Below are 57,671 nucleotides of genomic sequence, written 5' to 3' on the forward strand. Positions count from 1 at the left end.
TCGAAGTTCTCCAGATATCTGGTCACGTCGAGCGCGCAGTCGTAGTCGCGGAACGGGAAGTACTCGCGAGCCGGGATGCCCGGGGCCATGTCTTTGCCGTAGATGATTTCCGGCTCAACCTCCACAATATCGCAGAGCATCCGCACCCACTTCTCGATTGTTAGGATATGCGGATCGGCCAGATTGACCGCTTCGGTCGGCATGGCGTGCATTGCCAGCAGATACAGGATGAAGCTGGCGAGATCTTCCTCATGCAGAAACTGTAGTTTGGTCTGGCCATCCCCCGGCAGAATGATCGGGCGTTCTGTCAGTGCACGGGCCCAGACGAACTGCTCGCGGTCAATGTCGTTGTTTGGTCCGTACAGATAAGGCGGACGGATAGCGACGGCAGGAGTGTGTTCCTGATTGAGCAGGAAGTGATCGGCCTCAGATTTGTCTCTGCCGTAAGCGCCCCAAACAGAGGCGCCGCCAATTGAGTCTTTCTCACTTGGTAGGTGGCCTTTGGTTTCCTTGTAGACCGCAGCACTGGAGAGGTGGATCCACTTTTTGGCGTGAATGCCGAAGGTGTTGAAGGCGATTTCTGACTGCTCACGGGTGTAAGCGCTTGTATCAATTACAGCTTCGTATCTGCCCGCCACTTGCTTCATAGCAAATGGATCGTTCCTGTCAGCGATAAGCTGCTGTGTTCCGGGGACAGGGCGAGACCCTCTGTTGAGCAGGGTTACATTATAGCCCTTCGAAATTAGGGCCGGGATGAGCGATGCACCCACAAAGCCCGATCCACCTATGACTAACAAGTTATGCATATTTTGCAGTGCCTTAGAACTGTCTACGCTCAGTTGCCGAAGAGTATCATGGTGGGATTAAAGAAACCTGTCTAAGGCACTATTGTTGAGGACCCATCCATTTTCGTTGAAATATTGAACCTTGCAATAGCAGGGGTGAGGCGGCACAAATGGTCAACTTCAATTTGCAGAAAACGGGATATTGACCCATGGCATCCAACAAGCTCCTGCTTCTTCCTGGTGATGGAATTGGTCCGGAAATTATGGAAGAGGTGAAAAAGGTTATCGCCTGGCTCAACGAGCAGGGCGAAGATACTTACGAGTATGACGAAGGCCTTGTTGGTGGCAGCGCGTACGATGCGCACGGCGTTTCCATCTCTGAAGAAGATATGGCGAAAGCACAGGCTGCTGATGCTGTGATCTTCGGTGCTGTTGGTGGCCCTAAGTGGGACGATGTTCCTTATGAGGTTCGCCCGGAAGCTGGCCTGCTGCGTCTGCGTAAAGACCTTGGCCTGTTTGCAAACCTGCGCCCTGCGATCTGCTACCCAGCGCTGCTGATGCGTCTTCTCTGAAGCCGGAAGTGATTGAAGGTCTGGACATCCTGATCGTTCGCGAGCTGACCGGTGGTGTGTACTTCGGTGAGCCAAAAGAGATCATCGAACTGGACAACGGACAGAAGCGCGGTATCGATACGCAGGTTTATGACAGCTACGAAATCGAGCGTATTGCTGGTGTTGCGTTTGACCTTGCGCGTACCCGTGACAACAAAGTTTGTTCCATGGAAAAGCGCAATGTTATGAAGTCCGGCGTGCTTTGGAACGAAGTTGTAACCGCAACGCACAAAGCGAATTACGCTGATGTTGAGCTGGACCACATGCTGGCAGATGCTGGTGGCATGCAGCTGGTTCGCTGGCCAAAACAGTTTGACGTGATCGTCACTGACAACCTGTTTGGTGATATGCTTTCTGACGTTGCTGCGATGCTGACCGGCTCTCTGGGCATGCTGCCATCTGCTTCTCTTGGTGCGCCTGATGAGGCAACTGGCAAGCGTAAGGCACTTTATGAGCCAGTGCACGGTTCTGCGCCAGACATCGCGGGCACCGGTGCAGCTAACCCAATTGCAATGATCGCTAGCTTTGCAATGGCGCTGCGCTACTCCTTCCAGAAGATTGCTGAGGCAGACATGCTTGAAAAAGCGATCTCCAATGCACTGGATAAAGGCCTGCGCACCAAAGACATCGCGAAAGAAGGCGAAGCAACCATCACCACCGCACAGATGGGTGATGCCATTGTTGCTGAGCTGACTGCTCTTGCAGGTGTTTCAGCCTAAGCGACAGCCAAAATTCTAGAGTTTTGAAGTAGGGCTTCCGTTGGTTCGGGAGCCCTGTTTTTTATTGCATAGGTGGCAGCAGGGGCTGTGTTGGTTTTGGGCTCGGCAGGTTCACAAACTGCAGCTGGCCGCTGGTTACATCGAAGTCGTCAAAGCTGACGCCGTGGAGCGTCGTGTTCTCGTAGGTTTTGATGTAGTAGATCTTGTTTTCAATGTCAGCGATGGCGGACCATTGGGTGTAATCGTTGGCTTCTTGTTCTTGCTCTGTGGGGGAGATGGCAGGCCTTACGAACTTTGGGAATATCGAAGTTGTTCAGCACGTGCTCCATCGTCACCAGCCGATTCTTGTTCAGCTCGGAGGCGTCAATGGTGGAGATCAGCCGAGAGCCCGAATGAAACGGGAGGGAGGAGTAGGATCACCGGGAATGCCGAGCAGGCCTGATCCCTGACCAAATGGCTCCAGTTCCTGCCCCATAATGGTGGTGGTGCCGATGTTGAAAGGGGATAGGAACAGGTAGTTGCGGATGTTCTGGGTGTGCCACTCGAAGTCAGGCGAGTTGGTGAGCACGGTGTAAGGATTGTCGTAGACTTTGATTTCGCCATCAACTGGCTCAATGACGATAGAGAAGCCGGCAGCATCATGCAGCGTGTAATGCAGAGGTGGGATCTCATCCATGTTTGCATAATAGGTGCCGACCAGAGAAACCTTATCCAGATTGATCTTGATTTCTTCGACCGTTTTGAAGGTTGAGAGCATCCAGACGAGGAAGTCTACCTGATTGATTTCCTTAGCTCTCTCTTCTTCGCTACGTGATGGGTTTTTGTAACCAGCAAAGCCGGGGAAATAGAGGGCGCCACCTGAAAGCCCATACTCGTTCATGCCGTCAACCATAGCGGGGCTATCAAAGATACTAGCGCCGATGACTGCTATCTTGCCTGTCCAGCTGAACCCAATCTCATCGTTGATTTTGGATTGGAACTTGTAACCGCGTGGGATGAGCCCAATTTTAGTGGGGATCTGTTTGCCGAACTCCATAGTGCGACCGTACATGCGGATGTTGTCGACGGTGGAAAGGACAAAGCTGGTGCAGGCGTTTGCTGCAACAGGCTGAAGGACAAAGGCAAACAGGGCCAATGTGCTCTTGAACAAGGCGAACGGTTTGCTGGCAATGCGCTTGAGCATGGGGCCTCCGGAGCGGTTCTTTTGCCTGCGATTGTGGGCGAAGAGCGCAAAGGTTCCGTTAGATGGGCCTGCCGTTTTAAGATTGGTTTTTTGGAAGTTTGGCCACCCGATGTTAATCACGGGAGTTAGCTGTGCCACGCGGTTGCGCTGAAAACAGCACTGCGGCATAAGCGTGGACCAAGAATTTTATGAGAAGCATTGCTGGAAGGCAGAGCATGGATGAACGTATAAGACCCTTTCTCGGTACCTGGATTTTGGATCCGGATGTCTCAAACTATGAGCAGGGTGCTGTGCCGTGGGGCGGAAGCCTGACGATCGCCGAGAAGGATGGCGAGATCGGCTTCTTTATGAAAACCGTTGAGGGTGAAGGAGAGACCGTGGAAGCGAACTTCTCTGGTATTCCGGATGGTGAAGACCGCCCGATGCCGGAAAACCCGTTTGCTGATACGCTTTCCCTTTCTCTGAACACAGATGGTGATCTGGTTTCTGAAGCCAAGCGTGGTGGCCTGACTATTATGGTTGCCAAGCGTGAGCTGAACGAAGATGGCTCGCAGCTGACTGTTTATCAAACTGTACACCTGCTGGATGCAGGTTCGTTTACCAACGAAGCGGTTTACGTAAGAGCGCACTAAGCGGTTTAAACCTGCCTTAGCTTCTCTTTGCTGGACTTGGTTGCATCAAACAAGAACAAGACTGGATGCAACCATGTTCAAGCGCAGATTGCTCTTAAGTGCGGCGGGCGCCTTTGCTGCGGGGATAGTTTCGTTTTCGTCAGGAGCGAATAGCCTTTCTTTCGAAGGCGTCCCTTATGTTGACGATCGCAGCTCTCCTGTCGGGGTTCTGGAAAGTTACTATTTCGCAATTCTTCGCCAAGCTTATCCTCAGGCATTCAGCTACTTCCGCAGCCCTCCCGGTGCTTTTGAGGATTGGAAGAATGATTTTCGCGATGAAGTGAAGTTTCAGCTGCGATATGGAAAAGTCGAACCAATTCCGAGCAAGCCACAACCGGGTATGACCCAGATCTATTGGAAGCTCCCTGTAGCTGTGAAGTTGCACTACAAAGACGGAAGTTCCCAAGTTTACGCCGGTTGTTATGTATTTCATATGGCGATGCCAGATACGATTACTGAACCGCCATACTCTCCAATAACGATCGAAAGCGTTGATATTGGACCTTCTGATAAGCCTCTGGATGATGCGAAACCTGCTAGCTGCGATGACGATGAGTAGCTGCTTTTATTTAGCTGAGAAGGCTTCGGAATAAGCGACGGTACCGGTTGGCGTCTCTCCTTCAAAGGTGTGCTGCATGAAGTATTCTGCTGGCACGCCGGGGAAGGTGAGGCTTTCTGCCTGCTGGAAGCCAAAGCGGCTGTAGTACTTCGGCTCTCCAAGCAAAACGACGCCTTTTGCGCCACGCTGCTTGATTTGCTGCATGCCTTCCATAATGAGGGCGGCACCAAAGCCTTTGCCTTGATGTTTCGGCACAATTGCCACCGGGCCAAGACCATACCAACCTTTGTCTTCACCGTCGATTTTTACTGGAGAGAAGGCAATGTGGCCTACCATGCCGCCTGCCTGTCCCGCGATGAGTGACAAGCTCAGCTCCCCGTTCTCGCGCAGTTGATCGACAATCAGGTGCTCGGTTGGTTTTGCACCGGGTTCATGGTGCGGATGGTTCTCAAAAGCTACGTAAACAAGATCGCGGATGATTTCGATGTCAGATGGTAGCTCTGCGCGGATGATCATTGGTGTTGTCCGATGTTTTTAGTTCGGCCTTTATGCCGCAAAGACTGGGGCGTTGTCTAACTTGTTCCGTTAGAGATACCCAAACATGCGACCGCATATGAGGACGCCGAGCCAGCTGAACAGGGAGATAAAGCCAGCGGACTTGAAACGCGGGATGGTTCCGCGGGAATCCACTTGTGCCAGATAGCGCCAAGGCTTGTTGAAGCGAAGGAGCAGCGCGTTCAGCAAGGCAAGCACGAAGAAGCCAGACTTAGCCCAGAAAATTGGGGCATTGACGTAGACCTGAGCTTTGGCTGAGAGCAGGAAGATGCCGGTTGCGATGGCGATCAGGCCTCCCAGAAATGCAATGCGAGTGAGAGGACGTGCCAGATCATAAAGCGGGATCGAACGCCACATGCCCATCATGCGCAGGTCCAGCGGCACAAGGGAGCCGAACAACATGGCCAGACCAACGATGTGGCCTGTATTGATTGCCGGATAGACCCACCATGCATACTTGAAGACCTCTGGCAGCTGAGAGCGCTCGAGATCGACAGCAAGTGCTTGCAATTGAGAAAGTAGATCCATCATTATTCCGTTGTGATTTTGACTGCTTCTCTCAGACTGAGTGCAGAAGCGGTGCCATGCAAGAATTGATTGGTGCTCTTTTTCAGGTGCCCACGGTTTTATCATTTTGAGGTTGTTTATGGCTGACTTTGTGCATGTGGAGTGGGGGCGTAATGCAAGCAGCGATGGCTATGCTGCAACCGTTATCGTTGACTGCCTGAGCTTTTCAACGGCGACTGGTGTCGCTTGTGGCAGAGGTGCCTTAGTGGTGCCTGTTGCTGATCGGGAAGAAGGGCAGAAACTTGCCGTTGAGATCGGTGGTGTTTGTGCTCAAGCGCCGGGAAGGAGGGCTTTCGCTGTCGCCACCAACACTGATGGGGCTGTCTGCCGATGAGGTGCTGGTGCTGCCCAGCTAACGGGGCGACGCTGTCTACTTTGCCAAGAGAAGGGCGGGTGTTTGCCGGTGCTCTGCGGAATGCTTCAGCGATTGCTGCTTATCTTGCTGAGACTCCCGGGAAGGTTCTACTGCTTGCTGCGGGAGAAGAATGGCCAGATAGCAGTCTGCGACCAGCATTCGAAGACCAGATCGCCTGTGGTGCTATCGCGCATTTTCTTGGGTGTTCTTTGTCGTCCGAAGCCTCGCTGGCACACGCTGGCTACCTCTCCTGCGCAGATGTTTTGCATAGCGCTTTGGAAGGCTGTGTCAGCGGTCAGGAGCTAACGCATCGCGGCTATGCGGCGGATGTTGAGTGGGCGGTGCAACTGAACGCGGAGCGCTGTGTGCCTGAGTTGCGGCAGGTTCAGCGTGGGGGACAGTTTGTGAATGCGTTTGAAGATGTGAGCTAGAGGCATCCGGAGATGCCTCCACTCTGTATTGAGCTTAGATTACTGCCCGAAGTTGATGGTGCCCACGAGCTCCATGCCATCAGATTTGATGTGCTGTGAGGAGACGTCTGAGAGCTGGATGAGCAGGTTGTCGCGACGCTGCAGAGAGAATTTCATCTGACGTACATTGCCATATGCGGTGCCGTTTACGAAGACACCAGATCCGATGAATGAAATCTGCTCACGCGTGTCGTTCTGCAGGTCGATAGTGATCTCGGCGCCGTCGCTGTAGAGTTTGGAGCCGGTCAGCTCATTATCAAGCTCTTTGGTGAAAACGTCGTAGGTGTCACCTTTAGCGATCAGCACCAGCTTTTCCTTTGGTGTTTCCTGATCATAGCCGATCAGAACACCGTATGGCTGCTGGATTTTGGTTTCTGTAACGTTGCTCTGCCAGGAACCGATATGAACTGGCACGCTTGCGCTGAAGGAGATTTTGCGATCAATACTGCCGGAATCGCGCGCGCAGCCTTTGAATTCAACGTTCTGGAAGTAACGATTTAGAGACGGCTCAACCTTGCCGCGGATTTTGTCGCAATCTTCCTGGGAGAAAGTACCTGTGCCAACGAGCTGGATTGGGGCGTAGATTGGTTTGTCTGCGGTGTCTTCAGTCAGATCACTCGCATACAGGGAGACCTGTGTTTCATAGTTACACGCGGTTACGGTCAGTCCAATAAACAGGCTGATAAGATCTTGGTGTATTTCATTGTTAACTCTGCGCCGCTCGTTAAAGTTTAGGTATGCTCATGAATTCGCAGTTCAGGAGCAAGCTATCTTGAAGATTAAATTGCGTTTAAAATATTATTAGTTGCTCGATATGACGTGTGCAAGTCATAGTTGCTGCGACCTTTGAGACAGCTCAGGAGTGAGCCTGCGATGCGGGGTGCTCACTTTTGAGATTATGTCAGCCTTATTTCGGTGATTATTAAGTGTTTCGGTGAAAACTGACTGAAATCCGTGGTTTCCTGATGTGGCGAAGTGACAGAAGTTTGGCCTCTCCAAATTGCCCAAGATATGCCTGTTGACAAATGAGGTTGATATAGGCAATTTCTGCGCGACCAATTTTAGGGGCAGAGTTTAGCAGCATGATGTTTGCGATGACCAACATGAAGACGACCATGAAACGTGCGATGACCGCGCGCATGGCTTCTGTTGCGCTCAAAACTGCTACCACAAAAACCACCACTAAAACGACAAAGACCACCGCCTGACGGTGCCTCTCTTTCCCGCGCTCTCCCCGGGACGGAGGGCGCTAGAGGGCCAGACCGGGGGTGGAACGCTCCTCGGCGGCTCAGCGGGGGAGACGAAAGAGGACAGAACCAATGGGTTATAAGGTTGCGATTGCAGGTGCTACCGGCAATGTGGGCGCAGAAATGCTGGACATTCTGGCTGAGCGTGGTTTCCCTGCTGATGAAGTGATCGCGCTGGCGTCACGTCGCTCTCAGGGCAAAGAGATTTCCTTCGGCGATAAGACCCTGAAAGTTCAGGCGATGGAGAACTTCGACTTCTCTTCCGTCGATATCTGCCTGATGTCTGCTGGTGGTTCTATCGCGAAAGAGTGGGCACCAAAGATTGCTGCGAAGGGCTGCGTTGTCATCGATAACTCTTCTGCATGGCGTTATGATGCGGATGTGCCGCTGATCGTGCCTGAAGTGAATGCTGACGATATCGTTGACTTCAAGAAGAAGAACATCATCGCGAACCCGAACTGTTCTACTGCACAGCTGGTTGTTGCGCTGAAGCCGATCCACGAAAAGGCTGGCATCAAGCGTCTTGTTGTTTCCACCTACCAGTCCGTTTCTGGTGGCGGTAAAGAAGCGATGGACGAGCTGTTCAATCAGACCCGCGCTGTGTTCGTGAACGATCCGATTGAGCCGCAGAAGTTCACTAAGCGCATTGCGTTTAACGTGATCCCGCACATCGACGAGTTCATGGAAGACGGTTACACCAAGGAAGAGTGGAAGGTTCTGGCTGAGACCAAGAAGATGCTCGATCCGACCATCAAAGTAACCTGTACCGCTGTACGCGTGCCTGTGTTCGTTGGTCACTCCGAGTCCGTTAATATGGAACTGGAAAACCCGCTCTCTCCTGAAGAAGCACAGGATCTGCTGCGTGAAGCGCCAGGTATTCTGGTTGTCGACAAGCGTGAAGATGGTGGCTACGTCACTCCTTACGAGTGTGCTGGTGAAGATGCGACTTACGTTTCTCGTATCCGTGAAGATGCGACCGTTGAGAACGGCCTGAACATGTGGGTTGTTTCGGATAACCTGCGTAAAGGTGCTGCACTAAACACCGTGCAGATCGCTGAGGTTCTGGTGAACCGCGGCCTGATCAAGCCAAAAGCAGAAGCTGCTGCATAAGCTGAAAAGCATGCTATGAGATTACGAAGGGCACCTTTTCGGGTGCCCTTTTTTCTTAGAAGCTGCCGAACGTGATATTGGTGAGATAGCCGTCCCAGAAGGGCATGAGTTTGCCTTTGGCAGCACGGGCAATGGTGAATTTGTGCGGGATCATCATGCCTGAGACTTCCTTGTACTCAGAGCGATAAACGTGCTCGCCCGAGCCGTGATAGGAGGTTGTGAGATCTCCATCTTCCTCCGCATCAAATCGCTCCAGACTCCCGTCTTCTCTAAACGTGGCGACCAGTGAGGCTGAGTATCCGCTCATGGCAACTGTTGCTCTGGCTCTGCTGTTGTCGATGGCTTCCCATGTGACAGGTCCGCCAGGCAAGAGGGCGGTTGGGTAGAGTGGGCTTTCCAGTAACCAGCGGCGCAGGGATGTGGTGTTGAGTTCCGGGGTTTCCTCTTCATCGACCACTGTAAGTGTGGAGAGGATTTTTGCCTTCATTTCCATTTTAGCATTTGCGTAGCATCGTAAGCCCTTGCCCAAACTCCGGGTATGATGGGTGTTGTTGCTGAGAATGCCAGCGCAGGCGTGTTGGCTGCTGCGACTTGCTCTGCTGTGGTTGGGGCAAAGCTCTCCATTTGTGGGCGCCGGAACTGCCCCTCCATCTTCATTGAGACGTGAGAGATGTTTGCGGGGCCATTGGGAAATGTGAACTGAAAGTATCGCTGGACAACCTGAGGCAATTCAGAAAATGCCGCTTCATCCCAGACCGGGACCTGAACCTTTTGGGCCAGCGAAATTACGTTTTTCCGATGTGCTTTGATATCGGCTTCAGTACGCCATGTGGAGTAGGCGATGACCGTGGTCGCGAGAGCGGTGACTGACAGTGAGAGGGCAAATGTAATTTTGAGTAAGCGCATAAGGATCTCCGTGAAAATATAAAAGCGTAATCATGTGTACGGATTGATTGTAACCGTATTCTTGTGTACGGTTTGTGTCAACCGGGAGATTTGACGTGCGTGATGAGAAGAAGACTGCAAGGCAAAAACAGATTGCTGAAGCGGCCTATGACGTGTTGGCGGAGAAGGGCTATGCGGGTGCATCCATGCTTAGCATTGCCAAGAAAGCCAAGGCTTCCAACGAAACTCTGTATCGGTGGTACGGAAATAAGCAGGGGCTGTTTCGCGATTTAGTTGCTCAAAATGCAGAGCTCGTTGCCGAGCAGCTGGAAGAGGAGCTGGCCAAAGCGGAGCATTCGCTGCAAGTGTTGAGGTTGTTGGCGAGCGGCTGCTTGCCATGTTGCTCAGTCCACGTGCTGTGGCACTCAATCGGGCGGCGGCAGCAGATGCTGAAGTTTCTGGTGAGTTGGGGCAAGCTCTGGCTGAAGCGGGGCGAGATCGTGTCTTTCCGTTATTGGTGCAACTTCTGGAGAAGCTGAAGGCTGAAGACTATCTGGCTTTCGACCATGTGGGCGAAGCTGCTGAGCTGTATGTGGCTTTGCTCGTTGGCGATATGCAAATTCGCAGAGTGACAGGCGTTCTTGCTGAACCCTCAGCAGAGGATGTTCAACGGAGATCTCGTAGAGCTGCGGAGCGGTTTATCGGGATTTATGCCGGGAAGGTGCGTTGAATAGCCCAAAACTTATCCCCCTGCAAATTTCTCTTGTAGTCTGAATCTATGCCTGCGTAACGGGCTGGCTGGGGGACCGTCCTTCAGTTGGTCGTAGGCTGGGTGGGGCTACTGTGGAAGGTAACGTATTTCGCAGCAGGTCCGTGGAGGTTCCCCTTTCACCAACAGTGTTGAGGGATAGCGGATGTCCGGCCAGACCAAAGGGCGCCAGCACTGAGACCTGAGGCTTTCCAACAGCCTTAAGTCTTCCAAGTGTCTTCTGGACCCTGGCCTTAGCCTCCTGCAAAAACGCTCGGGCAAGGCGACAGCTGATGCCGAAGAAACTAACTTACTCATTACTTGCGCAGGCATTGCCTGCCGCCTTGCCCCTCCCGATTTACGGGGAACCCAGCTTAAACACTGCACGGAAAACCCTGCAGTGCCACTGGTGTTTGTGGGGATACTTTACCCAATTGCTATGTTAGGGTTTTGCCAAATTGAGGGGGTATTATGCAGACACTTGAAATTAGAGCTGCGCGATTTGATGAGTTGCCGGAAGTTGCGCGTATGTACAGGTATTCGCGGGACCGGTGTCTTTCATTTTTGCCCAGATTGCACACGCCTGAAGAAGATCTCTGGTTCTTCCAAAATATTGTTTTTAAGAGCAATGAACTGACAATAGTCATGGGAGATGAGCAAATCATAGGTATGATGGCCATCAAAGATGACTGGATAGAACAGCTTTATCTGGATCCGCGGCATCTGCGGAAGGGCATTGGTACAAAGCTCTTAGACCAAGCAAAAGCTCAATCTTCCGGGACTCTTAAGTTGATGTGCTTTGTTGAGAATGTGGATGCGAGAGCATTTTACGAAGCGCATGGCTTTAAGGAAGTGAAGCGGACAAGCGGTTCAGAGAATGAAGAAGGAGCGCCGGATATTTTGTATGAATGGCAGGCCTGACCTGTCATCAGCATTATCCGATGCAGTGCGGTGGTTGCAGACGAGCGCAAGATGATACCCCTAAAATTGCAGGGGGCATATACGGTGATTTCCGTCTAGTGCAGCCCAACTCTGAGTGGCATTGTTCGAAGTAGATGTAAGCCAGAGCACTTCGCGTTCATCAGGATTTACGTGTCATGCTCTTAGCTTTTTTGCCACGCGTATTCCTGATGGAAGGCCAGAGGTGCTTTTGGGGGATACGCTCTAGGACAATGTGTTGGGAGGCACACGCGAATGCTGAACACTGCAAGTTATGCCAATTACAAGATCACTCATACGGATGAGACCTTCACTGATTGGCTGGTGAAATCTGCAGGACCTGCGTGGAACAGAGCAATCAATCATCCGTTCACGAGTGCGGTTGGTAATGACACAGTAAGCAAGGACGTGTTCCTCCGTTACTTGCTTGAGGACTATCACTACATTCAGGATCTGGCATCTGCTCTTGGCTTCCTGATTGCCAAAGCGCCATCCATGGCTTCAAAGGCGCGCCTTTCTGAGTTTGCGCATCAGCTGACATCCAACGAGCTCTCATATTTCCAGCGGACATTTAAAGAGCTGGGTGTTGAACCTGAGACTTATGAAAATGCCAAGCCGAACACAGTGACCCGCGCGATTGGTGCGACGCTGCTCTCAACGGCTGGTAAAGGCCACTACGTGGACGGTATGGCCACGCTGCTTGCTTCTGAGTGGATCTATCGTGAATGGGGACACCGGGAAGCTTCCAAGCCACGTCCTGAGCGCTTCTATCTTGCGGAGTGGGTTGAGTTTCTTGCCACCGATGAGTTTGGTGATTTCATTGAATGGATCAAACGGGAAGTGAACTCAATTGGCGAAGAGGAGCGTGTGAAACGCCAGAGCGAAATCTCTGAGAGCTTTACTCATATGTGTGAGTTGGAGGCCGAATTCTTCGATATGGTGAGCTGATAAGCTGCTCGCCGTTTGGTTCCAAAATGCTCTCTGTTTTGCAGGGAGCATTTTTTTTCAGGCTACGAGTCAGTAGTTATACGTTTCGCCTAAAATCTTGGGGCAAGTGCACGTTTTGCCTGTAACATCTCCGTGATCTTGCTGGGAAATTGCAGAAATTAACAAGATGTTCTCAAATCAGATTTTGTCACCTGCAGTCTTGAGGGAAGTATTTTTTATGCATATCGGATTTACTGGCATTGCGTTCTAATAATTTCCGACATTGGTAGTTTATTTGATTTAATTGAGCTTCTAGCTTGGCTAATTGTAGAAAATTTTCCTCATTCTGGTAGAACGTGCTCAACAAAAAATACGAATAAGGAATAGATATGTTCTCTCGTTCTACTGTTGCTGCTCTTGCCCTTCTCGTGGCTGTTCCTGCTCAGGCTGAAACAATCCGTGTGGGCATGTCTGGTGGGTATTTCCCATTCACTTTTGTCAAGCAGGACGTTCTGCAGGGCTTTGAAGTTGACGTTGCTCGTGCGATTGCAGAGCAGACTGGTGACGACGTTGAATTCGTTACCATGAGCTTCTCCGGCCTGATCGGTGCTCTGGAAGCTGGCCGCATTGACACCATTGCAAACCAGATCACCATTACTCCTGAGCGTGAAGCTAAGTTCACCTTCTCCCAGCCATACGTTTATGACGGTGCGCAGGTTGTTGTGAAAGCTGGCAACGAGGAAATCAACGGCGTTGAAGACCTTAAAGGCAAAAGCGTTGCTGTAAACCTCGGCTCCAACTTTGAAGAGCTGCTGCGCGGTCTGCCATTTGCGGATGAAATCGACATCCGCACTTACGAAAGCAACCTGGCTCAGGACACTGCTCTTGGTCGCGTTGACGCGTTCATTCACGACCGCATCAGTGCAACTCAGGTGATTAAAGAAACTCCGCTGCCGCTGGCTCTGGCTGGTGCACCATTCTCTGAAATTCGTAACGCAATGCCGTTCCGTACTGATGAAGATGGTAAAGCTTTGGCTGCTAAGGTTGACGGTGCAATCACCGAGCTGAAGGCTTCTGGTAAGCTTGCTGAGATTTCCGACAAGTGGTTTGGCGCGGACATCACAAAAGCTGACTAAAGCTCTCTGTTTTTTTACTGGTAAAGCAGTTCGCTTCTGAATTATTCAGGTGGACTGCTTTTACTTTTGATCTGGTTCACTTTCGGGCGTTTATTCTCATCTCCTGAAAGTGTGCTTCAATAATAAGAACAAACCATGCGTGCCTTAGATCTGGATTATATGCTCGGCCTTTTGCCGATCCTCTTAAAGTACCTACCTAACCTTGGGTATGGCAAGTGTGTCCATGATTTTGGCGCTCATACTTGCATCGCTGTTTGCGATTATCCGTGTGGTCCGCTTTCCTGTTCTGGATGCGGCCACGCGGCTCTTTATCAGTTTCTTTCGTGGAACACCGCTGCTGGTGCAGCTGTTTCTGTTCTACTACGGCCTGCCGCAGCTGTTTTCCTTCCTCACCGCGATTGATGGGGTGACTGCTGCGATTGTTGGCCTGACACTGCACTTTTCTGCTTACATGGCAGAGAGTATTCGTGCAGCCATTCTGGGTGTGGACCGCAGCCAGTGGGAAGCGGCGAAGTCTATCGGTATGTCTACTGGCCAGATGATGCGTCGTATCATTCTGCCTCAGGCTGCCCGTGTTGCTGCGCCGACCCTGATCAACTACTTCATTGACCTCATCAAGAGCACCAGTCTTGCCTTTACGCTTGGTGTGACAGAACTGATGGGGGCTGCACAGAAAGAAGCTGCAGGTAGCTTCCTGTACTTCGAGACCTTTATTGTGGTTGCAGTGATTTACTGGGTTGTTGTTGAGAGCCTTGCTTTCGTTCAGTCCAAAATTGAAAATCGACTATCAAAGGCTGTTTCAAGATGATCCAGATCCGCGGGCTCACAAAAATCTATAATGGTGTTCCTGTGTTGAACGGGATCGACCTTGATATCAAAAAAGGCGAGCGCATTGCGATTATTGGTCCATCCGGGACCGGTAAGTCCACGCTGCTCCGCTGCATCAACTTTCTTGAGACACCAGAGCAGGGTGAGTACATCCTTGATGGTGAGAGCATTGATGTTCAAAAAGCCAATGCTGCGCAGATCAAAGAGATGCGTTTAAGAACAGCGTTTGTGTTCCAGAACTATGCTCTGTTTGCCAATAAGACGGCGCGTGAGAACATTGCAGAAGGCCTGATCACCGTTCGTGGTGAAGCCAAAGAGACTGCGTTTGAGCGTGCCAATGAGATCCTGCAGAACATCGGTCTGGCTGATAAGGCAGATGCTTATCCGGCATCGCTTTCCGGTGGTCAGCAGCAGCGTGTTGGCATTGGCCGTGCGATGGCGAGTAACTCTGAGCTGATGCTGGTTGATGAGCCGACCTCTGCGCTGGACCCGGAATGGGTGGATGAGGTGCTGCAGTTGCTGACGCGTGTGGCACAGGCTCACCAGACCATGCTGATCGTGACACACGAGATGGCGTTTGCAAAAGAGATTGCGGATCGCGTTCTGTTCATGGAAGGCGGGCGTATTGTTGAGCAAGGGCCACCTGAGAAGATCTTCACCAGCCCGGATGACCCAAGAACCCGCAGCTTCCTGCGCAAGGTTCTTTAAGGATTTTTGAGAGCGGTACCATCTGGCGGTGGTACCGCTTTTCTTTTATCGGCCAGACAGGGTGTTGTTGACCTGAAGGAGCTCGGCGTTGCCACCGCAGAGCAGCACGCCGACGCGCTCACCTTCTGCTGGTTTGTAGACGCCGGAGATCAAAGCTGCGAGGGCAGTTGCACCACCCGGTTCAACGACGAGCTGCATCTCTCTCCAGAGGCGGCGTTGCGCTGCCAGGATGGCGTCGTCTTCGACCAGAATGGATTCTGCGATATGGCTCTGGGCAACTTCAAACGGGAAGATGCCGCACCGCTTTGCACCGAGAGCGTTGGCTGCGATGCTGTCGAGTTTGACGTCCACCGGTTCGCCAGCTTCGAGCGCTGCGTGCATGGAGCAGGAACCATATGGCTCGACGGCGACGATCTTGGTTGGGCTGTTGGCGTAGTAGCTTGCAACACCTGCTGCAAGGCCTCCGCCACCGACAGCTACGAGGATGGTGTCGAGATCCGGGCTTTGCTCAGCCCATTCCAGCGCGACGGTGCCCTGACCGTTGATGGTGTCAACAGCGTCGTACGGGTGAATGTCGATAGCGCCGGTTTGCTGCTGGTATTCTGAACACAGTGCTGCTGCATCTGCGTATGCTGCGCCTTCAACATGAACGTCTGCACCAAAGCTGCGGATTTTGTCGATCTTGGCTGGATTGGAGATCTCAGGCACGAAGATCTTGGCTTTCAATCCAAGAGCATGGGCGGCACATGCTACTGCGGCGCCATGGTTGCCACCGGATGCTGCGGCGATGCCAGCCTCTGGGATTGTGTTGTTTAGTAATGAGTTGAATGCTCCGCGTGCTTTGAAAGAGCCTGAGTGTTGCAGATGCTCGAGCTTCAAAGAAATGGAGTACTTCAGGCCGAAGGTACCGTTACCGCTTACAATAGATGGTGTTTTGCGGATGTACTTCTGAATTCGTTTGTGAGCGACTTCAATAGCTTGCTTGGATATCTGCACGGTAATGGCCTGAATATTTTTAATATAGAGAAGCCTCGGAAAAATCCGAGGCCTCGTAAATTGCAATGTGCATTTTAAGTTGCAGGCATTGCGGTTTCAACCAGTTTAATAAAATAGGAACAACCATATGGAATGGCTTCGTCATTGAAGTCATATTTCGGATGGTGCAGCCCTGCGGTGTCGCCATTGCCGAGGAAGATGAAAGCGCCTGGCTTTTCTTCCAGATAGTAAGCAAAGTCTTCGCCGCCCATGGTCGGTTCGATGTTCTCGTCCACCTTGTCAGCGCTGCCTGCGATTTCAGCTGCGATCTGGGTTGCGAACTTGGTCTGTTCTGGATGGTTTGAGGTTGATGGGTAACCATCGTTGAACTCAAAGTCCACGCCAGCACCGTTTGCTGCACATACGCCTTCGACAACCTGTTTGACACGCTCAGCAGCCTGTTTGCGGACATCCTGATTGAGCGTGCGGATGGTGCCGCCGAGTTTCGCTGTGTCAGGGATGATGTTGTAGGCGGTACCAGCCTGGAAGAAGGTCACGGAGATTACGATAGACTGCAGAGGGCCAACGTTACGGGAGGCGATGGACTGCAGGGCGGAGACGATCTGGGAGCCAACGACAACAGGGTCGATTGTGTTGTGCGGATACGCTGCGTGGCCGCCGATGCCTTTTACGGTGATGGTGAACTCGTCGGTTGACGCCATCAGCGGGCCTGAGCGGGTTGCGAAGTGGTCGATTGGAGTGCCTGGCTGGTTGTGCAGGCCATAAATTTCGTCGACATTCCAGCGGGTGAACAGGCCGTCGTCCATCATTGCTTTTGCGCCAGCGCCGCCTTCTTCAGCCGGCTGGAACACGAGGATAACTGTGCCGTCGAAGTTGCGGGTTTCGGCAAGGTATTTTGCGGTGCCGAGTAGCATTGCAGTGTGGCCGTCGTGACCACAGGCATGCATGGCGCCTTCGTTTTTGGAAGCGTATTCTTTGCCGGTTTCTTCGGACATTGGAAGAGCGTCCATGTCAGCGCGCAGGGCGATGGATTTGCCTGCGCCGCCATTGCGGCCTTTGATAACGCCGACTACGCCCGTACGGCCAACACCTGTAGTAACTTCATCAACGCCGATCTCTTGCAAGATCTCGGCTACTTTTGCTGCTGTGCGATGGGTCTCATAAAGGACTTCAGGATACTCATGAAAATCACGGCGCCATGCGGTGATTTCATCGTGCATTTCCGCAAGACGATTGATGGTTGGCATTGGAGCGCTCCCTAAAAACTTCGGATTCTTATTGAGATTAGAAAATGAACCTCACTTTGGCCTAGTGCAGTGAAATATTGCAAGAGCAAATCACTCGCAAAAGGGTCAGTTGAGTAAAATTAAATGAACTGCAATTGAAGCTCCTTAACTAACCTAAAGACACCTTAATCACGCTAAGTTATGGCTGACGTCAGGTCACATATTGCACCGGTTTTAACAGCAGCAGTAGTGAGGCAGTATGGCGATCTATCGGAGTGTTTTTCGCAATGTCACAGAGGAGAAACAGCAATGGATGTTTCTCAATAAAGCCCACCGATATGTCAGCTTGCTGCCCGCTCAATCTGAGTTCGAAACGGTTCCCTATGATTTTCGTCGCAGCATTTCGATCAATCTCCTTGTGAATGGGGGCTCTACGGAACGTCGCTGCGGTACAACTCATTGCGGGATAGCTGGAGCTTGTGGCCGTTGACGAGTGACTTTTCCCTTCAGATTGATAAGCGAACTGTGATTGTTGAATGTGCTTTGACGTCTCCGTACCAGACCGGTGCCAATGTCACGTCACTGGCCCAGTTTTATGAGGAAGTGAGTCGGCCTAATCGGTAGGGTTGGTGCTCTTACTGTCTCAGGCATGCGGGAGAGTGTGGCGGTGAGTGAGGAAATCAGTTCGCTTTGTGATTTCATGTCTGCTTTGCTTGTTAGTCCTGCAATGTGGTTGCGGGCAGTGTTGTAGCTCATGTTGAGAGTGCTTGCGGTTTCCTTCAGAGAGAAGCCCCGGATCAGCATTTGAGCGATGTCTGCCTCACGATTGGTTGCACCCCAGATTTTCTGAATAAGCACCTCCTTTGAAACTGGATGGTCAGTTGGATCGAGAATGACTGCGAGAACCGGGCTCCAGTTCTTCAGGAAGGGTTCTACATCGTTGGTGTCTTGTTCCAGCACTGTCAGGGGAACGTAGGAGATCAGTGGTTGGGTTGGGGTTTCACATCCCAGAGGGAAGGGACCAACCGGGACTTTTTGAGTTCTGCATTGGAGGAGGAGGTTCTCCAGATTGTTGGTGTACATCCGATGGTTGGTTGCGAGGTTGTTGCTTCTATCGGCGTAGAGGAACCGGCTCTTTTGCAGCAGTGTGCGGCCTTTTTGATTGCTGAGGGCTATGTGGAAGCCGTGGTCCAGAATGAAGGCGGCGGAGGGGATTTGCTCCAGCCAGAATGTGTGTTGATCTACGTTTCTCTTCTGGGCTTCCAGTTTGAGAAACAGAGAGAAGGCGTTTTGGTAGTGCGGCTGTATTCGTTCCAGCAGATTGCAGAGCTCTTCGTCCTCCGTACCCTGAAAGCGGGCGGGCATGGTGACTGCGGCGAGTGCAACATCAGAGCCTTGTCTATGCAGATGGAACCCGCGTGAGCGGTTGAGGTTGTCCCGGCCTTTGAGGACGTTGTTGTAAAACTCGTTCTGCTCCAGCTGCTGTTGGCTCAGGAAGCGCTCTGAGTAGACTAGCTGATCAGAACTAACGGATTGAAGCAGCTTGGGAAAAGGATTGAACTGGATAAATTCAGCAATGAGCTCGTTGTAGGCACTGTCTACGTTGAGAGCTGAGAAGTGATAGTAGTTGTTTTGTGTGAGGCATTGTACCTGGAAAGTAACGGGCAAATCCCGGTATTTCTCGGCAATCGGCGCCAGAATATCGTCTAGGCCCTTACCGGTGACAACGGTTGAGTACATCCGGTTGATGAGCAGTTGTTGCAGATCTTCCATGACAACACAGTGGCTATTATCGACAATGGAATATTAGTTCTACTTTTAATTAAATTCAATTATTCGGTGTATTAGATTTTGGGAGTATACCTCTGATCATATAAACGCGTAGACGGAGGTCTTCTTGGTCTCGTTATCTTCCAGCTCTCGTTGAACCGGAATTTCGTAGGTTTGTAGATGTTTAAGCCGTGAGGTGGGAAAGTAGGAGCGTTTCGGATCTCCAACCAAAACTGGGACTGGTTTTGCTCTCCGGTTTGTATCTAACCAACCAAGCACCTTTGCTGTCATATCCGGGTCGTAGAAGACATCTCCGCAGCAGATCAGATCAAACCCATCCAGCCTGCTTTCAAGCAGGTCTTCTGCTGTGACTTCAATTGTGACATGGTTTTGCGCTGCGTTGATAAGTGCAGCATCGGAAGCAAAGGTGTCGATGTCTGCTGCAACGGCAGAGGCTGCTCCAGCTTTCATCGCGGCAATGGCAACAAGGCCGGAACCGCTGGCAAAGTCTAGGATGCGCTTGCCCTGGACCACTTCCGGATTGTCGAGAATGTACCGCGCCAGCGCTTGTCCGCCTGCCCATGCGAACGCCCAGAAGGGGGAGGGGACACCAAGTTCTTCAAGCTCTTCTTCCCCCATACGCCAAAGATCGACGCTTTCGTCTGCGAGGTGAAGAGAGATGGACGGCGCATGAGGAACAGGGTGAATGCGTGTCTGTTCCAGAATGAACTTGCGCCGATCCGTGATTGTCATCGTGAGATCAGACCTCGGATGGGTCCACGCCTGCCATTTCCAGAACCACAGCCCACTCTTCCGGCTTTACCGGCTGAACGGAGAGGCGCATGGAGGTGACGAGAGCCATGTCGGACAGACGCTCTTCGGCCTTCACCTGTGCCAGTGTGACAGTCTGCGGAAGGTCTTTGACGGCTTTGATGTCCACACACTCCCAGCGTGGGTCATCGGTTGTGGAATCCGGGTGAGCCAGTGCGCACACTTCAACGATGCCGACAACTTCTTTGCCGATGTTGGAGTGATAGAAGAAGCCGCGGTCGCCGATCTTCATATCGCGCATGAAGTTGCGGGCCTGATAGTTGCGTACGCCGTCCCACTCTTCGCCTTCTTCGCCCTTGGCTTTCTGTTGATCCCAGGACCACTTGTTAGGTTCGGATTTGAACAGCCAGTATTGCAACGCTTCCTCCATATAAACTGATTGTATGTTCTGATCAGAATGACCGGTCATACATTAAATGGAGCACCTGCCATAATTTGAAAGGCCGATGCTCCAGTTTAGATATGTTGTAAAACGCAGCTTACAGCAAATTTACATATCTGGGTTTTTTAATACCCAGTTCCATGGGCGGATCTCAACAGATTCAAACAGACCTGCGAGTGAGTATGGATCTTCGTTTGCGACAGCCAAAGCTTCGTCGCGGTTTGCTGCTTCGATGATTACGAGCGAACCGGTTGGGGATACCAGATCATCACACATGAACGGGCCAGCACCTTTCAGGCGATCGCCGAGACCACTGAGGAAGTCGAGGTGCGCTTCGCGGGTCTTCTGACGAAGGTCTTCAGAATGTGCCTTGTCTGTGCAGATGAGAGCGTACAGCATATTGGATACTCCAGTAGCGGGATTTCAACCCAACCTTTTAATTCCTGATTTTCAACCAGGCAAATCCTACTTTAAAGGGATTCTACTAGGGGTGGGTCTCTCGTTTGAGTGGACGCGTCATTAAGTCGCTTAATGCTTGTGCGACGTCAATTTTACCCGCAACGATTTGTGAAACCGTCTTGGCGATCGGCATATCAACGCCGTGTTCTGCGGCCAAAGCAACTGCGATATTGGCTGAGTGAGCACCTTCTGCCAGCTTCTGGCCCGGAGCGACCAGCTCTTCAGGTGTTCTGCCCTGTCCAATCTTCAAACCGAAGGCGAAGTTACGGGATTGAGTGGAGGAACAGGTGAGCACCAGATCGCCCAGACCGGACAGGCCAGTGAGGGTTTCGCTCTTCGCATTCAATGCCATGCCGAGGCGGGTCAGTTCTGCAAAGCCGCGGGCTGTCAGGGCTGCCTGAGCGCTGGCGCCAAGGCCGTAGCCCACTGCAGCGCCACATGCGATGGCGAGAACGTTCTTCAGAGCGCCGCCGATTTGCACGCCGATGAGATCATCGGTTGCGTATGGGCGGAAGCTGTTTGAGGCAAGTGCTGCGGAAAGCTGATCGGCAACAGCGCCGTCTTCTGCTGCGATTGTCACTGCAGTTGGCAAACCCTTTGCCACATCATGAGCAAAGCTTGGGCCGGACAGTGCTGCCGGGATCGCGTCTGGCGCCACAGACTTGATGACTTCGGAAAGCAGCTGTCCTGTCGATTGCTCGATGCCTTTTGCGCAGAGCACAATTGGTGTTGCTGGCTTCAGAAACGGCTTGATCGCTTCTGTCATTGCCCGGGTGGTTTGTGCCGGGGTGACGAGAAGAAGGGCATCGGCATCGCTGACTGCGTGTTTCAGGATGCCGGTTGCTGTGATTTGCTCTGTCCATTCAATGCCAGGCAGATACTTCGGGTTCTGCTTGTTGGCGTTGATGGCGGCGATGGTTTCTGCATCGCGGGCCCATAAGGTGACTTCACGACCTGCTCTTGCTGCGGCCAAAGCAAGCGCAGTTCCCCAAGATCCTCCGCCAATTACAGCGATCTTGTTTAGAGCAGTGGTCATGTTGTTTTCCTTATTGGGTGATGTTCAGTCGTTCACACAGTTGCTCAAGAGGGATATCGAACCCTCCATGCATTGTTAGCTTGGACTTAGTTTCGTTGTCTGCCAAATCAACCCAGAAGAAGCGAAAGAGGATAGGATCTCCACCGTCATTTGGGCTCATTTCGTAATGATCCCAAGTCTGCTTTGCTTTTTCCTGAACTTTGAGATGGAAAAATTTGCGGCGGTGAAGCTCCGGGCCCGTGGTCAGGGCATCATCATAAAGGAAGTCATGACCATCAAACTGCTCAAGAGCGCCAGAGATGTCGAGGCCGGTTTCTTCTTCAAACTCGCGTTTGGCCGCGTGCAGGTAGCTCTCGCCTGGGTCCAGCGTGCCGCCGGGCACTTGAAGGGTTCCAGCGATGTTTGTTTCCGGCTCATCAAAAACGAGAAGGTGGGTGCCGCAGGTCATGTAGACGTAAGCTTTGTGCCGAGGCTGCAATGTCGTCTCCGTCAAGAATCAAGCAAATCGATGCTATTGAAATTGGGCGGATGTTATTTGCAGGAGTTTGTCTCAGGCAAGGCATGAGACGAGTTTGCACATAATAAGCACGAATAGCACCGCATGGCTTTCCATGCAGTGTTGAAGCTGGAGTTCCCGAGTTAATCGGGATGAGCAAGGCGGCAGGCAATACCTGCGCAGTGTGAGTAAGTAAGTTTCTTCGGCATCAGCTGTCGCCTTGCCCGGGCGTTTTTGTAGGAGCTAAGGCCAAGCTCCAAAAGACGCTTGGAAGACCTGAAACTGTTGGAAAGCCTCAGTTCTCAGTGCTGGCGCCCAAAGGTTTGACCGGACATCCGCTATCCCTCAACACTGTTGGTGAAAGGGGAACCTCCACGAACCTGCTGCGAACTACGTTACCTTCCGCAGTAGCCCCGACCAGCCCACACCAGACTGAGGGACGTTCCCCCAACTGCCCGTATGCATGAGCGTGATGTTGAGTATGCAGGTGTTTGAGGCGAGGGGGATAAGTTTTTTGATGCAACCTGCTGCCCACTCCGGTGTCATCCCGGCCTTTGAGCGGGATCCATACCCACTAGCCTTGCTAAATAACTGAGGCGTTCGACCAATCTCTGGTACTGGGGTTATGGGTCCCGGGTCTTCGCTGCGCTTCGCCCGGGATGACGGTGGAGAGCAACAGGCAAAAGACCCAGCCTTAAATGAAAAAACGTCAATTTCTCAGCTGGGTTTCGAAGTGGGATAGTGCTGTGCGCTGGGTGTAGTTGAGAAGCCAGACGACAGTTACTCTGCCTTTGATTTAATCCTTAGCCATGTGTAAGCGACAACGCCTGCGATACAAACACCAGCAAAAATGGGATCGACGAAGCTCAAGTTTAGTTGAGCTCCTAACGGAAGAGCGTCGTTAATATACTGCCGGATAAAGGGATTTGCGTCCACAATGATACCCAAAACAGCTAGAACAAATAAGAAAGTACAGACGCCAATTGCTTCGCGAATTTCTGATCTCAGGGGCTTGGTTACCATGATGGAAACTAGAGACGTAACACCCGAAACTAATGCAAAAAGCAGGTAGGCTAGAACAAGAAAGACAGCCGTATAAAGCCCTGCCCACCAATCAGTTAAGCTGGAAACGATGCATATTATCAGTAGCGCTAAGATAACTAGTAGGCGAGAGTATTTTGCTTGACCAATTTTATCTAGCATCCCGTATCTCCCAGCACATAGGGCTTACGTTAGATACGGTATTGAGTTTCTTTCAGATAAGCTATTGCCATAATCTGTAGGTGGCAGAATTCATACTCAGACCTTCGCCCCCTTGCGGCCGAAGCCGACGACGCTTTCGGAGAGTTTGTCGAGGGGCCAGCGTGGGCGAGGGGCTTCGTTCATGTCGTCGCCCTTGCCGTTTTGCTCCAGAATGGACGGGTCTTCGGCGACCAGTTTTCTCAGGCGCTCTGCTCCGGCCCATGCAATCATGGCTGCGTTGTCGGTGCACAGTTTGTGCGGTGGGGCGATCAATTTTGCACTATGTTCTGCTGCAACCTCGTTCAGACGAATCCTAATTGCTTCGTTTGCAGCAACGCCGCCCGCGATAACCATCTTAGGTGGTGTGTCCGGATAGCGTTCTTTGAACATTTCGAAGGCTCTGGCACTGCGTTTTCCGACAACATCGGCGACTGCTTCCTGAAAGGAGGCGCAAAGGTTGTTGACGGTTTGCTCGCTGACAGGCTCTTCTTTGAGTGCTGCGGTGCGGACGGCAGTTTTCAGACCGGCGAATGACATGTCGAGGCCAGGACGATCCAAAAGTGGGCGAGGCAGCTTGTAGACGGTAGGATCACCAAGTTTTGCAGCTTTTTCTACAGCCGGGCCACCGGGATACGGCAGGCCGAGAAGTTTGGCTGTTTTGTCGAACGCTTCGCCAATTGCATCATCAATGGTTGTGCCCAACCGCTCGTATTCCCCAAGTGCTTTTACTAGGAGGTACTGCGTGTGGCCACCGGAGACGAGGAGCAGGAGGAACGGAAACTCCACCTGATCCGTCATGCGGGCGGTGAGGGCGTGACCTTCCAAATGGTTCACTGCAATCAATGGTTTATCGATTGCCATGGCAATGGATTTTGCTGTCATCAGGCCCACAATGACACCGCCAATAAGGCCAGGGCCTGCGGTGGCAGCAACTGCGGAGAGATCAGAGTACTTCACATTTGCTGTTTTCATCGCCTGATCTACGATACCATCCAGCAACTGAATGTGGCGCGCGCCGCAATCTCTGGTACAACACCGCCGAACGGTGTGTGCTCATCGATTTGGGAATGCACCACGTTGGACAAAATTACGCATTTGCCATCTTGATCAATCTCAAGGACAGCAGCGGCAGTTTCGTCACAACTCGTCTCTATGCCGAGGATGGTCAGCACGTTTGGTCTCCTTTGGCCGCTTGGTTTTTGTCGTTCTCTCATGCGATAAGCATGGTTGATTTCGCGGGCCGATGATTTTATGTCGCTCATCTAACATGAGCCCCTAGCATTGGGAATGTGATCCTTGCAAACAAAACCTATAAGAATTGGTACACGTGGAAGCGCTCTGGCACTGGCCCAGGCGCATGAAACACGCGCTCGTCTCGCGAAGGCACACGGGTTAACCGATGATGACTTCGAGATTGTTGTTATAAAAACAACGGGAGACCAAATTCAAGATAGGCCTCTTTCCGAAGCAGGCGGTAAAGGCTTGTTCACCAAGGAAATCGAGGAAGCTTTGCTGGATAAGTCTATTGATCTGGCAGTTCATTCTTCCAAAGATATGCCGACGGTTCTGCCGGATGGTCTGGGCATGACCGCTTACCTTCCACGTGAAGATGTGCGCGATGCTTTCATTTCTCCGAAGGTTGAGAAACTGACAGATCTTCCACAGGGTGCTGTGGTTGGGTCTTCCAGTTTGCGCCGTCAGGCACAGATCAAGCGTCTGCGTCCTGATCTGGATGTTGTGATGTACCGCGGTAACCTGCAGACCCGTTTGCGCAAGCTGGACGAGGGTGTGGTTGACGCAACCTTCCTCGCTTACGCTGGTCTGCGTCGTCTGGGACAGGGCGATCTGGTGACCTCTCTGATGGATCTAGAGCACTTCCTTCCAGCTGTTGGTCAGGGTGCGATTGGCATTGAGGCGCGTCTTGGTGATGAAGAGACTGCGCGCATTCTGGCGCCGATCCATCACGCTGAGACTGAGAGCCGCCTGTTGCTGGAGCGTGCTTATCTGGCTGAGATGGATGGTTCCTGCCGGACACCGATTGCTGGTCTCTCCCATGTGGAAGGTGATCGCATCCGTTTCCGCGGTGAGGTGATCAAGCCGGATGGCAGCCAGACACACACTGTGGAAGGCGAAGGCCCGGTAAGTGATGCGGAAGAAATCGGCCGCGAGCTTGGCAAAGAGCTGAAAGCGAAATCTGGTCCGAACTTTCTGGAGCTCTAATGAAGATACTCGTGACCCGACCTCAGCCACAGGCAGATAAAACTGCGCAGAAGCTGGTTGCTATGGGACACGAGGTAATTGTTGAGCCAATGCTGAGTTTCCAGCCGCTGACCGTTAACGGGGATGTGGCTGGGGACGCCAAAGCGATTGCTGTGACCAGTGCGAAAGCGGTTGAAGCTCTTGCCTTCAACGATCTGGTCGACAAACTACAGCACCTTCCTCTTTATTCTGTGGGTGAGGCGACCGCCAAAGCTGCAGAAGCCTCAGGTTTCCAAAAGATCATTTGTGCGGACGGGGATGTCGATTCCCTTGGCAGGCTGATTGCTGAGCGCAATCAGGACGGCCCCGTGTTTTATCCAGCGGCAGTTGACCGCAGTGGAGACCTTGCCGGACAACTGGAGCAACAGGGCATTGCCTGCCATATGGTGGAGGTCTACCAAATGGCTGCTGCGACTGGCTTTTCTGGAAAAACCCGTGATTTGATTGAAGCCGGAACACTGGATTGTGCGTTGTTTTATTCTCCGCGAACAATTCAAATTTTTCTCAGTGTTTCAAATCTTGAAAAAACCACAGTGTTTCTTAACTCTATGAAAGCATTATGTGTTTCTAAGCGGGTTGCAGAGCAGGCGAGATCGTTTGGCGAGGTTTTTACGGCTAAAACGCCAAGTGAGGATGGTTTGTTTGAACTTCTCTCAGGTTCAATAAGTTGAGAGGATGTGATTTGCACTTCTCTGGGCCCTATGGAGAAGTCGTAGTTTGTTTAGCAAGGTGCTAATTCTCCCTGATAGCAGTTTGCTAAAGGGATGCTTATGTTAAGGAAGAGGTGTCTGCGGATGCCTTATCGAGATTGCGTGCGTAATTAAATTGGCGCGGCTGGAAACTGCTTGAAACGCGCCATTCTAGGAGGTTTTGATGGCTGCTGATGACAAAAAGGGTGGGGCGTCCACCGGGGCAGGCTCTGGTGGTGGAACATCATCACGGAAATCTCCGCTCTCCAGTGGATCCCGGAAGCCTGTAACGATCGATCTGCCTGCAAAAGACGTTTCCAAGACTGACAAGCCTGCCGCGAGCGCTGGCGCAACTGCCAAGGCTGCTGCGAGTAAGGCTACTTCTTCCAAGCCGGGCGCTGTGCCGTCAACCGGCAAACAACAATCACAAACTGCTGCGAAGACTGAAAAAACTGAAGCGACTAAAGCTGCGGATGCGAAGCCTGCAACAGGCGCAAAACCAGCTGCTGGCGGTAAGTCTTCTACCTCAACAGCCAAGCCGACTGCTGCTGCAAGCGCAAAGGCTGCGGCTGACGAGAAGAAAACAGCTTCTGATGAGAAGAAAGCTGCTGACACTGCCAGTGCAGCGAAGACAGAGGCTGGCAAGACGACAGCTGCGAGCAAGGCGACAACCGCCAGCAAGACCTCAACCTCTGCTGCTGCAAAAGAGCCTGCTAAAGCAAAAGACGACAAGGCGGGTTCTGGTGGAAAAGACACGCCTCCGCCGCCACCTCCATCTGGCAAAGGCCCAGGTGGCCCTGCTGACAAGCCTCCGCATCCGCCAAAGCAGGGTGCCGGGTTTGGGGCAATGCTGGCCGCTGGTGTGATTGGCGCGCTTATTGTTGCGGGTGTCGGTTTCGGTCTGCATCAGGCTGGCATGTTGCAGATGGTCGGCGCAGGTTCCAGCCAGAATGCAACTGAAGTTCAGGCTATGCTGGAGAGTTCCAAGAACCGCTATTCTCAGCTGAAGGAAGAAATTGCAGCTCTGCGTGATCATGCGAGTGGCAGTTACGCGGCGAAGGACACCATTGAGAAGCTGACGGCTCAGCTGGATGCGATCCAGAAAGAGACCAGCACAAAGCTGAATGATGCCACTGCCGGTGTAACGCAGCGTGTGCAGGAGCAAATCTCCACGCTGGGTGCTGAGATCAAGGAACTCAACGAGTTCATCTCCAACGGTGCTGCTGGTGATGGTGCTGCTGTTGCGAGCCTGAAGAAGACACAGGATCAGCTGGCGAAGCAAGTTGCTGATCTGACAGCAGCCTCGCAAAAGAATGCTGAGCAGGTGCTGAAAGGCGTGCAGGGCAGCTTGACTGACCTACAAAAGCAATTCCAGCTTTGAAAGAAGCGCCGACACAGCTGAAGGATCTGAGTTCACAGTTGGCTGTGACTGGCTCCAAGGTGGATGAAGCTTTGGCGCAGATCGGCAAGCTGACTGCGGAACAGAAGGTTCTGGAAGGCAAGATTGAAGCGCTGACACAGTCCACTGCTGAAACAACCAAGCAGATGACCGCTCGTGTTGATCGTCTGGAGAAGGCGCTTGGTACTGCGAGTGCGCAGGAACGTGCTGCGCGTGCGATAGCGATTGCTTCTCTGAGGAACGCTGTTGATTCTGGTGACAGCTATGAGGCTGAGTTGGCTGCAGTGGAAGCTGTGCTGCCAAATGATGCAGCTGAATTGGCGCCGCTGAAGGCAAGCGCTGCAACGGGCATTCCTTCTTCCGCTGCTTTGATTGCCGGATTCGGGCAGGTTGCTCGTGATATGAGTGCTGTGTCGCTGACCAGTGAGAATGATGATGTGGTTGATCGCCTGTTCTCCAGCGCCAAGTCACTTGTTTCTGTTCGTACGCCAAATGACAGCGAGGGTACAAGCTCCAGCGCAGTGCTTGGCACGATGGAAGCTCGCGTGACGGCTGGTGATCTGGCTGGTGCGATCAAGGCTTATGATGCGTTGCCAGAGCCAATGCAAAAGGTTGGTGCCGCGTGGGCTGAGCAGGTGAAAGCCCGATTGGCCGCAGATGAATTGGTGAAGAAAATCACCGCTCAAGTTTTGAAGTCGCTTGTTTCTGAAAACAAGTAGTATCGGAAAGGAGCGAAGGACATGGTCCGCGTTCTCATCTTTTTCGCGTTTGTATTTCTGCTGGCCCTTGGTGGTGCTGGATGGCTGATCGTCCGGGTGTGGTTACACTTGAGTGGCAAGGCTATGTTGTTCAGGCAAGCTTGCTGACAGCTGTTGTTGCCTTTGGTGCCTCGATTGTTGCTTCGATTGTGGTCTGGGGTTTCTTCCGATTGATCTGGAAGTCACCAACGCTGGTTTCTCACTTCATGCAGCGGCGCCGTAAGGACAAAGGGTATGATGCTCTGTCTCAAGGCCTGATGGCGCTCGGTTCCGGCGATACCCTCCATGCCCGCAAGTTTGGCCTGAAGGCAGATAAGCTGCTGGATGGTGATGAACCTGCTGCGCGTTTGCTTCTTGCGCAGGCGTCTCAGCTGGATGGTGATCATGCAGAAAGTCGTCGCCGGTTTGAGGCGATGCTGGAAGACGACCGCTCCATGGCTGTTGGTCTGCATGGCCTTTACATTGAAGCTGAGCGTGAAAGCGAGCCAGCTGCTGCCCGTCACTTTGCTGAGGAAGCCTTTAATCTGGTTCCGGGGCTGCGTTGGGCAGGCAATGCTGTGCTTGGGTATCAGGCCGTTTCCGGTGATTGGGAAGAAGCCATTGCAACGCTTGAGCGCAACTATGCTGCTCGCATGCTGGACAAGAAAACCCTTCGTCGCCAGAAAGCTGTGCTGCTGACCGCGCGTGCGCTTGAGCTGGAGAATGAAAACCCGGATCGTGCCCGTACGCTGGCTGTTGAAGCGCATGGTCTTGCGCCATCTCTCGTACCGGCTGCGATTGTTGCTGCGCGTCTGCGGACCCGTGCTGGCGAAATCCGCAAAGCAAGTAAGATCCTTGAAGCGACCTGGAAACTCAGCCCGCATCCGGACCTTGCTGAAGCTTATGCCCACGTTCGCCCAGGTGATTCCGTCACGGACCGCTTGAGCCGTGTGAGAACATTGGCAAGCATGCGTGCCTACTCCTCTGAAGGTGCGATCGCGATTGCTGTCGCTGCGATTGAGGCGAAGAAGTTTGACGAAGCGCGTGAGCAGCTGAAGCGCGTTCTGCGCTCTGAGCCAACACAGCGTGCCTTCCTGCTGATGGCTGACCTTGAAGAGCGTGAGCATGGTGATCAGGGCCGCATTCGCGAGTGGCTCTCCCGTGCGGTGCGTGCGCCTCATGACAAGGTCTGGATTGCAGACGGTGTTGTTTCTGCTAACTGGGCGCCTGTTTCACCAAAGACTGGCCGCGTGGATGCCTATGAGTGGGCGACACCGGAGAACACGATGGATCAGGACCAGACAATCGAAGTCATTGATGACAAATTGTTTGAGCCACCAGAGCTGGCAGCTCCAGTGCAAGTGCTGGATGAGCCGGTAAAAGCTGACATCGTTGTGCCAAAGCCTCAGGACGTTGAGACACCAGCTGCGCCGAAGGAAGAGCCAGCACCTGCTCCAGCTCCAGTAGAAAAAACAAAGGCAGAGGCGACTGCAGCACCGGTTGTGACGGAAACGGCCAAGGAAGAAACGCCTGTTGCAGCAGAAGCACCTGCGGAGACAAAGCCTGAGGAAACCGCGCAGGCTGAGGAGCCTCGTGCGACTGTTGTGCCTGTCGAATCTTCCAGTTGGGCGCCGACAAAAGCCAACGAGAAGGCTGAGGCAAAGTCTGACGAGCCTGCCAAGACTGAGCAGGACGCAGATGCCAAAACGGATGAGAAGGCTGAAAAGAAAGACGAGAAGCTGGTTGAGTTTCCGCTTTCACATCTGCCGGATGATCCGGGGCCTGAGCCTGATGATGAAGATCCGAAAGCGCCGAAGGATCAAAGTTTTAGGTTCTTCCGCTAGCACTATTGCTTTCGCAGAAGTGAGTGTTTGAGGCAGTTGCTTCTGCGAATGCAGATAGATGGTGGATGCCTGTTCCGCCATTGCAAATCAGACTTGCATCTGATCAGGAGCTTGGGTATCAAGCTTCCACTTTCCGGCACACTCCTCGTGCCACCTGGAATGCCGCTGTAGCTCAGTTGGTAGAGCACGTCATTCGTAATGATGGGGTCGTAGGTTCGAGTCCTATCAGCGGCACCACTCATTCTCTGATACTTCATAATCCCCCAAAAACTTGCTAGTTTGGCTTTGTCTTGTGGCCTACTCGTCGTAGGTTCTGATTTGTGTTTTTTGGTCCTTTAGTCGAACCTTTAAGCGCATTGATTTCATTTGCACATATGGAGGCCATCGGGGTTTCGTGGGAGCGGGCTGACGGTGGTGTGGAGTACCGGAAGTGATTGTCGATCACCTGAATAAGTTGCGCGCGTGGTTGTTTGAAGATGCGTTACCGCTTTGGCTGAAAGCTGGCGAAGATGCTGTGAATGGCGGATTTGCGGAAACCATCACGTTGGATTGCCAGGGCAGCGCAGATAACAGACGTGGTCGCGTCAACCCGCGCATGGTGTTCGTGTATTGCGAAGCTGGTCGTCTGGGCTGGAATGGCCCGTGGATGGATGTGGCGCTGCGCACGCAAGCTTATGTGGAGCGGGTCTACGGTACTTCTGAAGGGTATATTGGTGCGCTGGCTACGCCGGGTGGTGAGCTGCTGGACACATCCTTTGATCTTTACAATCAGGCCTTTGCATTGCTTGCACTTTCCAGCATTGCTGATGTGAACGCTGAGAAGCGTGAGGAAGCCTGTGCCAAGGCAGATGCTCTGCTGAAGGTTCTAAAAGGGCGCTTCAAACATCCTACTGCTGGTTTTCAGGAGGCTGAGCCTGCGCGTGCGCCGCTGGGTGCAAACCCGCATATGCATCTGTTTGAGATGTGCCTTGAGTGGGAGCGATCTGAGAACCTGAGCGCTGAGCAAAAGGCTGTGTGGTCAGCTCTGGCAGATGAGCTGGGTGAGCTGTGCCTCAAGTATTTCATTTGTGAGAAGACAGGTGGCTTGCGTGAGTTCTTTGCGCTGGATTGGTCTCCGATGCCAGGAGATGAGGGTAGGGCGCTTGAGCCGGGTCATCACTTTGAATGGGCATGGTTGCTGAGCCGCTGGAACAAGCTGCGCGGTGATGACCGTGCCAAGGCTGCGGCTGCGCGTCTCTTTGAGATTGCAGAGGTTTATGGTGTTGATCGTGAGCGTGGTGTTGCGTTGATGGGCATCAATGATGACTTTTCTGTGCGTGATCCGCTGGCACGTCTGTGGTCTCAGGCCGAATGGCTCAAGGGCTCCATTGCCATGCTTGAAAGCACGCCGGAGAGCGAGTGGCCTCGGTATCGCCAGTCCATGCTGGACGCGTTGGCGGCGCTGGAGCTGTTCTTTGAGGATGTTCCGGCTGGTCTCTGGAAAGACAAGTTTTTGCCGGATGGTACCTTTGTGAAAGAAGCAGCTCCGGCGAGCTCGCTGTACCACATCATCTCGGCCATTTCAGAGCTGGACCGGTTCTGTAAAACCGAGGTTGGACAGAAAGTGGTTGCGCTTGAGAGCGTTAAGTAGCGGTTCCTGCAGGATACACTGGGAGAATTATGATGGTTAAATGGGGTGTTCTATCAACCGCACGGATTGGCCGCGAAAAGGTTATTCCAGCCCTGCAGAAAGCCAAGGGTGTTGAAGTTGCGGCGATTGCTTCGCGCAATGAAGATAACGCGAAGAAGGTTGCTGCTGAGCTGGGCATTGAGAAAGCCTATGGCTCCTACGAAGCGCTGCTGGCGGATCCAGATATCGATGTGATCTACAATCCTTTGCCAAACCACATGCATGTGCCGATGACCATTGAGGCTGTGAAGGCTGGCAAGCATGTGCTTTGCGAGAAGCCGATTGCTCTGGATGCAGATGAAGCACGGCTTTTGCTTGAGATGCCTGATGATCGCTTTGTTATGGAAGCGTTTATGGTGCGTGCGCATCCGCAGTGGCAGCGTGCGCTGGAGATTGTGGAGTCGGGTGAGCTTGGCAAACTGCAGAGCATTCAGGCGTTCTTTGGCTACAGCAACCAAGACCCACAAAACATCCGCAACAAGGCAGAGCTTGGCGGTGGTGGCCTGATGGATATCGGCTGTTACCCGATTGTAGCATCTCGTTACTTCTTCAATGCTGAGCCTGAGCGGGTTGTGAGCCTGATTGATCGTGACCGGAACTTCGGTACGGACCGTTTGACTTCTGTGATGATGGACTTTGGTGAAGGTCGTCAAGCGCAGTTTACGGTGTCCACACAGTCTGCTCCGTATCAGCGTATCAATCTGGTGGGCACTGCTAAGCGTCTGGAAATTCTCATTCCGTTTAACGCGCCAGCGGGTGAAGAGACAATTCTTCGTCTCGATTCCGGCAGCGTGCTGGGTGACGGTGCGATTGAGGTGGAGCGTGTTCCTGCCTGTGATCAGTACACCTTGCAGGGTGAATTGTTCTCTCGCGTGGTTCAAGGCGAGGAAGAGCTGCCTTATGGTGTCGGCGATGCGATCCAGAACATGGAAATCATTGATGCGATTGTGCGTTCTGAGCGCAATGACAGCTGGGAGACCGTTGGGTCTCCCGACTGAGTGTCTTATGGGCGTTAGACCTTAACGCCGTTGATGGAATACAGGTTGTCGCGATTGAGTGTGTTGAGATCGCGACGGCCACACAGGGCCATGGTGGTATCCAGCTCTTTCTGGAGAATTTCCAGTGACTGTGTCACACCCTGCTTTCCGCCTGCGCCGAGACCGTACAGGAATGGTCTGCCGATGTAGGTGCCTTTTGCACCCAAGCAGATGGCTTTGAGCACATCCTGACCAGACCGAATGCCGCCATCGATGTGGATCTCCACCTTATCGCCAACCTCGTCCACGATTTCCGGCAGGATCTCGATGGAAGATGGTGCGCCGTCGAGCTGACGTCCGCCGTGGTTAGAGACGATGATCGCGTCACAGCCGGAGTCGACTGCGTGACGGGCATCTTCCTTGTCCAGAATGCCTTTCAGGATCAGCGGGCCGCCCCACTGTTTCTTGATCCACTCAATGTCATCCCAGCTCAGGCGTGGATCAAACTGCTCTGCTGTCCAGGAGGACAGGGAGGAGAGATCGCCGACGCCCTTTGCGTGGCCGACAATGTTGCCGAAGGTGCGGTTCTGGGTGGTGAGCATTTTCATGCACCACATTGGGCGGGTTGCCATCTGCCAGACGTGCTTTGGTGTGAACTTTGGCGGGGCAGACAGGCCGTTGCGCAGGTCTTTGTGACGCTGGCCGAGGATCTGCAGGTCAAAGGTGAGGACCAGTGCGGAACAGCCTGCGTTCTTTGCGCGGTCGATCAGCGAGTTGATGAAGTCCCGATCTTTCATCACATAGAGCTGGAACCAGAACGGCTTGGTGGTTTTGGCCGCGACCGCTTCAATAGAGCAGATGCTCATGGTTGAAAGAGTGAACGGTACGCCGAATTCTTCTGCTGCCTGAGCTGCGAGGATCTCGCCATCGGCATGCTGCATTCCGGTGAGGCCGGTTGGTGCAAGCGCGACCGGCATTGAGACATCCTGCCCGATCATTTTGGTGGCGAGCGTGCGGTTGGTCATGTCGACCGCGATGCGCTGGCGTAGCTTGATCTTGGCGAAGTCGCTTTCGTTCGCCTGATAGGTACTCTCGGTCCACGAACCGGAGTCTGCATAGTCGAAGAACATCTTCGGAACGCGTTTGCGTGCACGTTCTTTGAGGTCGCTGATTTCAAGAATTGGTGCCATGTACGGGCCTCCCCCCGAAACATTAGTTTTTATGTATAGAGGGATTGCACGTATCGGTGATATGTCAATATTACATGTATACGACTTAGGTCTACCAGTATTGGAAAAAGCATTATTCGCATTCATCTATGAATGCCCTAAGTACTCTGAAATATCTTTGAAGTGCCCAAGATGACTAAAGCGTAATGGGTAAATAACTATCTGAATTTGCATGTTTTGTTTGTCCGGACAAACGTTATGCGCGTGTCCGGACACGATTTCGTCTTGCCCTGACATCAATTGTGTTGTGAAACCGAAATATATCTCCAAAAGCTGTAATTGCACCCGCTTTTGGTGCTAGGAGAACGGTTATGGCTAAGAAAACTGAGACGATTGAAGTCCGAATGTCACCAGATCTGAAGCTGGAACTTTCCGAGCTGAGCAAGCAACGAGAGCAGCCGATGAGCCAGGTCATTCGTCAGTTGATTGAGCAAGAACTCTCCAGTGCCGAGGCGCAGGTTAATCCAACTGGAGATATGATCATGCCCGTAAAATTGAAGTCGCAACTGGTGAAGTGGGGCGGTAGTGGCGCTGCTGTGCTGGCACTTGCTTGATGTGGAATGTGGGTGTTCAAAGCACCGCTTCAGCAGATGCTGGTATTCGCGTTACGTTTGCTGCGATGGACCAGAATGAAGACGGTGTTATCTCCCGCAAGGAGTTTGAACGCTTTACGTCTCTGGATGCATTGGAACTGGTCGATCAGGAGCTCTCTAAGGAAGAGATGAAGCTTCTTGCCTCTGAAGAGATGGATCCGCTTCCTGAGGCTTGCAAAGCTGATTTCGAGCAGTTTGAGGCTGAAGAAAGAAAGGCATTGTTGGATGAGTTTGCTGAAATGGATCAGGACAAAAATGGTTCTGTCGACTTTGGTGAGCTTCGACATCTTGTGAAGCTGCAGCAGCGGGAGCTGTTTCTTGAGCTGGACCAGAACGTGGATGGCTATCTGACGAAACCTGAGCTGGTGGATTTTCAGGGCACTGTTGATCCGGCAATCAGTGCTGACTGCGCAAAGGCATTGCTGGAGCAGGAAGAGGCTCAGGCTGACAAGCAAGAGCTACGCTATGTGATGGCTCATTTTGATGAGAACAATGACAAGAAGATCAGTCTGGATGAGTTTTTGAACAATCAGAATGACAGCTTCTTCTGATTGGGCGCAGTCGCGTTGGTGGGAAGCGGATTGCCTGCTTCCCATGGGACCTGCTTATGGTGCCGGATCCTACCGGTCTTCGTTCAACTTACTTCTTTTGCCGACTGATCCAGGCCATCCAATTGTAAAACCAGTTGCGAAGGTTATCTCCGCACCGTTTGAGCACATTGGATATATAATTCATGGCTTACCCTCCATGTGCAGTTATTTCTGCTCTGATGGTGGGCTCAATTCGCTAAATGCGGATGAAGGAACTGCTTCAAGATTTAAGTTTGAATGGTGACCCCGAGTGGATTCGAATATTATTAAATATAATTGTAAAAACAATGTGTTAATTTAATTTCATGAAATTTACCCCTGCTGTCTACCCCTGAAGTTTGATCTTTATCGAGCTAACCTAATCCTCAGTTTTGCTACCCCTCGAAAGCTACTCTTTACTAAGTGCGCGACTCCACCTGAGGCAACTGTGGGAGAGTAATTGTGTCTTATGCTCAGTAAAGAACAAGCGCACCGAAATGGTGTCCACAGTCGAGTAGTAGTCTGTCAGTGTAGTTCGTTTTCATGATTAGAAGCGAACGAAGCGGTCATTCGCTGCACTGCAAGAACTCAGGTAAGTGAATGGCGGTCGTCTGCGTCGTGGGCCAATAGCCGCCATTAGAGCTTTTCTAGCAAAGGTTGAACCAGCTCCACCAGGAAGCTTCTTCGGTAGCTCCTTTAAACGATCTGTAACTATTCAAACTGCCCATACCGGTTGCTCGGAGTTAGCGTAATACTGCCGCGCAGCGAAGCGCTGATGGCCTCAGATCGGCATTGGGGTGATAGTACATAGTGTCATGTACGATCTAACTTGTCTCGTTGTTCTGCCTACCTCGTTCCAACAACTTTTCTGGGCTATAAGTAGAAATCCAACTAACTCAGATGCTTATATTTCTTGAACGGCCAATTTGGGAATTGCGGATAACTTAGCTTTCCGCCGCTCGACGACTTGGCTAGTTGCTCATCCAGAGGTTACACTCCGGTCCACAAAAAAAGATAACAGAATGCAAATCTGTATCCTGCAGAAGCGCCGTTGAGATCGCAGAAACCACGTTTGATTTCACTGAGCAGCCGTTTGCTCGCACGACTCTCGTTTTCATTAATTAGGTCGTGCAGTTTGATAAAGAACAAGTTTCAGCGAATAGTTGGATGTACCATATGAAAAATAATAATGTCATTCAGAAAATATGGAGCCTTTGCCACATCCTCCGTGGTGATGGGATAAGTTACCACCAATACGTGTCTGAGTTAACTTATCTTCTTTTTCTTAAAATCGCCGAAGAGAATGGTATTGAGCATCTCTTGCCTTCTGGTTCTCGCTGGAAAGACCTTGTGGCCCAACCTAAAGATGGTTTGCTAGGTTTCTATCAGGAAATGCTCACCCACCTTGGTACAAGCGCTGAAAGCGATACGATTCAAGCGATATACGCTTTCCCAACTACAGTGTTCTCTCATGACGAAAACCTTCATGCAGTAATTGAAGGCATTAATAAACTTGATTGGCATGATCTATCTGATGACCGGTTTGGACAAATCTACGAAGGATTGATTGAAAAAAGCGCGCAAGATGTGCGTTCTGGAGCGGGGCAATTTTTCACGCCGAGAGCTTTAGTACATTCCATAGTGCGAACTATGAAGCCACAACTGGGCGAGACAATCCAGGATCCAGCAGCTGGCAGCGGTGGGTTCTTAATAGCTGCAGACCGGTTTATTCGTTCAGAAAATAGCAAGCGAGCATACGCAGAAAACTCGCCAGAGTATCAAGGTGTGGAAATTGAGAAAAATACCCGCCGAATTTGCTTGATGAATACGTTTTTGAATGGATTAGATGCAGAGGTCATATTCGGGGATGCGCTAACGGATGATGCAAAAGGGCTTCTGCCTGCTGATGTTATTTTAGCAAACCCACCCTTTGGGAGCAAGGCAGGCAGTCGAAGATCGCTCCGTGCTGATCTCCCTTATCATAATGCCAATAAACAACTGGCGTTCCTTCAGCATATATATCTTGGGTTGAAACTAGGTGGGCGCGCTGCAGTCATTTTACCAGACAATGTGCTGTTCGATGATGGCGTTGGCAAGTTAGTGCGGCACGAACTGATGAATAAGTGCGATCTGCATACAATTTTAAGGCTTCCAACTGGAATTTTCTCCAGCGCTGGCGTTAAAACAAACGTACTGTTCTTTAGTCGCGGTCATAAAAAGAAAAATAATACAGATACGGTCTGGTTTTATGATTTGCGCACAAACGCGCCTGCCTTCGGTAAAACCACACCATTGCTAGATGAGCATTTCTCTGAATTTGAAAAATGCTATGGCGGTGACCCGCACGGAAAATCAAAGCGGCTGGATCAAGGTGAGACAGGTCGGTTCCGCTGCTATTCACGGCAAGAGATTGCTGATCGCGAAGATGATTTGGCTATTTCTTGGCTTCGTGATGAGAGCGACGATATTGAGAATGCGGCAGAAACACCAGAAGAGATTGCCGCTTTGATCCTCTCTCATCTTCAATCGGCAATGACGGAAATTGATTCTGTTGTTGGAGAGTTTACAGAACCTGTCGAGGATAGCGAATGATGATGAGCCCGCGTCGCAGAATCGAGAGGTGGGCATGAGTGTTCTCCCGAAGGTGGACGTTGGCCACGCTTAAATCGGTCGTCCAGCCATATGAAACTGTAGACCCTAGAAGACAACCTGAGCGGCGGTTTCAATATGTTGATATCAGCTCCATTGATAATCAATTACAAAAAGTTACTGAACCCAAGGAGTTTTTCGGGCGAGATGCCCCATCTCGAGCACGTAGAGTGGTCAAAAATGGTGACATTTTATTTGCAACAGTAAGAGCATATCTGAAAAACATTGCAGTAGTACCGGAAGATCTAGATGGTGAATTGACCTCTACTGGAATTGTACCGCTTCGACCCAACAATGCGATAGTGCCAAACTATCTGTTCAACTGGGTTCGTTCGGACCGCTTTATTACATTTATCTCAAAGTCTCAAAGTGGAACGCTTTATCCAGCAGTGACAGAGAAACAAGTTTTAGCTGCAGAGATTGCTATTCCGCCTCTCGCTGAGCAAGAACGGATTGTTGCCAAGCTTGATAGTCTGATTTCCCGTACAGCTTATGCTCGCAACGCGCTCGATCAAATCCCGGCATTGATTGAAAAATATAAAGTGTGCTTGCTCGAGAAAGCATTTTCTCAGGGGAATATCTCGCACGCAACCACAGATGGCGAAGACTTGAAAAGGTATGGAAAAATACTTGTTGGCGAGTTAGTTGAGAACATTGTCGCTGGTAAAAATCTCCGCTGTGAAGAACGGCCACCTTCGCTAGATGAGAGAGGCGTAGTAAAGGTGAGTGCTGTTACTTGGGGGAAGTTCGATCCGTTCGCATCTAAAACCCTGCCGCCCACTTTTGAGCCGTCAGAGAAATCTCGGATTCGAAATGGTGATCTTCTGATCTCAAGGGCAAATACGCTGGAACTGGTGGGTGCTGTTGTAGTCGTGGAAGGGTGTCCTGAAAACTTGTATCTGAGCGATAAGGTTCTTCGTTTGGAAATGCCGGAGGATGATAAGCGCTGGTTGATGTGGTTCTTGCGCTCGCCGAAAGGTCGAAAGGAAATCGAGGCACGAGCAAGTGGAAATCAAATGTCCATGCGAAATCTCTCACAAAAGCAATTGCGAGAAATCCCTCTTCCATGGCCCCCATTAAAAGTTCGAAGTGAAATCATCCGACGTATAGATGCTGCCTATGCTTGGCTTGACCGTGTATCTGACGAGTGCATCGCTGCATCAAAGCTACTCTCTGAACTTGATTCATCTATTCTCCAAGCAGCTTTCAATGGAGAGCTTGTCCCGCAAGATCCGCATGAGGAGCCCGCATCAACTCTGATCGAAAGAATTAGGGCTGAATGTGAAGCAAGACAAGCAGAGTTAAAGTCAGGACGCAAGTTGGTAGCGCATTCCCGAATACCAACGAAGAAAGGAGCTAAGATGGAAAATTTGATCGAAGTTCTTAAAGCCACAGGAGATTGGGTTTCAACCAGTGAGGTAGCACAAGCACTCGGAATTAGCGATGGTGTAACATCTGACGTGGTTGAAGAGTTCTACAACAACCTGAGGGTGCATCTACTGAATGGCTATATTGAGGTTGAGCGCCGAGGGGAAGAAGACTGGTTACGGCTGATACCGATCAGTGAAGGATGAGTATGCGTATTGATTGGCTATGGATTGGTGAATACAAAAACCTTAAGGATCTGACGATTGATTTCGCTCAGGAGCATCTTATTACCGTACTGATTGGCAGAAATGGCACTGGAAAATCTAATATTCTAGAAGCCATGACAGTTCTTTTTCGCGACCTGATTATGGGTGAAGATGCAAAAGGGAGCAAAAATAAGCCATCTTTTGCCTATCGAATTTCCTATCAGATCAAGGACAAGTGCGTTCGCATTGATGCTGATCCAACAAGCAAGGATCCATATCGCATCAAACTTGCACCGTATGATCATGCTTCGGAGACACCTCCTGTTGCAATCAACTTTGAAGAAGCTCCTGGCAAATTATTGACCGTTTCTAGGTTGCGCGACCTGGATGATGGATATCTGCCAAAATTTCTGTTTGGCTATTATTCAGGCCAAAGTGATCGAATGGAGGAAGTCTTTCACAAATACCTCGAACGATATGACAAAGACCTTCGGGCCGGGAAAAATCCTGGCTTGAAGCGCCTGTTTTATGCATTGCCAGTTCATAGTAATTTTGTATTGCTGTCTTTCATTGTAAATAATGCCGAGTTGACTGATAAGTTTTTGCAAGAACAGCTTGGTCTTGAAGAAGGAGGGATCGAATCTGTTCTCTTTGTGCTTAGAAAACCCTCATGGAAATCAAAGGACGGTGATCCGCGCTTCTGGAATGCGCGTGGTGTCGTATCCGAGTTCTTGGCAACTCTCTATGATATTTCTCTTGCGCCATTGCGGATTACTCGTAAGGAAAAAGTAAGCCTATGGAACTCGCGAACCCAGGAATTTCTATATCTTTTTGTTAAAGACCTTGATGCACTGCGTAAGCTGGCTGCAGGGAAAAGTACCACGCAGTTCTTTCAGGACTTAGAAAGCACATATGTTTCTGAGTTGATTGATGAGGTGCGGATACGGGTGAAGCTACGGAAAAATGATGGGTCAGTCACATTTCGTGAATTGAGTGAAGGCGAGCAGCAGCTTTTGACTGTGCTCGGGTTACTTCGTTTCACTGCTGAAGAAGAAAGTCTGTTTCTGCTCGATGAGCCCGACACACATCTTAACCCAAGGTGGAGCGTCGAATATCTTCAACATATCCGCAATTTTCTGAATGTGAATGGGACAGAAAAACAGAGCAGCCACGTTCTTCTGGCAACACACAATCCCGTGGCGGTAGCTGAGTTGGAGAAAGAACAGGTTCAAATTCTTACACGGGATAAGGATACTCAGGTAATTTCGGCTGCGGAACCGGATACACATCCGCGTGGGATGGGGTATGCGGGTGTAATGACCAGTGAGATGTTTGGATTAAGCGCCGCACTGGACACGCATACTCAAAGCCTACTTGCGAGGAAACGTCGTATCAACGCGAAAGAAGCGCTTAGCGAAGGCGACAAAAAAGAACTGAGTAGCATTAACGCAGAACTTCTAAACTATGGATTCCGCTATGAGGTACGAGATCCAGAACTCAAAGAAGCATTGCGAATGCTGGATCAGGAGGTAAATCAAACGAGTGAAAGAATGAGAATACCTGATGAGGCTGAAAAAGCGCACCGTTTAATTCAGAACGCCTTTAAAAAAGAGGAAGACTAAGAGATGCGCTATATCAACCTTGACCAGTTGGAGCTCCCCGACGGTTGGCAGGCTAGTGCAGATGCGGCTATCGCGGACGCAGCTGTTGCAGATGAGGATAGAAAGAAACGCGACCATTCAACTGTTTGGCGCAACTTGAAACAACCATTAAAGAAGCTTTCGCATGACAAATGCTATTATTGCGAAATAGTCCAAGAGCGCTCTGATGGGGCAGTCGATCACTTCCGCCCGAAAAGTAAATATCCGTGGTCAGCTTTCAACTGCTCGAATTATCGATTTTCATGCACCTTCTGCAATAGTGTTCGGGAAGACAAAAAAAATGGAGAAATAGGTGGGAAAGGGGATGACTTTCCTCTCTTCGATGAAACGGCACGGGCAACTTGTTGCGAAGGGGAGGTAAATGAAAGCCCAATTCTGTTGGACCCGTGTAAACCAGACGAACCCGGCCTTATAGATTTTGATGAAACAGGAAGCCCCATTCCGACATATTCGGAAGAGGCTCATGCTGGTCGTAATAGACGTGCAACTGAGTCGATCAAACTGTATCACTTGGACCATGCTGACCTTGTTGACAAACGCAAGGCGCTTGCCGTTTTAATAAACCGTGAGATCACTGTGGCTGATAGGCTGTTCCCTCAAACAGAATCTGGAAATGCCGCCATTGATAGTTCATTTTCGGATCATGTGCGAAAACTTGCAAGTTATATCTCTGAAGGTTCAGAGCTATCAGCATTCGCACGGAGAATTCTTACTGGCCATCGAGATATAGTTTGGGTTGAGAGTTTACTTCGCTCTGCTTAAGAACAAGGAATTGTTTGCACTACCGTCAGTCGGTTGCGTACTCGAGCGCGAATAGAAATGAAATGCGTTCTTTAGCTCGGTACTTGGCTCAGCACACCGTACAGCCGCAAGCCTGCTGCCTGCCCTTAGAGGCATGGTGAGTGGGATCAATTATAAATTGATTTCTTGCTGCAATTGGTCACAAGCGATTTGTAGCAACTGCGATTTCTGTGCTCTGACCAAAGGCAGCAATGGGGCTCATTCGATATTAATCCATAATACTGAAAACCATTGCTATTAGCATGTGTGCAGAATAGCGGAGTTGATCAATAAGTGGCACGCGACTCTGATGTCGTATTTGGGTATAGCCATACGAGACGCTAATAAGCCTTCAGCAAAATACAGAAAAGGGTGTTGCGTTAGGGTTGTTTTGTGATTATGTAGCATGTTGTTGCTACATAACTATCCAAAAACAACACATAGCAAAGGGCGGCGAATGAAATTCGGCTACGCACGAGTGTCAACGCAACTGCAAAATGACGCAAGGCAGGTTGAGGCGCTAACAGATCAGGGTATTACTCCTGACCACATTTTCATAGACAAAGAATCCGGCTCGATCCGCGAGAGACCCGCTCTCAGCGAGTTGATGATAAAACTTCGTGATGGTGACGAGGTGGCTGTTGTTTCTATGGACCGTTTAGCCCGCTCGCTCGCAGACCTGCATTCATTGGTAGAAGAAATCACCAGCAAGGGCGCCAAGCTTCTATTTCTTAAAGAAGGGCAGTCTTACTCGTCTGGCAAAAATGACCCAATGGCTACACTCATGCTCGGTGTCCTTGGTGCGGTAGCGCAGTTTGAACGTGAAATAATCAAACAGCGGCAGGCAGAGGGTATCAGCGCTGCCAAAGCTCGCGGTGTTTACACCGGGCGAAAGCCGAGCATTGATAGAGATAAGATTGCCGAACTCCTTGCAAGTGGCATGAATAAGAGCGCAATCGCTCGCGAGCTTGGTATAAATCGGGCAAGTGTTTTCAGGATTGAAAAAGAACTTGATGGGCAGGCTAAGTCTTCCGACCTGCTTTCTTGATTTTGCATTTAAATGACAGCGCGGCAATCCTACACGATTGAGATTGCCAAGCTATCGCGTGGAGCCGAGGCGCAGGCATTCCCGGCAATCAGTGCAGTGATATGAGGGTCATTCGCGTGAATTATTGCGGTGATGAATGGTTCTTTCCCGGCACCCAACATCTCGCCAACTGGACATCAACGAAATACCAACACTAACGAGGGCGAAGAAAACAACGCCGCCGAGCTGGCAAGTTTGCGTGAAATCTTGATGCATCCGCCTTCCACGCCGCCTCTCAACCCGTCAAACCTGAGAAGTAATTGCGGTAGTCTGGCAGCATTTTGATAATCTTGGTAGGTGCGGGCCAATTTGAAAGGGAGCGCACGATGCAAATGCCAAAGCCCACCAGCAAGTGAGCACACTTCGCAGCGATTACTCTTAAGAGGATTATCGATCTATTGGCTCCGGTACATATCATTGCTTAAAATCACCACTTCCAATTAGCAACGAGGAACGCCACATGACACAGCAACGAAACAAAGGCGGGCGACCTACCAAGTTCACTGAAGAGCTGGGGGAAGCCATAGCCTTAAAGGTCGCCGCCGGGCTAAGTATCTCCGCCGCTGCTGCTGAGTGCTGCGTTCTGCGTAAGTCCGTTTACGACTGGAAGAAGAAGCACGCATTCTTTGCTGAGGCTATTGGCCTTGCTGAGGGACTTAGACAAGCAATGTATGAGCGTGAACTGCTTGAGGCAGATGACAGCGCCACAGTTCGCCGTGTCATGTGCGCATTGAAGAACTTCGCTCCTGAGGATTGGCGGGAAAAGCGAGAGATTAGCGCCAATGTCGAGGCAAACCGTTATATCGGGAAGAGCTGGCGCGAGCTGGCAAAAACAAACCCGCGAACGGAAAGCGCATAGTTGCTACCGGTGGTCGCGTTAAGTTGTCAGACACGCATGAGGTGCTACTAACCGGACCGGCCCAGCGACAGAAGGTCGATTGCCCACGATAGAAAGGCCGTTACCGCTTCCTGCTTCAGTAACTCAGCAAAGGGGGAGCTTGTAGTGCATTAAGTTCGCATTTCCGGGACTCGTTTCCCGCATTCATGCCAGTACACACCCAATCCATTCGATTCAGTTCCTCATGACAGGGAGAGTAAGTAGCCTGTAGCATCATGGTAGTTGGTAAGCTTGGTTGTTGTGGTGTGTGCCTGCGGTTTGCCTCAGTGCATTCTCGCAAGTATCAGAGCAACAGTTACAGCAACAAGGCAAGGGTGGTTTTGTTACAAGCCTACGCGCGCGTGCGCGAGTTTTCGCGGGTTTTAGCCAATGTGTGTTGATTGTCAGGATCAGTCACAGCCCTTCGACTTTGTCGTTTATCGAGTGCTTTGGCAGGGTGGATTGATGTTTTGAAGTCCAAATTGACTCCCAATGTACGTAGTTGATACGCGGTGAGTACACGCTTCAGCGAGGCGAGTTTTTTGCAGATTAGCTGATTTCCGCGGTTTTGCTCTTTTTGCGATTTGGAAGACGGCCTGCGACGCGGTGTGAGTGATATGAGCCAAGACATAAAAAAGGGGCGGCACACTTCCCCGTGCCCCCCCTGCTCAAACGCCTTCACATTCACTCCTCAAAACTCGAAAGATCATTCCTCGTTTCGAATTACTGCTCCCAAGCACCCAAACGAGTGACGCACCTCTCAGGGCGGCGCTGAGCGGCGTTCTGTGGTGGTTATGGTGTCTGGGTGCTTGGGAGCAGTAAACGCCACCGGGTGACTCTCCTAGAGTCTTGCTGTGTATTATGGCGAATGAGCAAGCACCAAGTTAGGAGCACGGAGCCTTTCCGGAATTTCATCAACGCTCTCTGCCGTGGTCCATACGATTAGCGGGGCCTTGGGGGAGTGCTTCCAAGAGTAGCCATGAGCTGCACTGTAAATAGTCGCCTGAGGAGCGCCGAGTTCGTAGGACCAGCGGCGGCATTCCTTCCAAGCTGGCCTTACAAGCCTGAGCAATATGACTTGCCGCTCTGTGAGGCGAGCACACGGGTGGGTATCGCCCATGGGCATTGTACCATCCCGATACTTGTCCTGCATATTCTGCCACGGTGACGCCCAGTAAAGGCAATCTGGGTTTACACAGTCTCTATAGCGGCATAAATGTGCTGCGATTGGCTTGTCCGCCGGAGCAGGGCCTTTGAAGTGTTTTAGCACGATACGGCTAACGCGAACCTTCTTGCTGTTTTTATTGATAACAGCGTAGCCGTCATCATTAAGTTGGAAGTATTCACGGCCTCTGATATGCCCTTCGTGATCCGGCTTGATTTCTCTATTTAGCAAGGCTTGCAAAGCTTCTTGCCGGGGTCTCGGAGGGGTGCCCTTGCTTCTTAGTGGGCCTGCCGCCGTGGGCCAGATATCACCTACGAGTATTCTACGCACCGTTCTATCGTTTATGCCATAATCATTGGTAAGCTCACTTACTGAGGCACCATAGAACGCTTGCCAGCGCATAACCTCTACGTCTTGTGCGGTTAACTTACGGCCTCTACGCCTGATTGGGCTGCACGTCTCACATTTGAAGCTGCCAACTTGCCCATGCTCCGCAGCCCCTTCGTTGATACTCGTAGCCTCATCAAATAGCTTCCCAAAACGGTTAGATGTGTTCATATAATCTCCCATTATTGTTTGTGTTGGGTGTTGGTCTAACCGTTGTCGTGGCTGCCTCCCGGCACCAGCAATGCCAACATCCCCGCCGCACTTTTGGTTGATTTCGTTGCGCTTGAATCGATGCAAGCGCGTCCCAGTCCCTTGTCCACGCCCTGTTGAGGATTCTCCCGATTTGAGATTCCCGATTCCTCAACAGGGCGTGGACAAGGGCTTTGTATGTGAGGGGAGGCGCCCCTTGCCGCTGGGCTGGTTCTCCACCTCACCGCCACAGTCATACACCTCAGCTCATAGGAATCCCTTTCACCCACTCCAGAAGGGGCGTTATCTCTGTTGTGTGTAGTGTGTGCGAGTAGAAAAGAGCGCTTAGGCGTCATGGGCAACGCCCGCCGGGGGCGTTCGTATCTTCCTTGCGCTCTTTTCGAGTGGCAGTGCTTGGACAGTTAAAGTTTATGTCTAGTGAACTAGAAGAAAGCCTGGCCTCAGTACGCAGCTCATCAGCCTGAGCAAGAGCCTCTTCAGGTAGCGGTGCGCCGCTCTCATACCACCAGACCAATACGGCTGCGGACATATGATTGATCTTCTCGAGGCGCTGTTTGCCGCCTTCTGTTTGTGGGTCTTCGGTGTAGCCAATAACTATAACTCTCGGTGCGGCCCACTGGGTTTCCAAGCAGGTTGGTTTAGTGATCCCGAGAATGATGTTCTCAAGAAGCGGCTTCGTGTTCCGTGCGCGGCTATCGCCATTTAAAGTCTCTGTGGCTTCCCGTTCGCAGGCTTCTCCGCAGGTCTGATCAGCTTCACGGCGTGATTGAGCCTCCCCCTCATCTCGCGACCTTTTCGGCGTGATGTCCATGAGCACGAGTTCACGAGCGCCGCCGAGGCGAACCTCAGCAACCTTGTAATTGCTTTCACCTAGCTCGGCGCACCAATCCTTAAAAGCTCCCATGGGCTGAAGGCGGTTAATGCGGTGTAGTTCGCGAAACAACCAAGTAGCCTCATCAGGCGTGACCTCGTTCGATCCAAGCAGCTCCTTCGGGTCTATTGAGAACTTCGTGACGTAGGAAGTGTCCGCGATAGGTCCGCAGTCCTTAACGTGAGTGCCTAACGCCCTTCGCAGGTATCGAAGAAGCTTGCCACGCCGAGCCATAGAAAGCGGCCTTGAGCAGTCAATCAGCACATTGGCGTGCGGGTGATAGGTCATCGTACCCGGCGAGTACTGGTCAAGCACTGCACTACCGCGCTGTTCAGCCGTTCTGCGGGTGAATTCTGTTGATCTAAATACGATATCGCAACCAAACTCGGCCCTGATTGTTGGTGCGGCCTTGCTTATGCATCGACTTAGCGAACACGCACTTTCGCTCAGTTCACCAAATGCAGGTACGACGCCTGGTACTGTCGCAACAAAGAAAAGCAGCTCACTACCCGCAGTCCGTTCATGCTTACACCAGTAATCAAGATTAAGTTTGTGCGTAGCGAGTTTTTGGCGGGCCATCGCCGGAAGAATAGAGCAGTTCCGATACTGTGAAGACAGTCTTACCTTGCGAGTTACAAGACAAATCGTCTTAACATATGTCTCTTTGCGTACACTAACGCCGCCAGCCTCAAGAATGTCAGCTAATCTTGCGGTATAGGTCTCGTGAAGTTCGTTTTTTATGTTGCTTTCTAACCATGCGTAGTCTTCAATAAACCATCCTGTATTGGCTCTGCATACAGTATAGGCATTCCAATCATTGCAATTGAAATGGTTATTTCTTTCAGATTGTGACTGATTACTAACAGAAAGCTTATCAGATAATTCAGGGGAGGGCTTGCCAATGCCACTTGATGCAGCTACTTCCATTCTTGCTAGATGGCGCTGGGCCACCTCCGTGTGATTGGCCTCGTCAGTTTTAGGCTTCCGAATTCCATCAACTGACAAGGCGTTTATCGTTTCAAAAAAGGCTGCTTCCTTTAGGAGTGGCCTTTTATTGTTTGCTTTATGAGCGATACAGTGAGGGCGAGTTACAAACCCAGGTTCCTGATAGCCGTTTTGGCAAGATCGCAAACTGAGTTGTTTTTATGACCTGAGGTATCTAGATGCCGCTTGTCGTACGTCTGCTTTCCATCCAGATTTCAACTTCATCGAGACGCCAGCGCAGGCCGCGTGCACCGTCGTGAATTCGGATTGGTTTTGGAAATCCGTTCTTGTCGCAATCTTTGCGAAGCTTCCAAAGGCGACTGAATGACAACTTCATCATTTCAGATAGCTCAGTGAGCGTTAGTAGTATCGTTCCAACTTTGTCGGAGTCGTTCATGCGTGCCATAGCAGCCATTCCACTAGGTTAGTTGGCCCTCTCGAGCCGTGTTTTGTTTGATTGTTTGGGAACCCGGACACAGCTAGCCGATAGCGAACATTGACTACGCAACAAGTGCACAGACCAACGCTCAACACGACGTGGATGATTACCGGGGATTTAGTATGACGAGATTTCAAACAAATGAAGCCCAGCCCTAGAACCTGAGGGGAGGCTATCTATGTGTTTTCAGTATGAGCCTGCAATGCCGCTGGCATTAAGTCCATGCGCTCGCAGTGCCGAAAATTGACAACCGGAACTTACTGACTTGGAAAAGCATATCAAGGAGAAATGCGACTACGAACCGAGCTGAAGATATTCGTAGTCGCTATATTATTGTTTTTATTTAATTTTTATCGATTATAAAGCTGTTGAATCAAGCCATGCTGTTATGAGGCTTGATAACTTTTGCGCCAGCGGTGCCAAGAACTACTTGTGCCCATCTCTCAACAACGAGTTTCCGCTCCTCTAGCAAGTCGGAACGGTTGTATGACCGCTCAACGCGGCCCCGGACTTCGTGCCCTTGCTGGATTTCGGCAGCGTCATACATGATGCCTGCCTCAGCCGCCCATGTTCGAAATGAGGCTCGGAAGCCATGAGGAACACAGTTCATGCCCTGATCTTTCATCAGCTTTGACATGCCGTTTTCATTCATGAACTTATCACGAGCGCGTGGGTGTTTAGTCTGCCTCGGGAATAGGTAGCCGTCCCTTGCAAATGGCTTAGCCTTTTCGATGATGCGCAGGGCTTCCTTGCTGAGTGGGACGCGCTGTGGTTCGGTATGTTGTCCTTTTTTACCCTTTAAATCCTCAGGCGGCACATACCAAACATCATCCTTGATATCCGCAAGTTTCATTCTGCGAACTTCGCCAGACCGCCTTGATGTTAAGATAGCCATCTGAAGCGCCAAAGCAGGAATAGTGCCTGTTTCCTCGAGAACAGAGTAATATTCATGCACGCTCTTCCATTCCATTGCTGGAAATGGATTGTGTTTGTCTGGCTGTTTACCAAGCAAGCGTTGTGCACTATCGATGATATCAAGGCTAACATTAATTCCCATGTCTATGGCGTGTTTAAATCCGATGCGCAGCCTTTGCAGAGCCTTGCGGGCTACCTCCTGCTTTTCAAACCAGATTGGTTTTAATGTCCGCTTGATATCTTCGGCAGTAAGCTCACTGATCGGCCTGTCGCCTATCTTGGGCAGGACATGGTTATTGAGGGCTGACCACCAACGCCCTGAACGGCCCTCTTCTTTCAGTCCAGCTTTACGAGCCTCAAAGGCTGCAAGAAGAACATTCTTGAGAGTGGCACCATTCACACGGGCTTCTTCGCGCTCTCGGTTCCGTTCTTTGATCGGATCATTGCCTAAGGCTTTAACCTCGCGCCACTTTGCAGCCTCTTCGCGGGCAGCCTTTAATGTTACAGTTGGATAGTTTCCAAGGCCCATTTCTCTACGCTTACCAGTTGTTGGTGAGGTATAGAAAAATGCCCAGCTCTTCCGGCCTGACTTCTCGACAATAAATGAGAGCCCGCCGCCATCAGTTAACTTTCGTGGTTCGTCGCTTTTTAATTGATTTGGTTTTAGACGAAATATTGTTGCCATGTCATCCATTCCAGAAACTACCGACAGGACCAGTACCCCGCATTTTACCCCCTATTTTAGGGGTGTACTAGGGAAATGCTTGAAACGGTCTAAGTCGGAAACTTGGCTTAAATGGCTGATTTGTTGATGATTTTCAAGTGTAGGGAATACCGTAAGAATACTAGTTTGGTGACCCCGAGTGGATTCGAACCACTGACCTGCCGCTTAGGAGGCGGCTGCTCTATCCAGCTGAGCTACGGGGCCATTGAGTGTCATCTTGAGATGATGCAGCGAGTTTTCAAATATCATGAAAATCAAAGCTATGCGAGACAGATTGCTTCTCTGTGAACAGGCTAAAGCAGGTTGCGTTTAAGCTGAACCGCTTGATCTGCTTTAGCTTTTGCTTTGCGTATCTTTATCTGAAAACCGGAGGCCACTTTTCAGCGATACGCTTTAGGCCTCAGTTCTGACAGGAGAATTCTCTCAGCACGCGTCTCAGTGACTTCTTTCCTGCGGGTTCTAAGGGGCGTTTGGGCAGGGTTGGCCTGATATTATTGCCACATGCGTTATGGGGGTGCTGTGTGGTGAGATGGTTTCTGGCATTTTTGTGCGGGGTTCTGATTGGCATTGGATCAAGTGCAGCGGGGCCGTGTGATGAAGCTGAGGTGTCAGAGCAGGGCTTGCCGACGGTTTTGGTGGATGACGCGCTTGCGAGCCCTTTGAAGTTTGCCGCAAGTGATGGCGCGTTTTATTATCTCTCTGATTTGACTTTTCCTGAAGCTCCTCATGCTCTCGGGCAGGAGCTCTCAGGTGGTCGACAAGTTTTTGTAAAAGCATTGGTTGCGCAGAAGGATCGGTGGGGGCGTTTGCCTGCGATTCTGCTTGATCGTGAAATGAGTGATTTGTCAGGCAAGCTGGTTGAAGGCGGATTGGCCATTGTTAAGCCACAATTAAGAGCTTTCAATTGCTTGAAATTCCTTATTAATTTGGAGAGTGAAGCTCGCCGGAAAAATGTTGGATTATGGGTCGTTAAAAATGTAATTAATGACTATAAGTCAATAAGCTACGAGCAAATTGGTCTTTATGGACTTGTGGAAGCCAGCGTGATTTCTGTCGGGCAAACGCGATCCAAAACATACTTGAATTTTGGTGAGCGCTGGACAGAGGATTTAACCGGGATTATTCAAAGGGGAAAGCTGGCGGATTTTTCCGAGTTCGGGCATGATCTTTCAGTGATGAAAGGCAAGAGAGTTCGCCTCAGGGGCGTCTTGCAACTGAACCAAGGACCACAGATAGAGCTTAAGCACCCAGCGCAGTTGGAGCTTCTGGACTAGGGCAAAAGCCGGAAACGCGAATGACTTTGAGTAGTGCATTGTCTGGAATACGGACAAGCCTGAGAATTTTAACGGTATCTGCAGTGACCGCAGCCCTTGTTGCGTGTCAGCTGACCGGCTCTGCCAATCAAAGCGCTCAAAAACCCGGTAGCTTGCGTAGTGTCCTGGGAGCGATGTTGGTGCACGTGAGCATCCGCGTGTCGTGGCGACCTATGGCGGTGTTTACAAAGACGGCAAGGCGGAAACTGCGATTGCCCGCGTTGTTGGTGGTCTTGTTGCCGCTTCGGAAGATCCTGAAGCGCATTACCGTGTTACCCTTCTCAACAGTCCTGCTGTGAATGCTTTTGCGCTTCCGGGCGGGTATCTCTATGTCACGCGTGGTCTGCTTGCGCTTGCCAATGACACATCGGAGCTGGCTGCTGTTCTGGCGCATGAGATGGCGCACGTAACAGCTCGGCATGCGATCAAGCGTCAGCGTCAGGCTGAGGAAGCTGAGTTTGTCACCAAGGTGATGACAAATATCGGCAAGGATCAGCGGACGATTGATGCAGCCGTGAAAGAAAAGCAGGTGCAGTTTGCCCGCTTTTCTCAGGAGCAAGAACTTGAAGCGGATGATGTGGGTGTGAGAACGCTTGCAGGCGCTGGGTATGATCCTTATGCAGCCGCGCGTTTCCTGAACACCATGGGGCAGTTCGCCCGCTATCAGCAGCTTGGTGGCGAAACCAGTTCGGCTCCGGACTTCCTTTCATCTCACCCGAATACGCCTGATCGCATTCAGCGCGCTGTGCGCAGTGCGCGGCAGATTGGGGCGCCAGGGATTGGTTTGAATGGCCGTGAGGCGTATCTGACCAGTCTGGATGGCATGCTGTTTGGTGATGATCCGCTGGAAGGCTATGTGAGAGGGCGTCAGTTCCTTCACAAGGGTCTTGGCATCTCCTTTAGCGTGCCGAAGGGTTTTGTGCTTGAGAACTCCGCAGAGGCGGTTCTGGCGAGTAATAACTCCGGCACTGCAATGCGATTTGATGGTGCTGACCTGACAGGCTATGCCAGCTTAACTGACTATATGTTATCTGGCTGGATCAATGGTCTGATCGACAACAGCGTTCGTCCGACCACGATTAATGGTCTGCCAGCTGTGATTGGTTCTGCGATTACAGATGGTTGGTCGTTCCGCATTGGTGTGGTTCGTATCGGCTTAACTGGATATCGGTTTATCTTTGCTAATCGTTCGCCAACCGCTGTATTTACTAGGGATTTTGAAAAATCTCTCGGTAGTTTCCGTCAGCTAAGCCCAACAGAACAAGCGCGTCTTAACCCGCTTCGAGTTAAGATCATTCAGGCTAAAGGTGGTGAGACGGCTCGTAAGCTTGCTGTTGGCATGAGCGGTGTGGAGCCATCCCGTCGGTTGGAGTTGTTCACGATCCTCAATCAGGTGAAAGCGAACCAGCGCTTCAAGCCGGGTGAACTGATGAAGGTTATCACCGATTAAGGCTGATTGGCTTCGTGTCCCTGAGAATGAGCCATTGCGTCTTTTAGTTTCTGCATGGCACGTGACTCGATCTGACGAACGCGTTCTTTTGAGACACCCAGTTTCTTGCCAAGTGCTTCCAGCGTCACGCCATCTTCTCTGAGTTTTCTATCTCTGATAACGCGCTGTTCACGTGGGGGAAGTGTTTTGATGGCGTCGAAAAGGCGACGTTCGGCGCGTTCACTGTCCAGATGCACTTCTACGATCTCATCGGGCAGAGGCTCATCTGCCGCGAGCGTGTCCTGGAGCTGAAGGTTTGTTTCGCTGCCTTTAAGCGTTGCGTTCAAAGACGTATCCGAACGGCCTAATCTGGAAGACATCATCTTGATATCGCGCATGTTCGCACCAGTTTGGTTTGAGATCTGCTGATGAAGTTGATCTTCGCTGAGCTCAGGATGTTTGCTTGCCAGCTCTGCGCGCATGCGCTTAAAGCCAAAGAACAGCATTTTCTGGCGCGAGGATGTGCCGCCGCGGACGATCGATTGATTGCGGAGGACGTAATCCTGAATGAATGACTTGATCCACCAGCTTGCGTAGGTTGAGAAACGCACGTCCTTAGAAAGCTTGAATCTGTTGGCTGCTTCCATCAAGCCGATGTGGCCTTCCTGAATGAGATCAGAAAGTGGGACGCCATAGGATTTAAAGCGCAAAGCTTGGGCTATCACCAGACGGGAGTGGGATAACGATAGTTTGTCTAGTGCACGGTGATCGCGTTTTGTAATCCAGCCTTCTAGAAGCTTGTACTCTTCTTCTTTTGATAGATATGGGGCTTTTCTTGCCAGGCGAGCAAGGGGCCCGAGACTTTGGTCTCTTTCATATTGAGCCATGTACGCCTCCTCAGTTTGATCTGAAATACGGCGCGAAAACTCTTTTGGATCTACGTAGATAAAAAGAAAGCCCCGCTACCAGCAGGGCTTCTTTAATCAAGTAAGTTGGGAAAGGCTGATTACGCAGCCTCTTCCTGACCTCCGTCTTCACCAGCAGCAGGTGCAGCTTTTGCAGCACGACCTGGAGCGGTGGAAAGAACACCTTCGATCTGACGAATTGCTTCAGTGTCAGTCTGCTTCTGAACTGCAGCGATTTCGCGAGCCATACGATCGAGCGCAGCTTCATAGAGCTGGCGTTCGGAGTAGGACTGCTCTGGCTGTGCGTCAGAACGATAGAGATCGCGAACAACTTCAGCGGTTGAAACAAGATCGCCGGAATTGATCTTCGCTTCGTATTCCTGTGCGCGGCGGCTCCACATGGTGCGCTTTACACGAGGTTTGCCTGCAATGGTTTCAAGAGATTTTTTAACGGTGGATGCATCAGAAAGCTTACGCATTCCAACAGAAGCAATTTTTGCTACTGGAACGCGGAGTGTCATCTTATCCTGTTCGAATTCAATTACGAGAAGTTCAAGAGAGTATCCAGCTACGGTCTGCTCTTCAATCGCAGTAATCAATCCAACACCGTGAGATGGATAAATGATGTGCTCGCCTGTTTTAAACCCCTGACGCTGCGCGGTCTTTTTTGCGGGTGTGGCCATACGCTATACTTCTCCTGCGCAGTGGTGGCTTGCTGTCCGGGAGACGCAAACAACCTAGATGCAGCGAGATCGCTACATCTTTCTCTGTAGAAAAACGTGAAAAGTCCAATGTATGCGGAAAGCTACCTCTCGCACTAATTGGTTTCGCGTTCAAATGTGATCAGTCGAATTCTCTGTTTTGGCTACTTCGGCGAATGCTGGCATAAATTATTGTGCGCACTTCAATGGAACTGCGACCATAAAAAAACCTCCGAGTGGGGAGGGTGCAACCAGACTGCCAAATGACTGTAAAAAACTGTATAGCACATTATCCACGGATTTCCAACCTCTCTCAAGCAAGAGAGGATTTAAGACATCCGCGAATAATGTTTGGCAATTAATAAATGTTTGGAAGCTCTAGGCTTTTACGAGCTTAATCGCCCGTACCTGGCTTCTCGGAGAAGTACTTTTCCAGTTTTTCTTTTACGCCGTCAAATTCAGCTGCTTCTGGGAGCTGATCTTTCTTAACGGTCAGATTCGGCCACTTCTCTGCGTACTCAGCATTGAGCTCGACCCACTTTTCCAAACCAGGCTCTGTGTCTGGGAGAATTGCGTCGGCAGGACATTCCGGTTCACATACACCGCAGTCGATACATTCGTCCGGATGAATGACGAGCATGTTCTCGCCTTCGTAAAAGCAATCGACCGGGCAAACTTCAACACAGTCGGTGTATTTGCATTTGATGCAATTGTCTGTGACGACGTATGTCATCGCAATCCTCTTAGTCTCTGGCGCTGCATATTTGTCTGAAGACAAATGGCACGGGCTCTCGCGGCCCTGACGATTTTTTCGTCCATTAAACTTTGTGCTCTTTGCTACCGGTTTTCATTGGGTAGTGCAAGCGCTGTCATAGGCGAAGAGATTGCAATATTGGGGCAAAATTTACCAAAAGTGGCCACTAAAAAGGATCGATTTCGTTGAAGCCCCGAATCCGGGCAATTTGGCGGCGATCTTTTTTCGTTGGACGTCCCGCACCGGCTTCGCGCTGCGCGACTGGAGCCTGTGTTTCTTTGGGAGGTGGTGGCGGTGACATGTCCTCATAAAGCGTCTGTGCTTCAGGGGCAGGACCGCGGCGGGTGCCAAGTTTCAAAACCTTAAGGATCAAAAGGCGCCGCGGCATTGTGATGGTCAGTACATCGCCTGGCTTTACAGCTGCTTTGGCTGCTGAAACTTTCTCTTTGTTCAGTCTTACGTGTCCGGACACTGCCAGTTTCTGAGCCAGCGTCCGGGACTTTGTTATGCGGGCGTACCAGAGCCACTTGTCAATGCGGATTGAGCCTTGTGGTTCTGGTGTTGCCATCTGCGATATCCCGAAGGGGCGACTATTTGTCGCCCTTTTCCAAGTTCTGTTTCAGGGACATCAGCGCTGCGAATGGAGAATCCGGATCCATTGGCTTGTCTTTGCGTGGAGCAGACTTCGCCTGATGGCCACGGTTCTGGTCCTTGTTGAAGCCACGGCCTTTGCCGCCTGGCTTGCCAGGATTGCGACGCTGCTGATTGTTGCCGCCACCACGACGCTCGCCACCGCCACGACGTTCATTGCCACCGCGTGCGTTGCGCTGCTGACGGTCGTTGTTGCTGCGACGACCACCGAAACGACCTGGGCGCCAGATTTCAACGGTAACCGTTTCCATCTCTTGCTCGCCTGTCGCTTCTTCAGAAGCTTCTGCCGGAGCAGCTTCTTCTGCTGGTGCTTCAGTCACTTCCGCAGCTGCTGGAGCTTCGGCTTCACCTTCAGCAGCCTGTTCTGCTGGTGCAGCTTCGGCTTCTTCAGCAGGTGCTTCTGGCTTCTTGGTAACAGGGCGCTGTTCTTCGCGTGTTTCCAGACGGTAGCCGAGAGACTTCAGGATGTTGGAGAAGTCTTCGCCTGCACAGCCGAGCAGGGAGGTCATGGAAACGGTAACGGTGAATGCGCCACCTTCTACCAATGCGCCTTCTGGTGGCTCAACGCCTTCTTCCAGAGGCTTCCAGGCAACCAGCGGACGGATGATGTCTGCCAGACGCTCCAGAATGTCGACGCGAACAGCGCGTGGACCACAAACGCGGAAGCCAACGACACGGTACAGTGCCTGCTCGATTTCCGGATCTACTGGAACGGAGGTGCGGCCAGATGCAGAGAGCTGTGGCAGCTCTGTCAGGCCTTTGATTTCGCCTTTGCCTTCTTTCAGCGCCCAGAGCTGAGCAAGCAGCTGGCTTGGTGCTGGCTTAAGAAGTGCAGGGACGTAAATGTGATATGCACCGAAGCGAACGCCGAGTTTGCGGAGCGAACCACGCATCTGCTGATCAAGCTGACGAATGTCATCAGCGATCTCCTGACGCTCAAGAATGCCGAGGCCTTCGGTCAGGCGGAATGCTACGCCGCGAGCGATGCCTTCAACTTCTTCAGCCTGTTCCAGGTCGAAGAGAGGCTTCAGGAGAGTTTCGATGTGGGTCTTGATCCATAGATCAAGGCGCTCCTGCACCATGTCGCGTGCAGGTCCTGTCAATTGCTCATCAGCAAGAATGATCAGGGATGGGCGCAGGGTCTGTTCACCAGCGTCAGGCGGGCGATAGATTCACCCTGCCATCTTAATGTGCCGTCTGCGGAGAGGATGAACTCTTCGTTAGGCGCGCGAGACAACCGTTCTGCACGGTTTTCAATCTCACTAGCTAGTGCTTTTTGGGCCGCAGCACGGACAGCTTTTTCTTCCTGTCCTTCTGCCGTTGCATCCGGAGCAAACCGGAAGCCATGAAGCTGGCCAATGTGCTGTCCTTCTACAAGGACATCTCCGGTTGCGGTGATCTCCGCTTCGAGCATTTTGTTCTCTCTCAGACGTCGCATCAATACGCTGGTTCGCCGATCCACAAACCGCTGTGTAAGCCGTTCGTGAAGGGCATCTGATAATCGATCTTCTATGCCGCGCGTCACGCCCTGCCAGTGAGCAGGATCATTCAGCCAATCGGCACGGTTTGCCACAAAGGTCCACGTACGGATATGAGCTATCCGGTTCGCCAGTGTGTCGATATCCCCATCCGTCCTGTCCGCCAGTTTGATCTGACTATTGAACCAATCATCCGGAATGGCTCCGTCCTGGATCAGATGGGTATATATCCCTGTTACGAGATCTGCATGGTTTGCCGGAGCTATCTTGCGATAGTCTGGAACCTGACAGGTATCCCACAGTAATGAAACTCTCTCCTGCGTGGTCGCAAGGGAAAGAATGTCCCTGTCACGATTAGCAAGTTCGAGAACACCGATATCCTCCGCCGGAGGGGCTTTGGTCAAGCCCTCTTCTCGCGGAGAATGCTCCAAACTGCGCAAAAGTGCGCGAATCGAGGAAAAATCGAGGTTTGGGTTGCGCCATTGCAGCACTTTTAATGGCTCGAACTCGTGAGATTCGAGTTGATGGACCAGTTCCTCATCAAAACCAGGGACTCGTCCAGTTACACCAAAAGTACCATCTCTGAGGTGTCGGCCTGCGCGTCCGGCGATCTGTCCGGTCTCAGCTGGAGTGAGCTGGCGGTACTGATAGCCATCAAATTTGCGATGTCCGGCGAACGCGATGTGGTCCACATCAAGGTTCAGACCCATG

At 51.4% G+C, this 57,671-nt stretch carries 51 protein-coding genes, 2 tRNA genes and 5 pseudogenes (1 of these 58 running past the window's edge); 30 read left to right on the top strand and 28 right to left on the bottom strand.

Annotated features, from left to right (window positions below):
- Nucleotides 1-806 (bottom strand): NAD-dependent epimerase/dehydratase family protein (locus JCM12308_RS08665; protein WP_128647356.1); only part of this gene is annotated, 806 nt, incomplete at its 3' end.
- 242 nt (nucleotides 807-1,048) lie between these two features.
- On the opposite strand from JCM12308_RS08665, the pseudogene leuB reads away from it, so the two are divergent.
- Nucleotides 1,049-2,115: pseudogene (gene leuB / locus JCM12308_RS08670) on the top strand (3-isopropylmalate dehydrogenase).
- 61 nt (nucleotides 2,116-2,176) lie between these two features.
- On the opposite strand, the pseudogene JCM12308_RS31405 reads toward leuB, so the two are convergent.
- Nucleotides 2,177-3,466 (bottom strand): annotated as a pseudogene (locus JCM12308_RS31405) (linear amide C-N hydrolase).
- A gap of 47 nt (nucleotides 3,467-3,513) precedes the next feature.
- Between JCM12308_RS31405 and JCM12308_RS08680 the strand changes: the two are divergent.
- Entirely contained in the window at nucleotides 3,514-3,930 is a 417-nt protein-coding gene (locus JCM12308_RS08680) for a hypothetical protein (protein ID WP_008551732.1), read from the top strand.
- A 73-nt stretch (nucleotides 3,931-4,003) separates the two neighbouring features.
- A complete protein-coding gene (locus JCM12308_RS08685; protein WP_054783466.1) occupies nucleotides 4,004-4,528 on the top strand; it encodes a hypothetical protein in 525 nt (174 codons plus the stop codon).
- Between the two features lie 6 nt (nucleotides 4,529-4,534).
- Here the strand turns inward: JCM12308_RS08685 and JCM12308_RS08690 are convergent, their stop codons facing one another.
- Nucleotides 4,535-5,044 carry a GNAT family N-acetyltransferase gene (locus JCM12308_RS08690; RefSeq protein ID WP_054783467.1) on the bottom strand — a complete coding sequence of 170 codons (510 nt, stop codon included), beginning with the start codon at nucleotides 5,042-5,044 and terminating at the stop codon, nucleotides 4,535-4,537.
- A gap of 69 nt (nucleotides 5,045-5,113) precedes the next feature.
- Entirely contained in the window at nucleotides 5,114-5,614 is a 501-nt protein-coding gene (locus JCM12308_RS08695; protein WP_054783468.1) for a hypothetical protein, read from the bottom strand.
- Between the two features lie 115 nt (nucleotides 5,615-5,729).
- Between JCM12308_RS08695 and JCM12308_RS29435 the strand changes: the two genes are divergently transcribed.
- Both JCM12308_RS29435 and JCM12308_RS29440 read left to right on the top strand, forming a co-directional pair.
- Nucleotides 5,730-5,984: a hypothetical protein gene (locus JCM12308_RS29435; protein WP_208978395.1), complete on the top strand. Its 255-nt coding sequence runs from the start codon at nucleotides 5,730-5,732 to the stop codon at nucleotides 5,982-5,984.
- A gap of 59 nt (nucleotides 5,985-6,043) precedes the next feature.
- Nucleotides 6,044-6,436: a 2-phosphosulfolactate phosphatase gene (locus JCM12308_RS29440; protein WP_208978396.1), complete on the top strand. Its 393-nt coding sequence runs from the start codon at nucleotides 6,044-6,046 to the stop codon at nucleotides 6,434-6,436.
- 39 nt (nucleotides 6,437-6,475) lie between these two features.
- On the opposite strand, the gene JCM12308_RS33230 is transcribed toward JCM12308_RS29440, so the two are convergent.
- Both JCM12308_RS33230 and JCM12308_RS27740 read right to left on the bottom strand, forming a co-directional pair.
- Nucleotides 6,476-7,174 carry a DUF7424 family protein gene (locus tag JCM12308_RS33230; RefSeq protein WP_444544398.1) on the bottom strand — a complete coding sequence of 233 codons (699 nt, stop codon included), beginning with the start codon at nucleotides 7,172-7,174 and terminating at the stop codon, nucleotides 6,476-6,478.
- A 223-nt stretch (nucleotides 7,175-7,397) separates the two neighbouring features.
- Nucleotides 7,398-7,676: a hypothetical protein gene (locus JCM12308_RS27740; RefSeq protein ID WP_128647357.1), complete on the bottom strand. Its 279-nt coding sequence runs from the start codon at nucleotides 7,674-7,676 to the stop codon at nucleotides 7,398-7,400.
- Nucleotides 7,677-7,794: 118 nt separating this feature from the next.
- On the opposite strand from JCM12308_RS27740, the gene JCM12308_RS08710 reads away from it, so the two are divergent.
- Nucleotides 7,795-8,832: an aspartate-semialdehyde dehydrogenase gene (locus tag JCM12308_RS08710; protein WP_014287113.1), complete on the top strand. Its 1,038-nt coding sequence runs from the start codon at nucleotides 7,795-7,797 to the stop codon at nucleotides 8,830-8,832.
- A 55-nt stretch (nucleotides 8,833-8,887) separates the two neighbouring features.
- On the opposite strand, the pseudogene JCM12308_RS32990 reads toward JCM12308_RS08710, so the two are convergent.
- A pseudogene (locus JCM12308_RS32990) lies at nucleotides 8,888-9,738 on the bottom strand (DUF6920 family protein).
- 376 nt (nucleotides 9,739-10,114) lie between these two features.
- Between JCM12308_RS32990 and JCM12308_RS31415 the strand changes: the two are divergent.
- The 6 genes from JCM12308_RS31415 to JCM12308_RS08750 all read left to right on the top strand — a co-directional run bounded on the left by JCM12308_RS31415 (nucleotide 10,115) and on the right by JCM12308_RS08750 (nucleotide 15,003).
- On the top strand, nucleotides 10,115-10,447 hold the full coding sequence (locus tag JCM12308_RS31415) for a TetR/AcrR family transcriptional regulator C-terminal domain-containing protein (protein ID WP_244271860.1): 333 nt from the start codon (nucleotides 10,115-10,117) through the stop codon (nucleotides 10,445-10,447).
- A gap of 489 nt (nucleotides 10,448-10,936) precedes the next feature.
- Entirely contained in the window at nucleotides 10,937-11,386 is a 450-nt protein-coding gene (locus JCM12308_RS08730) for a GNAT family N-acetyltransferase (protein WP_054783472.1), read from the top strand.
- A 273-nt stretch (nucleotides 11,387-11,659) separates the two neighbouring features.
- A complete protein-coding gene (locus JCM12308_RS08735; RefSeq protein ID WP_054783473.1) occupies nucleotides 11,660-12,352 on the top strand; it encodes a TenA family protein in 693 nt (230 codons plus the stop codon).
- Nucleotides 12,353-12,720: 368 nt separating this feature from the next.
- On the top strand, nucleotides 12,721-13,467 hold the full coding sequence (locus JCM12308_RS08740; RefSeq protein WP_008551375.1) for an amino acid ABC transporter substrate-binding protein: 747 nt from the start codon (nucleotides 12,721-12,723) through the stop codon (nucleotides 13,465-13,467).
- Nucleotides 13,468-13,690: 223 nt separating this feature from the next.
- Nucleotides 13,691-14,275 carry an amino acid ABC transporter permease gene (locus JCM12308_RS08745; protein WP_244271861.1) on the top strand — a complete coding sequence of 195 codons (585 nt, stop codon included), beginning with the start codon at nucleotides 13,691-13,693 and terminating at the stop codon, nucleotides 14,273-14,275.
- Nucleotides 14,272-15,003 (top strand): amino acid ABC transporter ATP-binding protein, encoded by a 732-nt coding sequence (locus tag JCM12308_RS08750; protein WP_014287110.1) that lies wholly within the window; start codon nucleotides 14,272-14,274, stop codon nucleotides 15,001-15,003. The genes JCM12308_RS08745 and JCM12308_RS08750 overlap by 4 nt, the downstream gene beginning before the upstream one ends.
- A gap of 45 nt (nucleotides 15,004-15,048) precedes the next feature.
- Here the strand turns inward: JCM12308_RS08750 and JCM12308_RS08755 are convergent, their stop codons facing one another.
- From JCM12308_RS08755 to tsaD, 10 genes and pseudogenes are all read right to left on the bottom strand, one after another.
- Nucleotides 15,049-15,999: a threonine/serine dehydratase gene (locus JCM12308_RS08755; protein WP_054783474.1), complete on the bottom strand. Its 951-nt coding sequence runs from the start codon at nucleotides 15,997-15,999 to the stop codon at nucleotides 15,049-15,051.
- 74 nt (nucleotides 16,000-16,073) lie between these two features.
- Nucleotides 16,074-17,246: a M20 aminoacylase family protein gene (locus JCM12308_RS08760; protein WP_054783475.1), complete on the bottom strand. Its 1,173-nt coding sequence runs from the start codon at nucleotides 17,244-17,246 to the stop codon at nucleotides 16,074-16,076.
- 558 nt (nucleotides 17,247-17,804) lie between these two features.
- Nucleotides 17,805-18,998, bottom strand: a complete 1,194-nt coding sequence (locus JCM12308_RS08770) for a helix-turn-helix transcriptional regulator (protein ID WP_054783477.1) — start codon at nucleotides 18,996-18,998, stop codon at nucleotides 17,805-17,807.
- A 96-nt stretch (nucleotides 18,999-19,094) separates the two neighbouring features.
- Nucleotides 19,095-19,748: a class I SAM-dependent methyltransferase gene (locus tag JCM12308_RS08775; RefSeq protein ID WP_054783478.1), complete on the bottom strand. Its 654-nt coding sequence runs from the start codon at nucleotides 19,746-19,748 to the stop codon at nucleotides 19,095-19,097.
- A 7-nt stretch (nucleotides 19,749-19,755) separates the two neighbouring features.
- Nucleotides 19,756-20,184 carry an EVE domain-containing protein gene (locus JCM12308_RS08780; RefSeq protein ID WP_054783617.1) on the bottom strand — a complete coding sequence of 143 codons (429 nt, stop codon included), beginning with the start codon at nucleotides 20,182-20,184 and terminating at the stop codon, nucleotides 19,756-19,758.
- Between the two features lie 132 nt (nucleotides 20,185-20,316).
- Nucleotides 20,317-20,607 (bottom strand): YciI family protein, encoded by a 291-nt coding sequence (locus JCM12308_RS08785; RefSeq protein WP_014287103.1) that lies wholly within the window; start codon nucleotides 20,605-20,607, stop codon nucleotides 20,317-20,319.
- A gap of 85 nt (nucleotides 20,608-20,692) precedes the next feature.
- Nucleotides 20,693-21,703, bottom strand: coding sequence for an NAD(P)H-dependent glycerol-3-phosphate dehydrogenase (locus tag JCM12308_RS08790; protein ID WP_014287102.1), 1,011 nt, complete (start codon nucleotides 21,701-21,703; stop codon nucleotides 20,693-20,695).
- Nucleotides 21,704-21,713: 10 nt separating this feature from the next.
- The gene (locus JCM12308_RS08795; RefSeq protein WP_244271862.1) at nucleotides 21,714-22,196 is read right to left on the bottom strand and encodes an NUDIX hydrolase; all 483 of its coding nucleotides are present in this window, start codon (nucleotides 22,194-22,196) and stop codon (nucleotides 21,714-21,716) included.
- Nucleotides 22,197-22,979: 783 nt separating this feature from the next.
- Nucleotides 22,980-23,402 carry a hypothetical protein gene (locus JCM12308_RS08800; protein WP_054783479.1) on the bottom strand — a complete coding sequence of 141 codons (423 nt, stop codon included), beginning with the start codon at nucleotides 23,400-23,402 and terminating at the stop codon, nucleotides 22,980-22,982.
- A 96-nt stretch (nucleotides 23,403-23,498) separates the two neighbouring features.
- Nucleotides 23,499-24,610, bottom strand: a pseudogene (gene tsaD / locus JCM12308_RS08805) (tRNA (adenosine(37)-N6)-threonylcarbamoyltransferase complex transferase subunit TsaD).
- 127 nt (nucleotides 24,611-24,737) lie between these two features.
- Between tsaD and hemC the strand changes: the two are divergent.
- From hemC to JCM12308_RS08840, 8 genes are all read left to right on the top strand, one after another.
- Nucleotides 24,738-25,661: a hydroxymethylbilane synthase gene (hemC, locus tag JCM12308_RS08810; RefSeq protein ID WP_054783480.1), complete on the top strand. Its 924-nt coding sequence runs from the start codon at nucleotides 24,738-24,740 to the stop codon at nucleotides 25,659-25,661.
- Nucleotides 25,661-26,371 (top strand): uroporphyrinogen-III synthase, encoded by a 711-nt coding sequence (locus JCM12308_RS08815; protein ID WP_054783481.1) that lies wholly within the window; start codon nucleotides 25,661-25,663, stop codon nucleotides 26,369-26,371. The genes hemC and JCM12308_RS08815 overlap by 1 nt, the downstream gene beginning before the upstream one ends.
- 202 nt (nucleotides 26,372-26,573) lie before the next feature.
- Entirely contained in the window at nucleotides 26,574-27,770 is a 1,197-nt protein-coding gene (locus tag JCM12308_RS29450) for a hypothetical protein (protein WP_208978397.1), read from the top strand.
- Complete coding sequence (locus tag JCM12308_RS29455) at nucleotides 27,767-28,507, top strand: COG4223 family protein (protein ID WP_208978398.1); 741 nt, start codon at nucleotides 27,767-27,769, stop codon at nucleotides 28,505-28,507. Before JCM12308_RS29450 ends, JCM12308_RS29455 begins: the two co-directional genes overlap by 4 nt.
- An 80-nt stretch (nucleotides 28,508-28,587) precedes the next feature.
- A complete protein-coding gene (locus JCM12308_RS08825; RefSeq protein ID WP_208978399.1) occupies nucleotides 28,588-30,369 on the top strand; it encodes a heme biosynthesis protein HemY in 1,782 nt (593 codons plus the stop codon).
- Nucleotides 30,370-30,530: 161 nt separating this feature from the next.
- A tRNA-Thr gene (locus JCM12308_RS08830) sits at nucleotides 30,531-30,606 on the top strand.
- 193 nt (nucleotides 30,607-30,799) lie between these two features.
- The gene (locus JCM12308_RS08835; protein ID WP_054783482.1) at nucleotides 30,800-31,999 is read left to right on the top strand and encodes an AGE family epimerase/isomerase; all 1,200 of its coding nucleotides are present in this window, start codon (nucleotides 30,800-30,802) and stop codon (nucleotides 31,997-31,999) included.
- A 29-nt stretch (nucleotides 32,000-32,028) separates the two neighbouring features.
- Complete coding sequence (locus JCM12308_RS08840) at nucleotides 32,029-33,036, top strand: Gfo/Idh/MocA family protein (protein WP_054783483.1); 1,008 nt, start codon at nucleotides 32,029-32,031, stop codon at nucleotides 33,034-33,036.
- A gap of 14 nt (nucleotides 33,037-33,050) precedes the next feature.
- Here the strand turns inward: JCM12308_RS08840 and JCM12308_RS08845 are convergent, their stop codons facing one another.
- On the bottom strand, nucleotides 33,051-34,205 hold the full coding sequence (locus tag JCM12308_RS08845; RefSeq protein ID WP_054783484.1) for an alpha-hydroxy acid oxidase: 1,155 nt from the start codon (nucleotides 34,203-34,205) through the stop codon (nucleotides 33,051-33,053).
- A 350-nt stretch (nucleotides 34,206-34,555) separates the two neighbouring features.
- Here JCM12308_RS08845 and JCM12308_RS29460 point away from each other — a divergent pair, with 350 nt between their 5' ends.
- The 8 genes from JCM12308_RS29460 (at nucleotide 34,556) to JCM12308_RS08880 (ending at nucleotide 44,016) form a co-directional block, all read left to right on the top strand.
- Nucleotides 34,556-34,798, top strand: a complete 243-nt coding sequence (locus JCM12308_RS29460) for a ribbon-helix-helix protein, CopG family (RefSeq protein ID WP_208978400.1) — start codon at nucleotides 34,556-34,558, stop codon at nucleotides 34,796-34,798.
- A gap of 8 nt (nucleotides 34,799-34,806) precedes the next feature.
- Complete coding sequence (locus JCM12308_RS08850; RefSeq protein WP_208978401.1) at nucleotides 34,807-35,388, top strand: EF-hand domain-containing protein; 582 nt, start codon at nucleotides 34,807-34,809, stop codon at nucleotides 35,386-35,388.
- Nucleotides 35,389-36,582: 1,194 nt separating this feature from the next.
- Complete coding sequence (locus JCM12308_RS08855; protein WP_054783619.1) at nucleotides 36,583-37,998, top strand: class I SAM-dependent DNA methyltransferase; 1,416 nt, start codon at nucleotides 36,583-36,585, stop codon at nucleotides 37,996-37,998.
- 59 nt (nucleotides 37,999-38,057) lie between these two features.
- A complete protein-coding gene (locus tag JCM12308_RS08860; protein WP_164845280.1) occupies nucleotides 38,058-39,629 on the top strand; it encodes a restriction endonuclease subunit S in 1,572 nt (523 codons plus the stop codon).
- A gap of 2 nt (nucleotides 39,630-39,631) precedes the next feature.
- Nucleotides 39,632-41,251 (top strand): AAA family ATPase, encoded by a 1,620-nt coding sequence (locus tag JCM12308_RS08865; protein ID WP_054783486.1) that lies wholly within the window; start codon nucleotides 39,632-39,634, stop codon nucleotides 41,249-41,251.
- Nucleotides 41,252-41,254: 3 nt separating this feature from the next.
- Entirely contained in the window at nucleotides 41,255-42,052 is a 798-nt protein-coding gene (locus JCM12308_RS08870; RefSeq protein ID WP_054783487.1) for an HNH endonuclease family protein, read from the top strand.
- A 475-nt stretch (nucleotides 42,053-42,527) separates the two neighbouring features.
- Nucleotides 42,528-43,118, top strand: a complete 591-nt coding sequence (locus JCM12308_RS08875) for a recombinase family protein (protein ID WP_054783488.1) — start codon at nucleotides 42,528-42,530, stop codon at nucleotides 43,116-43,118.
- 499 nt (nucleotides 43,119-43,617) lie between these two features.
- On the top strand, nucleotides 43,618-44,016 hold the full coding sequence (locus JCM12308_RS08880) for a hypothetical protein (RefSeq protein ID WP_054783489.1): 399 nt from the start codon (nucleotides 43,618-43,620) through the stop codon (nucleotides 44,014-44,016).
- Between the two features lie 877 nt (nucleotides 44,017-44,893).
- Here the strand turns inward: JCM12308_RS08880 and JCM12308_RS27745 are convergent.
- The 5 genes from JCM12308_RS27745 to JCM12308_RS08905 form a co-directional block, all read right to left on the bottom strand.
- The gene (locus tag JCM12308_RS27745) at nucleotides 44,894-45,430 is read right to left on the bottom strand and encodes a hypothetical protein (protein WP_128647358.1); all 537 of its coding nucleotides are present in this window, start codon (nucleotides 45,428-45,430) and stop codon (nucleotides 44,894-44,896) included.
- A 697-nt stretch (nucleotides 45,431-46,127) separates the two neighbouring features.
- Nucleotides 46,128-47,672 (bottom strand): hypothetical protein, encoded by a 1,545-nt coding sequence (locus JCM12308_RS08890; RefSeq protein ID WP_128647359.1) that lies wholly within the window; start codon nucleotides 47,670-47,672, stop codon nucleotides 46,128-46,130.
- A 154-nt stretch (nucleotides 47,673-47,826) separates the two neighbouring features.
- The gene (locus JCM12308_RS08895; RefSeq protein WP_054783492.1) at nucleotides 47,827-48,066 is read right to left on the bottom strand and encodes a helix-turn-helix transcriptional regulator; all 240 of its coding nucleotides are present in this window, start codon (nucleotides 48,064-48,066) and stop codon (nucleotides 47,827-47,829) included.
- Nucleotides 48,067-48,463: 397 nt separating this feature from the next.
- The gene (locus JCM12308_RS08900; RefSeq protein ID WP_054783493.1) at nucleotides 48,464-49,699 is read right to left on the bottom strand and encodes a tyrosine-type recombinase/integrase; all 1,236 of its coding nucleotides are present in this window, start codon (nucleotides 49,697-49,699) and stop codon (nucleotides 48,464-48,466) included.
- 157 nt (nucleotides 49,700-49,856) lie between these two features.
- A tRNA-Arg gene (locus JCM12308_RS08905) sits at nucleotides 49,857-49,933 on the bottom strand.
- Nucleotides 49,934-50,253: 320 nt separating this feature from the next.
- Between JCM12308_RS08905 and JCM12308_RS08910 the strand changes: the two genes are divergently transcribed.
- Nucleotides 50,254-51,003 (top strand): thermonuclease family protein, encoded by a 750-nt coding sequence (locus tag JCM12308_RS08910; protein WP_208609250.1) that lies wholly within the window; start codon nucleotides 50,254-50,256, stop codon nucleotides 51,001-51,003.
- A gap of 202 nt (nucleotides 51,004-51,205) precedes the next feature.
- Nucleotides 51,206-52,492 carry a M48 family metalloprotease gene (locus JCM12308_RS08915; RefSeq protein WP_008551376.1) on the top strand — a complete coding sequence of 429 codons (1,287 nt, stop codon included), beginning with the start codon at nucleotides 51,206-51,208 and terminating at the stop codon, nucleotides 52,490-52,492.
- Here the strand turns inward: JCM12308_RS08915 and JCM12308_RS08920 are convergent.
- The 5 genes and pseudogenes from JCM12308_RS08920 to JCM12308_RS08940 all read right to left on the bottom strand — a co-directional run.
- Nucleotides 52,489-53,358: an RNA polymerase factor sigma-32 gene (locus JCM12308_RS08920; protein WP_008551387.1), complete on the bottom strand. Its 870-nt coding sequence runs from the start codon at nucleotides 53,356-53,358 to the stop codon at nucleotides 52,489-52,491. The genes JCM12308_RS08915 and JCM12308_RS08920 overlap by 4 nt on opposite strands.
- 119 nt (nucleotides 53,359-53,477) lie before the next feature.
- Nucleotides 53,478-54,059 carry a CarD family transcriptional regulator gene (locus tag JCM12308_RS08925; protein ID WP_008551556.1) on the bottom strand — a complete coding sequence of 194 codons (582 nt, stop codon included), beginning with the start codon at nucleotides 54,057-54,059 and terminating at the stop codon, nucleotides 53,478-53,480.
- Nucleotides 54,060-54,471: 412 nt separating this feature from the next.
- Complete coding sequence (gene fdxA / locus JCM12308_RS08930) at nucleotides 54,472-54,810, bottom strand: ferredoxin FdxA (RefSeq protein ID WP_008551659.1); 339 nt, start codon at nucleotides 54,808-54,810, stop codon at nucleotides 54,472-54,474.
- A 187-nt stretch (nucleotides 54,811-54,997) separates the two neighbouring features.
- Nucleotides 54,998-55,399, bottom strand: a complete 402-nt coding sequence (locus tag JCM12308_RS08935; RefSeq protein ID WP_014287086.1) for an RNA-binding S4 domain-containing protein — start codon at nucleotides 55,397-55,399, stop codon at nucleotides 54,998-55,000.
- A gap of 22 nt (nucleotides 55,400-55,421) precedes the next feature.
- A pseudogene (locus JCM12308_RS08940) lies at nucleotides 55,422-57,671 on the bottom strand (helicase-related protein); it runs 695 nt beyond the window's last position.

The organism is Pseudovibrio denitrificans JCM 12308, from assembly GCF_001310815.1.
Classification (GTDB): domain Bacteria; phylum Pseudomonadota; class Alphaproteobacteria; order Rhizobiales; family Stappiaceae; genus Pseudovibrio; species Pseudovibrio denitrificans.

Bases quoted from the DNA above. Each gene is read 5' to 3' on its own strand.
- JCM12308_RS08880 (WP_054783489.1), top strand. From the start codon at position 43,618: ATGACACAGCAACGAAACAAAGGCGGGCGACCTACCAAGTTCACTGAA.
- JCM12308_RS08925 (WP_008551556.1), bottom strand. From the start codon at position 54,059: ATGGCCACACCCGCAAAAAAGACCGCGCAGCGTCAGGGGTTTAAAACA.
- JCM12308_RS08760 (WP_054783475.1), bottom strand. From the start codon at position 17,246: ATGCCAACCATCAATCGTCTTGCGGAAATGCACGATGAAATCACCGCA.
- JCM12308_RS08855 (WP_054783619.1), top strand. From the start codon at position 36,583: ATGAAAAATAATAATGTCATTCAGAAAATATGGAGCCTTTGCCACATC.
- JCM12308_RS08775 (WP_054783478.1), bottom strand. From the start codon at position 19,748: ATGACAATCACGGATCGGCGCAAGTTCATTCTGGAACAGACACGCATT.
- JCM12308_RS08920 (WP_008551387.1), bottom strand. From the start codon at position 53,358: ATGGCTCAATATGAAAGAGACCAAAGTCTCGGGCCCCTTGCTCGCCTG.
- JCM12308_RS08685 (WP_054783466.1), top strand. From the start codon at position 4,004: ATGTTCAAGCGCAGATTGCTCTTAAGTGCGGCGGGCGCCTTTGCTGCG.
- JCM12308_RS08730 (WP_054783472.1), top strand. From the start codon at position 10,937: ATGCAGACACTTGAAATTAGAGCTGCGCGATTTGATGAGTTGCCGGAA.
- JCM12308_RS08865 (WP_054783486.1), top strand. From the start codon at position 39,632: ATGCGTATTGATTGGCTATGGATTGGTGAATACAAAAACCTTAAGGAT.
- JCM12308_RS08710 (WP_014287113.1), top strand. From the start codon at position 7,795: ATGGGTTATAAGGTTGCGATTGCAGGTGCTACCGGCAATGTGGGCGCA.
- JCM12308_RS08790 (WP_014287102.1), bottom strand. From the start codon at position 21,703: ATGACCACTGCTCTAAACAAGATCGCTGTAATTGGCGGAGGATCTTGG.
- JCM12308_RS08900 (WP_054783493.1), bottom strand. From the start codon at position 49,699: ATGGATGACATGGCAACAATATTTCGTCTAAAACCAAATCAATTAAAA.
- JCM12308_RS29435 (WP_208978395.1), top strand. From the start codon at position 5,730: ATGGCTGACTTTGTGCATGTGGAGTGGGGGCGTAATGCAAGCAGCGAT.
- JCM12308_RS08875 (WP_054783488.1), top strand. From the start codon at position 42,528: ATGAAATTCGGCTACGCACGAGTGTCAACGCAACTGCAAAATGACGCA.
- JCM12308_RS08895 (WP_054783492.1), bottom strand. From the start codon at position 48,066: ATGGCTGCTATGGCACGCATGAACGACTCCGACAAAGTTGGAACGATA.
- JCM12308_RS08785 (WP_014287103.1), bottom strand. From the start codon at position 20,607: ATGCTGTACGCTCTCATCTGCACAGACAAGGCACATTCTGAAGACCTT.
- JCM12308_RS08680 (WP_008551732.1), top strand. From the start codon at position 3,514: ATGGATGAACGTATAAGACCCTTTCTCGGTACCTGGATTTTGGATCCG.
- JCM12308_RS08825 (WP_208978399.1), top strand. From the start codon at position 28,588: ATGGCTGATCGTCCGGGTGTGGTTACACTTGAGTGGCAAGGCTATGTT.
- JCM12308_RS29460 (WP_208978400.1), top strand. From the start codon at position 34,556: ATGGCTAAGAAAACTGAGACGATTGAAGTCCGAATGTCACCAGATCTG.
- fdxA (WP_008551659.1), bottom strand. From the start codon at position 54,810: ATGACATACGTCGTCACAGACAATTGCATCAAATGCAAATACACCGAC.
- JCM12308_RS08815 (WP_054783481.1), top strand. From the start codon at position 25,661: ATGAAGATACTCGTGACCCGACCTCAGCCACAGGCAGATAAAACTGCG.
- JCM12308_RS08745 (WP_244271861.1), top strand. From the start codon at position 13,691: ATGATTTTGGCGCTCATACTTGCATCGCTGTTTGCGATTATCCGTGTG.
- JCM12308_RS08845 (WP_054783484.1), bottom strand. From the start codon at position 34,205: ATGGCACCAATTCTTGAAATCAGCGACCTCAAAGAACGTGCACGCAAA.
- JCM12308_RS31415 (WP_244271860.1), top strand. From the start codon at position 10,115: ATGTTGCTCAGTCCACGTGCTGTGGCACTCAATCGGGCGGCGGCAGCA.
- JCM12308_RS08740 (WP_008551375.1), top strand. From the start codon at position 12,721: ATGTTCTCTCGTTCTACTGTTGCTGCTCTTGCCCTTCTCGTGGCTGTT.
- JCM12308_RS08800 (WP_054783479.1), bottom strand. From the start codon at position 23,402: ATGCTAGATAAAATTGGTCAAGCAAAATACTCTCGCCTACTAGTTATC.
- JCM12308_RS08735 (WP_054783473.1), top strand. From the start codon at position 11,660: ATGCTGAACACTGCAAGTTATGCCAATTACAAGATCACTCATACGGAT.
- JCM12308_RS08870 (WP_054783487.1), top strand. From the start codon at position 41,255: ATGCGCTATATCAACCTTGACCAGTTGGAGCTCCCCGACGGTTGGCAG.
- JCM12308_RS08935 (WP_014287086.1), bottom strand. From the start codon at position 55,399: ATGGCAACACCAGAACCACAAGGCTCAATCCGCATTGACAAGTGGCTC.
- JCM12308_RS29450 (WP_208978397.1), top strand. From the start codon at position 26,574: ATGGCTGCTGATGACAAAAAGGGTGGGGCGTCCACCGGGGCAGGCTCT.
- JCM12308_RS08750 (WP_014287110.1), top strand. From the start codon at position 14,272: ATGATCCAGATCCGCGGGCTCACAAAAATCTATAATGGTGTTCCTGTG.
- JCM12308_RS08690 (WP_054783467.1), bottom strand. From the start codon at position 5,044: ATGATCATCCGCGCAGAGCTACCATCTGACATCGAAATCATCCGCGAT.
- JCM12308_RS08840 (WP_054783483.1), top strand. From the start codon at position 32,029: ATGATGGTTAAATGGGGTGTTCTATCAACCGCACGGATTGGCCGCGAA.
- JCM12308_RS08695 (WP_054783468.1), bottom strand. From the start codon at position 5,614: ATGATGGATCTACTTTCTCAATTGCAAGCACTTGCTGTCGATCTCGAG.
- JCM12308_RS08770 (WP_054783477.1), bottom strand. From the start codon at position 18,998: ATGGAAGATCTGCAACAACTGCTCATCAACCGGATGTACTCAACCGTT.